This is a genomic window from Streptomyces sp. NPDC096311 (genome assembly GCF_044763085.1).
Lineage (GTDB): Bacteria > Actinomycetota > Actinomycetes > Streptomycetales > Streptomycetaceae > Streptomyces.
This window is the reverse complement of record NZ_JBIWFN010000023.1, coordinates 115,344-171,099: the sequence shown is the minus strand read 5'-3', so window position 1 is coordinate 171,099 and position 55,756 is coordinate 115,344. Positions and strand designations below refer to the sequence as shown.

At 70.1% G+C, this 55,756-nt stretch carries 56 protein-coding genes and 2 pseudogenes (2 of these 58 only partly in view); 32 read left to right on the top strand and 26 right to left on the bottom strand.

Features of this window, described 5'->3' with window-relative positions:
• On the bottom strand, positions 1 to 313 hold the start of the coding sequence (locus ACIRA5_RS43030) for a PhzF family phenazine biosynthesis protein (protein ID WP_403700856.1). It extends 503 nt beyond the left edge of the window; only the first 313 of its 816 coding nucleotides appear in the window; the start codon lies at positions 311 to 313; the stop codon falls past the left edge of the window.
• Positions 314 to 488: 175 nt separating this feature from the next.
• Between ACIRA5_RS43030 and ACIRA5_RS43025 the strand changes: the two genes are divergently transcribed.
• Positions 489 to 1,142 (top strand): helix-turn-helix transcriptional regulator, encoded by a 654-nt coding sequence (locus tag ACIRA5_RS43025; protein WP_403700853.1) that lies wholly within the window; start codon positions 489 to 491, stop codon positions 1,140 to 1,142.
• Positions 1,143 to 1,243: 101 nt separating this feature from the next.
• On the opposite strand, the gene ACIRA5_RS43020 is transcribed toward ACIRA5_RS43025, so the two are convergent.
• On the bottom strand, positions 1,244 to 1,672 hold the full coding sequence (locus tag ACIRA5_RS43020) for an SRPBCC family protein (RefSeq protein WP_403700850.1): 429 nt from the start codon (positions 1,670 to 1,672) through the stop codon (positions 1,244 to 1,246).
• Positions 1,673 to 1,767: 95 nt separating this feature from the next.
• Positions 1,768 to 1,971 (bottom strand): hypothetical protein, encoded by a 204-nt coding sequence (locus tag ACIRA5_RS43015; RefSeq protein ID WP_403700848.1) that lies wholly within the window; start codon positions 1,969 to 1,971, stop codon positions 1,768 to 1,770.
• A gap of 210 nt (positions 1,972 to 2,181) precedes the next feature.
• Between ACIRA5_RS43015 and ACIRA5_RS43010 the strand changes: the two genes are divergently transcribed.
• The 3 genes from ACIRA5_RS43010 (at position 2,182) to ACIRA5_RS43000 (ending at position 5,093) form a co-directional block, all read left to right on the top strand.
• On the top strand, positions 2,182 to 2,808 hold the full coding sequence (locus ACIRA5_RS43010; protein ID WP_403700845.1) for a Clp protease N-terminal domain-containing protein: 627 nt from the start codon (positions 2,182 to 2,184) through the stop codon (positions 2,806 to 2,808).
• A gap of 46 nt (positions 2,809 to 2,854) precedes the next feature.
• Positions 2,855 to 3,865 (top strand): EamA family transporter, encoded by a 1,011-nt coding sequence (locus tag ACIRA5_RS43005; protein WP_352053080.1) that lies wholly within the window; start codon positions 2,855 to 2,857, stop codon positions 3,863 to 3,865.
• 229 nt (positions 3,866 to 4,094) lie between these two features.
• Positions 4,095 to 5,093 carry a DMT family transporter gene (locus tag ACIRA5_RS43000; RefSeq protein ID WP_403700842.1) on the top strand — a complete coding sequence of 333 codons (999 nt, stop codon included), beginning with the start codon at positions 4,095 to 4,097 and terminating at the stop codon, positions 5,091 to 5,093.
• Between the two features lie 58 nt (positions 5,094 to 5,151).
• Here the strand turns inward: ACIRA5_RS43000 and ACIRA5_RS42995 are convergent, their stop codons facing one another.
• Positions 5,152 to 5,841 carry a pyridoxamine 5'-phosphate oxidase family protein gene (locus ACIRA5_RS42995; RefSeq protein ID WP_403700840.1) on the bottom strand — a complete coding sequence of 230 codons (690 nt, stop codon included), beginning with the start codon at positions 5,839 to 5,841 and terminating at the stop codon, positions 5,152 to 5,154.
• A 35-nt stretch (positions 5,842 to 5,876) separates the two neighbouring features.
• Between ACIRA5_RS42995 and ACIRA5_RS42990 the strand changes: the two genes are divergently transcribed.
• Positions 5,877 to 7,208 (top strand): aminotransferase class I/II-fold pyridoxal phosphate-dependent enzyme, encoded by a 1,332-nt coding sequence (locus ACIRA5_RS42990; protein WP_403700837.1) that lies wholly within the window; start codon positions 5,877 to 5,879, stop codon positions 7,206 to 7,208.
• A gap of 53 nt (positions 7,209 to 7,261) precedes the next feature.
• Here the strand turns inward: ACIRA5_RS42990 and ACIRA5_RS42985 are convergent, their stop codons facing one another.
• Positions 7,262 to 8,197: a DMT family transporter gene (locus ACIRA5_RS42985; protein ID WP_403700835.1), complete on the bottom strand. Its 936-nt coding sequence runs from the start codon at positions 8,195 to 8,197 to the stop codon at positions 7,262 to 7,264.
• A gap of 74 nt (positions 8,198 to 8,271) precedes the next feature.
• On the opposite strand from ACIRA5_RS42985, the gene ACIRA5_RS42980 reads away from it, so the two are divergent.
• The gene (locus tag ACIRA5_RS42980) at positions 8,272 to 9,174 is read left to right on the top strand and encodes a LysR family transcriptional regulator (protein WP_075032545.1); all 903 of its coding nucleotides are present in this window, start codon (positions 8,272 to 8,274) and stop codon (positions 9,172 to 9,174) included.
• A 164-nt stretch (positions 9,175 to 9,338) separates the two neighbouring features.
• Here ACIRA5_RS42980 and ACIRA5_RS42975 read toward each other — a convergent pair whose 3' ends face one another.
• Entirely contained in the window at positions 9,339 to 9,806 is a 468-nt protein-coding gene (locus ACIRA5_RS42975; RefSeq protein ID WP_403700831.1) for a pyridoxamine 5'-phosphate oxidase family protein, read from the bottom strand.
• A gap of 153 nt (positions 9,807 to 9,959) precedes the next feature.
• Here ACIRA5_RS42975 and ACIRA5_RS42970 point away from each other — a divergent pair, with 153 nt between their 5' ends.
• A complete protein-coding gene (locus tag ACIRA5_RS42970; RefSeq protein WP_403700828.1) occupies positions 9,960 to 10,598 on the top strand; it encodes a cysteine hydrolase in 639 nt (212 codons plus the stop codon).
• An 18-nt stretch (positions 10,599 to 10,616) separates the two neighbouring features.
• On the opposite strand, the gene ACIRA5_RS42965 is transcribed toward ACIRA5_RS42970, so the two are convergent.
• The gene (locus tag ACIRA5_RS42965) at positions 10,617 to 11,120 is read right to left on the bottom strand and encodes a Rieske (2Fe-2S) protein (protein WP_403700825.1); all 504 of its coding nucleotides are present in this window, start codon (positions 11,118 to 11,120) and stop codon (positions 10,617 to 10,619) included.
• 728 nt (positions 11,121 to 11,848) lie between these two features.
• Here ACIRA5_RS42965 and dhaK point away from each other — a divergent pair.
• The 14 genes and pseudogenes from dhaK (at position 11,849) to egtD (ending at position 24,941) form a co-directional block, all read left to right on the top strand.
• Positions 11,849 to 12,841, top strand: coding sequence for a dihydroxyacetone kinase subunit DhaK (gene dhaK, locus ACIRA5_RS42960; protein WP_403700822.1), 993 nt, complete (start codon positions 11,849 to 11,851; stop codon positions 12,839 to 12,841).
• Positions 12,842 to 12,969: 128 nt separating this feature from the next.
• On the top strand, positions 12,970 to 13,596 hold the full coding sequence (dhaL, locus tag ACIRA5_RS42955; RefSeq protein ID WP_403700820.1) for a dihydroxyacetone kinase subunit DhaL: 627 nt from the start codon (positions 12,970 to 12,972) through the stop codon (positions 13,594 to 13,596).
• A complete protein-coding gene (locus ACIRA5_RS42950; protein WP_403700817.1) occupies positions 13,593 to 14,129 on the top strand; it encodes a putative PEP-binding protein in 537 nt (178 codons plus the stop codon). The genes dhaL and ACIRA5_RS42950 overlap by 4 nt, the downstream gene beginning before the upstream one ends.
• 540 nt (positions 14,130 to 14,669) lie before the next feature.
• On the top strand, positions 14,670 to 16,382 hold the full coding sequence (locus tag ACIRA5_RS42945) for a dihydroxyacetone kinase family protein (protein ID WP_403700814.1): 1,713 nt from the start codon (positions 14,670 to 14,672) through the stop codon (positions 16,380 to 16,382).
• Entirely contained in the window at positions 16,267 to 16,695 is a 429-nt protein-coding gene (locus ACIRA5_RS42940) for a cytosine permease (protein WP_403700811.1), read from the top strand. The genes ACIRA5_RS42945 and ACIRA5_RS42940 overlap by 116 nt, the downstream gene beginning before the upstream one ends.
• Positions 16,659 to 16,925, top strand: a pseudogene (locus tag ACIRA5_RS42935) (transcriptional regulator); the annotation flags it as partial. The gene ACIRA5_RS42940 and the pseudogene ACIRA5_RS42935, both read left to right, overlap by 37 nt.
• 760 nt (positions 16,926 to 17,685) lie before the next feature.
• On the top strand, positions 17,686 to 18,249 hold the full coding sequence (locus tag ACIRA5_RS42930) for a TetR/AcrR family transcriptional regulator (protein ID WP_403700808.1): 564 nt from the start codon (positions 17,686 to 17,688) through the stop codon (positions 18,247 to 18,249).
• A 76-nt stretch (positions 18,250 to 18,325) separates the two neighbouring features.
• Complete coding sequence (locus ACIRA5_RS42925; protein ID WP_403700903.1) at positions 18,326 to 19,102, top strand: SDR family oxidoreductase; 777 nt, start codon at positions 18,326 to 18,328, stop codon at positions 19,100 to 19,102.
• 44 nt (positions 19,103 to 19,146) lie between these two features.
• Positions 19,147 to 19,899, top strand: a complete 753-nt coding sequence (locus ACIRA5_RS42920) for an NADPH-dependent F420 reductase (protein ID WP_403700805.1) — start codon at positions 19,147 to 19,149, stop codon at positions 19,897 to 19,899.
• Positions 19,900 to 19,949: 50 nt separating this feature from the next.
• Positions 19,950 to 20,339, top strand: a complete 390-nt coding sequence (locus tag ACIRA5_RS42915; RefSeq protein ID WP_403700801.1) for a DUF427 domain-containing protein — start codon at positions 19,950 to 19,952, stop codon at positions 20,337 to 20,339.
• 102 nt (positions 20,340 to 20,441) lie between these two features.
• A complete protein-coding gene (gene egtA, locus ACIRA5_RS42910) occupies positions 20,442 to 21,686 on the top strand; it encodes an ergothioneine biosynthesis glutamate--cysteine ligase EgtA (protein ID WP_403700798.1) in 1,245 nt (414 codons plus the stop codon).
• A gap of 202 nt (positions 21,687 to 21,888) precedes the next feature.
• Positions 21,889 to 23,178: an ergothioneine biosynthesis protein EgtB gene (gene egtB / locus ACIRA5_RS42905; RefSeq protein WP_403700900.1), complete on the top strand. Its 1,290-nt coding sequence runs from the start codon at positions 21,889 to 21,891 to the stop codon at positions 23,176 to 23,178.
• Positions 23,178 to 23,867, top strand: a pseudogene (gene egtC / locus ACIRA5_RS42900) (ergothioneine biosynthesis protein EgtC); the annotation flags it as partial. The gene egtB and the pseudogene egtC, both read left to right, overlap by 1 nt.
• Before the next feature lie 96 nt (positions 23,868 to 23,963).
• Positions 23,964 to 24,941, top strand: coding sequence for an L-histidine N(alpha)-methyltransferase (egtD, locus tag ACIRA5_RS42895; protein WP_403700897.1), 978 nt, complete (start codon positions 23,964 to 23,966; stop codon positions 24,939 to 24,941).
• 104 nt (positions 24,942 to 25,045) lie between these two features.
• On the opposite strand, the gene ACIRA5_RS42890 is transcribed toward egtD, so the two are convergent.
• The 6 genes from ACIRA5_RS42890 to ACIRA5_RS42865 form a co-directional block, all read right to left on the bottom strand.
• Entirely contained in the window at positions 25,046 to 26,260 is a 1,215-nt protein-coding gene (locus ACIRA5_RS42890) for an aldo/keto reductase (protein WP_403700795.1), read from the bottom strand.
• Between the two features lie 408 nt (positions 26,261 to 26,668).
• Complete coding sequence (locus ACIRA5_RS42885; protein WP_403700792.1) at positions 26,669 to 28,042, bottom strand: metallophosphoesterase; 1,374 nt, start codon at positions 28,040 to 28,042, stop codon at positions 26,669 to 26,671.
• A 40-nt stretch (positions 28,043 to 28,082) separates the two neighbouring features.
• On the bottom strand, positions 28,083 to 28,775 hold the full coding sequence (locus ACIRA5_RS42880; protein ID WP_403700790.1) for a flavodoxin: 693 nt from the start codon (positions 28,773 to 28,775) through the stop codon (positions 28,083 to 28,085).
• A 14-nt stretch (positions 28,776 to 28,789) separates the two neighbouring features.
• Positions 28,790 to 30,064, bottom strand: coding sequence for an FAD-binding oxidoreductase (locus ACIRA5_RS42875; protein WP_403700787.1), 1,275 nt, complete (start codon positions 30,062 to 30,064; stop codon positions 28,790 to 28,792).
• A 339-nt stretch (positions 30,065 to 30,403) separates the two neighbouring features.
• Positions 30,404 to 30,790 carry a hypothetical protein gene (locus tag ACIRA5_RS42870; protein WP_403700784.1) on the bottom strand — a complete coding sequence of 129 codons (387 nt, stop codon included), beginning with the start codon at positions 30,788 to 30,790 and terminating at the stop codon, positions 30,404 to 30,406.
• A 388-nt stretch (positions 30,791 to 31,178) separates the two neighbouring features.
• The gene (locus ACIRA5_RS42865) at positions 31,179 to 31,364 is read right to left on the bottom strand and encodes a hypothetical protein (RefSeq protein ID WP_403700894.1); all 186 of its coding nucleotides are present in this window, start codon (positions 31,362 to 31,364) and stop codon (positions 31,179 to 31,181) included.
• A 49-nt stretch (positions 31,365 to 31,413) separates the two neighbouring features.
• On the opposite strand from ACIRA5_RS42865, the gene ACIRA5_RS42860 reads away from it, so the two are divergent.
• Positions 31,414 to 31,890: a winged helix-turn-helix transcriptional regulator gene (locus ACIRA5_RS42860; protein ID WP_403700781.1), complete on the top strand. Its 477-nt coding sequence runs from the start codon at positions 31,414 to 31,416 to the stop codon at positions 31,888 to 31,890.
• Positions 31,891 to 32,159: 269 nt separating this feature from the next.
• Here ACIRA5_RS42860 and ACIRA5_RS42855 read toward each other — a convergent pair whose 3' ends face one another.
• The 4 genes from ACIRA5_RS42855 to ACIRA5_RS42840 form a co-directional block, all read right to left on the bottom strand.
• Positions 32,160 to 32,780, bottom strand: coding sequence for a flavodoxin (locus ACIRA5_RS42855; protein ID WP_403700778.1), 621 nt, complete (start codon positions 32,778 to 32,780; stop codon positions 32,160 to 32,162).
• 104 nt (positions 32,781 to 32,884) lie between these two features.
• The gene (locus tag ACIRA5_RS42850) at positions 32,885 to 33,664 is read right to left on the bottom strand and encodes an SDR family oxidoreductase (protein ID WP_403700776.1); all 780 of its coding nucleotides are present in this window, start codon (positions 33,662 to 33,664) and stop codon (positions 32,885 to 32,887) included.
• Between the two features lie 139 nt (positions 33,665 to 33,803).
• On the bottom strand, positions 33,804 to 34,655 hold the full coding sequence (locus tag ACIRA5_RS42845) for an aldo/keto reductase (RefSeq protein WP_403700773.1): 852 nt from the start codon (positions 34,653 to 34,655) through the stop codon (positions 33,804 to 33,806).
• Between the two features lie 44 nt (positions 34,656 to 34,699).
• On the bottom strand, positions 34,700 to 36,148 hold the full coding sequence (locus tag ACIRA5_RS42840) for an MFS transporter (RefSeq protein ID WP_403700770.1): 1,449 nt from the start codon (positions 36,146 to 36,148) through the stop codon (positions 34,700 to 34,702).
• Positions 36,149 to 36,328: 180 nt separating this feature from the next.
• On the opposite strand from ACIRA5_RS42840, the gene ACIRA5_RS42835 reads away from it, so the two are divergent.
• Positions 36,329 to 37,249: a helix-turn-helix transcriptional regulator gene (locus ACIRA5_RS42835; protein WP_403700767.1), complete on the top strand. Its 921-nt coding sequence runs from the start codon at positions 36,329 to 36,331 to the stop codon at positions 37,247 to 37,249.
• A gap of 17 nt (positions 37,250 to 37,266) precedes the next feature.
• Here ACIRA5_RS42835 and ACIRA5_RS42830 read toward each other — a convergent pair whose 3' ends face one another.
• A complete protein-coding gene (locus ACIRA5_RS42830) occupies positions 37,267 to 38,181 on the bottom strand; it encodes a helix-turn-helix transcriptional regulator (protein WP_403700764.1) in 915 nt (304 codons plus the stop codon).
• Positions 38,182 to 38,286: 105 nt separating this feature from the next.
• Between ACIRA5_RS42830 and ACIRA5_RS42825 the strand changes: the two genes are divergently transcribed.
• Complete coding sequence (locus tag ACIRA5_RS42825; RefSeq protein WP_403700761.1) at positions 38,287 to 38,526, top strand: hypothetical protein; 240 nt, start codon at positions 38,287 to 38,289, stop codon at positions 38,524 to 38,526.
• Positions 38,527 to 38,595: 69 nt separating this feature from the next.
• Here ACIRA5_RS42825 and ACIRA5_RS42820 read toward each other — a convergent pair whose 3' ends face one another.
• From ACIRA5_RS42820 to ACIRA5_RS42790, 7 genes are all read right to left on the bottom strand, one after another.
• The gene (locus ACIRA5_RS42820) at positions 38,596 to 39,948 is read right to left on the bottom strand and encodes an MmgE/PrpD family protein (protein WP_403700758.1); all 1,353 of its coding nucleotides are present in this window, start codon (positions 39,946 to 39,948) and stop codon (positions 38,596 to 38,598) included.
• Positions 39,949 to 40,008: 60 nt separating this feature from the next.
• The gene (locus ACIRA5_RS42815; RefSeq protein WP_403700755.1) at positions 40,009 to 41,076 is read right to left on the bottom strand and encodes an SMP-30/gluconolactonase/LRE family protein; all 1,068 of its coding nucleotides are present in this window, start codon (positions 41,074 to 41,076) and stop codon (positions 40,009 to 40,011) included.
• A complete protein-coding gene (locus tag ACIRA5_RS42810; RefSeq protein WP_403700752.1) occupies positions 41,073 to 41,819 on the bottom strand; it encodes an alpha/beta fold hydrolase in 747 nt (248 codons plus the stop codon). The genes ACIRA5_RS42815 and ACIRA5_RS42810 overlap by 4 nt, the downstream gene beginning before the upstream one ends.
• Before the next feature lie 21 nt (positions 41,820 to 41,840).
• The gene (locus ACIRA5_RS42805) at positions 41,841 to 42,557 is read right to left on the bottom strand and encodes a 2,3-diphosphoglycerate-dependent phosphoglycerate mutase (RefSeq protein WP_403700749.1); all 717 of its coding nucleotides are present in this window, start codon (positions 42,555 to 42,557) and stop codon (positions 41,841 to 41,843) included.
• 48 nt (positions 42,558 to 42,605) lie between these two features.
• Positions 42,606 to 43,907 (bottom strand): MFS transporter, encoded by a 1,302-nt coding sequence (locus tag ACIRA5_RS42800; protein ID WP_403700746.1) that lies wholly within the window; start codon positions 43,905 to 43,907, stop codon positions 42,606 to 42,608.
• Positions 43,908 to 44,099: 192 nt separating this feature from the next.
• The gene (locus tag ACIRA5_RS42795; protein ID WP_403700743.1) at positions 44,100 to 44,477 is read right to left on the bottom strand and encodes a carboxymuconolactone decarboxylase family protein; all 378 of its coding nucleotides are present in this window, start codon (positions 44,475 to 44,477) and stop codon (positions 44,100 to 44,102) included.
• A gap of 60 nt (positions 44,478 to 44,537) precedes the next feature.
• The gene (locus ACIRA5_RS42790) at positions 44,538 to 45,464 is read right to left on the bottom strand and encodes an NAD(P)-dependent oxidoreductase (protein ID WP_403700740.1); all 927 of its coding nucleotides are present in this window, start codon (positions 45,462 to 45,464) and stop codon (positions 44,538 to 44,540) included.
• Between the two features lie 285 nt (positions 45,465 to 45,749).
• Here ACIRA5_RS42790 and ACIRA5_RS42785 point away from each other — a divergent pair, with 285 nt between their 5' ends.
• The 8 genes from ACIRA5_RS42785 to ACIRA5_RS42750 all read left to right on the top strand — a co-directional run bounded on the left by ACIRA5_RS42785 (position 45,750) and on the right by ACIRA5_RS42750 (position 55,076).
• A complete protein-coding gene (locus ACIRA5_RS42785) occupies positions 45,750 to 47,171 on the top strand; it encodes an aldehyde dehydrogenase family protein (RefSeq protein ID WP_403700737.1) in 1,422 nt (473 codons plus the stop codon).
• 65 nt (positions 47,172 to 47,236) lie between these two features.
• Positions 47,237 to 48,424, top strand: a complete 1,188-nt coding sequence (locus ACIRA5_RS42780) for a CaiB/BaiF CoA transferase family protein (RefSeq protein WP_403700735.1) — start codon at positions 47,237 to 47,239, stop codon at positions 48,422 to 48,424.
• Positions 48,425 to 48,455: 31 nt separating this feature from the next.
• Complete coding sequence (locus ACIRA5_RS42775) at positions 48,456 to 49,544, top strand: zinc-binding dehydrogenase (protein WP_403700732.1); 1,089 nt, start codon at positions 48,456 to 48,458, stop codon at positions 49,542 to 49,544.
• Positions 49,541 to 50,713, top strand: coding sequence for an iron-containing alcohol dehydrogenase family protein (locus ACIRA5_RS42770; RefSeq protein ID WP_403700729.1), 1,173 nt, complete (start codon positions 49,541 to 49,543; stop codon positions 50,711 to 50,713). Before ACIRA5_RS42775 ends, ACIRA5_RS42770 begins: the two co-directional genes overlap by 4 nt.
• Before the next feature lie 52 nt (positions 50,714 to 50,765).
• On the top strand, positions 50,766 to 51,935 hold the full coding sequence (locus ACIRA5_RS42765) for a MaoC family dehydratase N-terminal domain-containing protein (RefSeq protein WP_403700727.1): 1,170 nt from the start codon (positions 50,766 to 50,768) through the stop codon (positions 51,933 to 51,935).
• Positions 51,932 to 53,524: a class I adenylate-forming enzyme family protein gene (locus tag ACIRA5_RS42760; protein WP_403700724.1), complete on the top strand. Its 1,593-nt coding sequence runs from the start codon at positions 51,932 to 51,934 to the stop codon at positions 53,522 to 53,524. Before ACIRA5_RS42765 ends, ACIRA5_RS42760 begins: the two co-directional genes overlap by 4 nt.
• Positions 53,521 to 54,267 (top strand): enoyl-CoA hydratase/isomerase family protein, encoded by a 747-nt coding sequence (locus ACIRA5_RS42755; RefSeq protein WP_403700721.1) that lies wholly within the window; start codon positions 53,521 to 53,523, stop codon positions 54,265 to 54,267. The genes ACIRA5_RS42760 and ACIRA5_RS42755 overlap by 4 nt, the downstream gene beginning before the upstream one ends.
• 38 nt (positions 54,268 to 54,305) lie before the next feature.
• On the top strand, positions 54,306 to 55,076 hold the full coding sequence (locus tag ACIRA5_RS42750; protein ID WP_403700718.1) for an IclR family transcriptional regulator: 771 nt from the start codon (positions 54,306 to 54,308) through the stop codon (positions 55,074 to 55,076).
• Here the strand turns inward: ACIRA5_RS42750 and ACIRA5_RS42745 are convergent.
• Positions 55,056 to 55,756: the 3' portion of an alpha/beta fold hydrolase gene (locus ACIRA5_RS42745; protein ID WP_403700715.1), read on the bottom strand. 187 nt of this gene lie beyond the right edge of the window; 701 of the gene's 888 nt are visible here — the last part of the coding sequence; its start codon lies beyond the right edge, outside the window; the stop codon is at positions 55,056 to 55,058. The genes ACIRA5_RS42750 and ACIRA5_RS42745 overlap by 21 nt on opposite strands.

The following is a 55,756-nucleotide window of genomic DNA, read 5'->3' as shown; positions in this document are numbered from 1 at the left end:
GTACGCCGCTGAGCGTGGCGAACCGCACCGGTCCCGTGTGGGCGCCCGTGGTGCGCAGGACGTGTGCGGTGGCGAGGGTCGCGTGCCCGCACATCGCGACCTCGGCGACGGGGGTGAACCAGCGCAGCGCCCAGTCGGCGTCGCCGCCCTCGGGAAGGCGGTGCGCGAAGGCCGTCTCCGCGTGGTTGACCTCCAGGGCGACGCTCTGGAGCCGGCTGTCCTCGGGGAAGGTGTCGTGGTCGAGAAGGAGGACCCCGGCCGGGTTGCCCGTGAAGGGACGGTCGGTGAAGGCGTCGACGATTCGAATCCGCATGCCCCGACGCTAGCGGCCCGAGCAGGCCGCGGGACAAGGCCAATTCCGTGGATCTGGACCGGTTGTGGCCGTCCGGCCCCCTGACCTGCCCGGATCCTGGGGTCTTGGCAGGCGAGCTATTCCGATATATCGTTGACGCATCGCGACCGATCAACGAACGAATGGAGTGATGGCGATGTGTCCCCAAGGACAGGAATTTGGATTCGAACGTGGACATGGCCGACACGGTGGGCCGGGTCCGCGTGACCGGGGCCGCTTCGAAGGGCGGCGCGGGGCTTTCGGGCCCTTCGGTCCGGGTGGTCCGGGTGGTGGCCCCGGCGGCCCCGGGTTCGGCTTCGGGCCGGGCCCCTGGGGTGGCCGGCGTGGCGGCCGGGGCGGTCCGGGCGGCAGGGCGCGACGCGGTGACGTACGCGCGTCGATCCTGGCCCTTCTCAAGGACCGGCCCATGCACGGCTACGAGATGATCCAGGAGATCGCCGAGCGCAGCGGCGGGGCATGGAAGCCCAGCCCGGGTTCGGTCTACCCGACCCTCCAGCTGCTGGAGGACGAGGGCCTCATCACCAGTGCGGCCGAGGGCGGCAAGAAGCTGTTCTCGCTCACCGACGAAGGCCGCGAAGCGGCCGAGGCGGGCCCCGAGGCGCCGTGGGAAGAGGCCGGGCGCGGGGTCGACTGGGAGACGCTGCACGAGATCCGGCAGGCCGGCTTCGGCCTCATGGAGGCCTTCGGCCAGGTCTGGAAGACCGGCAGCAAGGACCAGCGCGACAAGGCGCTGGCGGTCATCAACGAAGCCCGCAAGAAGCTGTACCTGATCCTCGCCGACGAGGGCTGACGGGCATGCTGTGGTATCTGACGGCGCCCCGTGGAAGTGTTTCCGCGGGGCGCCTGTCGATGTACGGGGGCTGGGTGCGCGTCCCGGGGCAGGCGCGGGACTCAGGTCACCAGTCCGGCCAGCTTGCGCAGCGATTCGTTGAGGGCGGCCGTCGCCGAGTCCTTGAGCTTGCCCGCCATCAGCGAGACGGCCGCGCCGGTGAACTCCCCGTCGATCCGCACCGAGGTGGCGTCGCCGTCGGGGGTCAGGGTGTAGCGGGTGGCGACGGTCACCGCCATCGGACCCTTGCCGCGGATGGCCAGGATGCGGGCGGGCTCCAGTTCCTCGATGGTCCACTCGACCTCGGCCGGGAACCCCATGAGCTTCATGTTCTCCTGGAAGGTGCCGCCGACCTCGAGTGAGGAGGGGCCACCCTTGGGGAAGTTGGTGTGGGTCGAGTTCCACTCGCCGTACGAGGAGAAGTCCGTGAGCTGCGCCCAGACCTTCTCGGCAGGCGCCTCGATGCGTGCTTCCGCGCTGACTTCGGCCATGCGACCACCCCTTCGTGTCAGGCGCTGCGCCCGGCGCAGCTACGGTGTCGCGGAACGTAGCCGCAGCCCTCGGAACATTCAATACTGATGAACCGTCAGGAATTGTGAACTCGGCCCACCTGGCGTATCGCCGCCGCGTCGAACAGGTCCCAGGCGCGCGGGAAGGGTCCCTCGTCGTGACAGTGCCACGCTTCCCAGAACAGGTCGGCGAGCGGCGCGTCCTCGGGGGCGTACACCCGGTACACGTACTGCCTGCCGTCGACCGCGGGGAGGGCGACCAGCCAGCACCTGCGCTCCATGCCACCGAGGGACGAGAGCAGAAGCGGCGCGGTTGCGTACGGGGCGCGAAGCAAGGCGGCGCGCGCCCTGAGGGGGAACCCTGGGGGAGAAACGGTGCGAAGTCATCCGTAAGGAGGAGAGCGTACTCGCGGAAGCCCACCCTGTGTGGGACGTGAAGATGCTGCCCACCGAGGATGACCCGGGTCGCCGGGACTGATGGGGTAGGGGTTGTGCCACCGCGTATCCCCCATCAGCCCGCCGCCGAGAGCGGCTCCCACCGCACGGAACCCGACACCAGGCTCAGTGCCGAGCTGGCGTCGGTGGTCTCCGGCGCACGCAGGCGGGCGCTGCGGGACGGCGACCGGCAGATCGACACCGCCCATCTGCTGCACTCACTGCTGGAGGCCGACCCCCAGGTGCGCGCCGTCTTCGACGGCGTCCCGCAGGTCGCGCGGCTGCTCGGCTATCTCGTGCAGCGCAGTATCGGCTACGGACTGCGCTGGCAGAGCGGCGTCGAGGACTCGGGGGCGGTTCCGGTCGTGGCCGCGGCGGGCTGGTCGCGGGTCGTGGCCGAGGCGGGATGGTCGCCGGTGGCGGCCGGAGCCATGGAGAGCGCGTGCGAGCGCGCCGAACGGCGGGGCGACGAACGGGCCCGCTGTCTCGATCTGCTCGCCTCGATCGTCACCGATCCGCAGTCGCGGGCCGTCGAGGTACTGCGACGGGCCGGCGTGGACGCCCGGACGCTGCTCGTGCGCATCGAGAACGCCTTCGACGTCGAGGACGAGTTCGCGTGCGAGTTCCGCCTCGACTTCGAGACGTACGCCGGCGGCGACCCGGGCTGCCAGTCCAATCGTTGAGACAGGTGTCATCGGGGGTGACGCTCATGTCGTCGCCTGTCATCATGTGCCGGTGCATACCTCTCAGGGCAGTCAGGACAACCGTGGGAAGGGCGTCGGGCTGGGCCTCGCGCTCGCGTCGGCGGTCGCCTTCGGCGGATCGGGTGTAGCGGCGAAGCCGCTGATCGAATCGGGGCTCGACCCGCTCCACGTGGTGTGGCTGCGGGTGGCGGGCGCCGCCCTGTTGATGCTGCCGCTGGCCGTGCGCCATCGCGCTCTCGTACGGCGGCGCCCCGCCTTGCTCGTCGGGTTCGGACTGCTCGCCGTGGCGGGCGTCCAGGCCTGCTACTTCGCCGCGATCTCCCGTATCCCCGTCGGTGTCGCCCTGCTCGTCGAGTACCTGGCGCCGGCGCTCGTGCTCGGCTGGGTGCGGTTCGTGCAGCGCCGGCCCGTGACACGCGCCGCGGCGCTCGGAGTCGTCCTCGCGGTCGGCGGGCTCGCCTGTGTCGTCCAGGTGTGGTCCGGACTGAGCTTCGACGCCGTCGGGCTGCTGCTCGCGCTGTGCGCCGCCTGCTGCCAGGTCGGTTACTTCGTCCTGTCCGACCAGGGCAGCGACGCGGGCGAGGAGGCACCGGACCCCCTCGGCGTCATCGCGTACGGCCTGCTCGTCGGCACCCTCGTGCTGACGGTCGTCGCACGTCCCTGGACCATGGACTGGTCGCTGCTCGGGGGCAGCGCGGACATGAACGGCACCTCCGTCGCCGCCTCCCTGCTGCTCGGCTGGATCGTGCTGATCGCGACCGTCGTCGCCTACGTCACCGGAGTGCTCTCCGTGCGCAGGCTCTCCCCGCAGGTCGCGGGCGTCGTGGCCTGCCTGGAGGCGGTCATCGCGACCGTGCTCGCCTGGGTCCTGCTCGGCGAACACCTCTCGGCGCCGCAGATCCTCGGCGGCGCGGTGGTGCTGATCGGCGCGTTCATCGCACAGTCGTCGGCGCCCGCGAAGCCCTCGGACGGGCCGGTCGCGAGCGGCGGGAGCGACGCCGAGAGGGATTTGTCGATCCACGGAACCGCCGTCTAAGGTGCTGACCATGCCTTCGACGCTCGTTCTGCCGCCTCCTGCCGCCTGAGGCGGGCCCTCCGGAGTTCCCACCCGGCCTGGTGCCAGGTGGCACGGCGCTGCCCGCAGAAGAAGTCCGAGGACCTTCCCGTACGCCCCTGCCCGCTGGGCACGGGCTGCGATGTGGTCCTTCCCGAACTTCTGCGCGGCTGCCTTGTGCGCGGCCGCGCGTATCCGCGGAGAGAAACACGTGTCGCAAGCTGCTTCCGGCCTGCCCCTCGGGCGAGGCCTCCTCTATCTGATCGTCGCCGGTGCCGCCTGGGGCACCGCGGGCGCGGCCGCGTCACTGGTCTACCGGGCCAGTGACATGGGGCCGATCGCCCTCTCCTTCTGGCGCTGCGCGGGCGGACTCGTGCTGCTGCTCGCCGTGCGCCTGCCGCGGCACCGGCGGTGGCGCCGACGGGTCGCGCCGGCCACCAGGGAGCCGCTGGGCCGCAAGGCCCTGCGGATCGGTGTCACCGGCCTTGGGCTCGCCGTCTTCCAGACCGCCTACTTCGCCGCCGTCGAGGCCACCGGACTCGCGGTGGCGACGGTCGTCACCCTGGGCGCCGGGCCCGTGCTCATCGCCCTGGGTGCGCGACTGACCCTGGGGGAGCGGCTCGAGCGCGGCGGGAGCGCCGCAGTCGCCGGAGCGCTCGGCGGGCTCGCGGTGCTCGCACTGGGCGCCGGGGGCGCCACGGTGCGGCCCTGGGGCGTCGTGCTCGCGGTCGTGTCCGCGGCCGGATACTCCACGATGACGCTGCTCACCCGGTGGTGGGGACGCGACGGCCGCGCCGACGGCTCCGGTACGACGGTGTGGACGTTCGCCGTCACCACCGTCTGCCTGCTGCCGCTCGGCCTGGCCGAGGGGCTGGTCCCGCACACCGCCCAACCGGCCCACGTGCTGGCCCTGGTGGTCTATATCGCCGCCGTCCCCACGGCGCTGGCCTACGCCCTGTTCTTCGCGGGCGCCGCTGTGGTCCGGTCCGCGACCGTCTCCGTGATCATGCTCCTGGAGCCGGTGAGCGCGGCCGTGCTGGCCGTCGGTCTGCTCGGCGAACGACTGACCGTGACGACGCTCGTGGGCACCCTGTTGATGCTGGGTTCGGTCGCGGGGCTCGCGGTGGCCGAGACGCGCGGTATCCGCGGCGACACCCGGAGGGTGCCCGAGGAGGAACGGGCGCTCGTCCGAGGGATGCGGCAGGTATGAGGCATGAGGCCGAGGCGCCGGGGGGGGGACCCCGCCCGGTGCCTCGGCCGCCTCGGCCTCACAGGGTCGTGAGGTAGTCGGGGAGCTCGATGCCGGGGGCCAGGTCGTCGGCGGGGATCGGGGTGCCGTGACCCTTGGTGAGGGGGACGACTCCGGTCCAGTGGGGGAGGGAGAGGTCCTCCGCGTCGTCGTTCGGGCCGCCGGTGCGCAGCTTCGCGGAGACCTCGTTCAGGTCGAGGCGGATCACGGCGGTGGCGGCGAGCTCCTTGGCGTTGGCAGGGCGCGAGTCGTACGAACGGCCCGGGACGACCTGGTCGACCAGCGCGTCCAGGGCCTCCCGCTTCTCGTCCGGGTCCGTCACCTGGTGGGCGATGCCGTGCACCACCACGGAGCGGTAGTTCATCGAGTGGTGGAAGGCGGAGCGGGCCAGGACCAGACCGTCGACATGGGTCACGGTCAGGCAGACGGGCAGCCCGGGGTCGGCCTGACCGGTCATCCGCAGCGGGCGTGAACCCGTCGAGCCGTGTACGTAGAGGCGCTCGCCGACCCGTCCGTAGAGGGTGGGGAGCACGACCGGCGCGCCGTCCCGGACGAAGCCGAGGTGGCAGACGTACCCCTCGTCGAGTATCGCGTGGACCAGTTCGTGGTCGTACGCGGCGCGCTCCTTGGAACGGGTGGGGACGGTGCGATCGGTCGGGGTGTAGGCGGCGGGCCGCGTCGTCCCGGGCTGAGTGCTCGTCTCCGACATTGCGCTCTCCATTGCACTAGTGCATAATCTTCTTTGTGCTAGAAGAGTATCGGATCGAAGGGCGTCGCGCAGCGGACATTTCCGCGAGCGTCGAGCGTGCGGTGGGCAGCGGGGACCTCGAACCTGGGCAACTGCTGCCACCCATGCGGGAGTTGGCGGAGCGGCTCGGGGTGAATCCCAACACCGTCGCTGCCGCCTATCGCACCCTGCGCGAACGCGGGGTGATCGAGACCGCGGGGCGGCGAGGCAGCCGGATCCGCTCGAAGCCCGCCACGACGGGACGCGACTACATCCGGGTCGAGGTGCCGGAGGGCGTGCGGAACGTGGCCGACGGCAACCCCGACCCGGCACTGCTGCCCGCCCTCGCCGAGGCGTTCGCGGCGGCGGCGGGACGGTCGGACCGGGATCCCGTGATGTACGGGGAGGCCGCCGTCGAGGCGGAGCTGGAGCGGCTCGCGCGCGCCGATCTCGACGCGGACGGCGTGCCCGACGGGCCCGTCGTCGTCACCTCCGGATCGCTCGACGCCATCGAGCGCGTGCTGGCGGCCCATCTCAAGCCCGGGGACGCCGTCGCCGTCGAGGATCCCGGCTGGGGCAGCGTGTTCGACCTCGCCCCGGCCCTCGGGCTGCGCACGGTCCCGGTGCGCGTCGACGACGAGGGGCCGGTCCCCGACGACGTACGCCATGCCCTGGAGGCCGGTGCCCGCGCGCTGATCGTCACGGACCGGGCGCAGAACCCGACCGGCGCCGCGGTGGGTGCCGCACGCGCGCGTGCCCTGCGCTCCGTGCTGAAGGAAAACCCGGACGTCCTGCTCGTCGAGGACGACCACGGGCATCGGATCGTCGACCTGCCGCTGCACCCCCTGGCCGGGGTGACCCGCGACTGGGCCTTCGTACGCTCCGTCGCCAAGGCCTACGGCCCCGACCTGCGGCTCGCCGTCCTCACCGGGGACCCCGTCACCATGGACCGGGTGCACGGGCGGCAGCGGCTGGGGCCCGGCTGGGTGAGCCATCTGCTGCAACGGGCGGTCGTGCACCTGTGGGCGAACGGCGCGGTGGACGTCACGGCCGTGACGGCGGCGTACGGGCGGCGCCGGGACGCGCTGATCGACGCCCTGAAGCGGCGTGGCATCGAGGCGTACGGGCGCAGCGGGATGAACGTGTGGATCCCCGTCCCGGACGAGACGGGAGCGGTCGCGCGGTTGCTGCACGCGGGCTGGGCGGTCGCGCCCGGGGCGCGCTTCCGGATGAGCGCGCCGCCCGGGATACGGATCACCGTCTCGACTCTGACGCCGGACGACATCGAGCCGCTGGCGGACGCCGTCGCCTCCGCCGTCGGACCGGCGCCCGCACGCGGTTACGTGTGAGTCGGTCCGTACGCGGCTGGGTGTGAGTCGGTCCGTACGCCCTGAGGGCTCGGTCAGCGGCGCGGCCGGGCCTGGGTGAGCGCGGCGCCGGCGAGGACGATCACCGCGCCGACCGGCGTGGACCAGCTCAGCGACTCGCCGAGGATCGCGACGCCCGCGGCGGTGGCGATCACCGGGATGAAGTACGTGACCATCTGGGCCGTCGTCGGGCCGACCTCGGCGACGATGCCGTACTGGACGAGCATGGCCAGGCCCGTGCCGAGGGCCCCCAGGGCGGCGATCGCGAGCAGCGGGACGACCGGGAAGCGGCTCGGCAGCGTGGTGAACAGCGGGGTGACGAGGGCCAGTTGGGCAGTGGCGAGCAGTAGTTGGGCGCCGGTCATCGACAGATGCGAGTGGCCGGTGCCGGCCAGGGTGCGGCGGACGTAGATCCAGCCGATCGGATAGCTCAGCGAGGCCAGCAGGGCCATCAGCGTGCCCGTGGCGTCCAGGCCGTGGAAGCCCTGCCAGATGCCGAGGACCGTCAGGACGCCGAGGAAGCCGATGCCGAGACCGGCGACCCTGCGCCGGGTCGGACGGTCCTCGGAGAGGGCGACCAGGGACAGGGCCATGCCCCACAGGGGCGAGGTCGCGTTGCAGATGCCCGCGAGCGTGGACGGGATCGTCAGCTCGGAGTAGGCGAAGAGCGAGAACGGCAGTGCGTTGAGCAGGAAGGCCGCGACCGTGAGATGGCCCCAGGTGCGGGCCCCGCGCGGCAGTCGCTCCCGCTTCACCGCCATCGCCGCCGCGAGCACCGCCGTCCCGAACAGCAGCCGTCCGAAGGTGACTTGGAACGGCGCGTAGCCCTCCGTGCCGACCTTGATGAGCAGGAAGCTGAAACCCCAGATCAGTGAGAGGGCGCCGAAGCGGATCCGCCAGTCGAGGGCGGTGCGGCGGCGGGGGGTCGTGGAGGTGGGGGTGTCGCTTCGGGGAGTGGTCACGGCGCTCATGGACGTAACGATGGACCAGACCATCTCGTAGCACAAGCGAGATTTACCGAGCAATATCTCGTAGTATTGCTTACATGTTGAATCTGGAGCGTCTGCGCACCCTCGACGCCCTCGCCCGGCACGGCTCGGTGAGCGGTGCGGCCGAGGGACTGCACGTCACGACGTCGGCCGTGTCCCAGCAGATGTCCAAGCTGGAGCGCGAGGTGGGGCAGCAGCTGCTCGCGAAGAACGGGCGCGGGGTGCGTCTCACGGATGCCGGGCGGCTGCTCGCCGAGCATGCCGCGCGCATCCTGTCGCAGGTCGAGCTCGCCCAGTCCGACCTGGAGGCCCAGCGCGGTCAGGTCGTCGGTGAGCTGCGGCTCTCCGCGTTTCCGACCGCCGCGCGCGGGCTGTTCCCCACCGCGCTCGCCGCGCTGCGCGCCGATCACCCCGGGCTGCGGGTGCGCTCCAGCGAGCTGGAGCCCGAGGCCGGGGTTGCCGGAGTGATCCGGGGCGACCTCGATCTGGCGGTGGTGCTCGACTGGTACAACAAGCCGATGCCGCTGCCCGACGGCCTGGTCAAGGCCCCGATCCTCGACGACCCGGCCGACGTGGCGATGCCGGTCGGCCACCGGCTCGCGGACCGCGCGGAGGTCGACCTCGGCGACTTCGCCGACGACGAGTGGATCACCTGGGGTGAGGGCGAGTTCTGCCACGAGTGGCTGATGTTCACGTTGCGCTCCCGGGGCGTCGAGCCGCACATCGGCCATCGCGCCGCCGAGACGCACACCCAGCTCGGCCTGGTCGCCGCAGGGCTCGGCGTCTGCATCGCGCCGCTGCTCGGGCGCCATCCGATGCCGGACGGAGTCGTCACGGTGCCACTGCGGCAGGCCGTCCGGCGGCATGTCTACGTGATCTGGCGCGCGGACGCCGACCGCCGCCCGTCGATCAGAGCGGCGGTCGCGGCGCTGCGGGCGGCGGGGGAGAGCATCGGCTGAGCGGTGACCTGGGCGGTGACCTGCGTGGTGGCGGGGCGGCCTGGACACGTGGCGCTGCGGGGCCGGTCGCTGTGGCCCCGCGGCGATGGGCGCTGTCGACGCCTCGCGCGGTGCGGGGCGGCTGAGGGGAGCTCCGCGGTGGCATGGCCGCGCCCGCCCATGTCCTAGAGCGGCGGCAGCTTGCGGAAGTCCCAGGAGGCTATGGCTGTCGGCGTCAGCCGGGCCCACGCGTGGCGGCCGTCGTGCGGCATTTCCTCCAGGCCGAAGTTCTTGCGGGCGAACAAGGTCTCGGGGACGTCGAGTTCGGCGCACAGCTCCCCGGTGCGGGGGACCTCGCCCACGAACTCCACCGCGCCGGACAGCTCGACGCCGCGCAGTTCCCCGTAGTCCTCACCGGTGTCGATCACCACCGCGACCCGTGGGTCGCGGCTCAGCTCCGTCCAGCGCTTGCTGCGTACCACGGAGTACAGCCACAGCGAGGTGCCGTCCCAGACGAACCAGAGCGCGCTCACGTGGGGGGCGCCGTCCCTCGACACCGTGGCGACACGGCAGGTGCGCTGGGTGGTGAGGAACTCGTCCAGCTCGCCGGGGGTCATCATGATCTTCCGGCCTCTGCGCTGAGTGACGGTCATGCGATCACCTCTTCTTTCATGTCGACCTGATGCGTCGATCTTCCGCGTCGACAGAGATCCTCTGACAGTGCGTCAGAAAAGCATGGGCCGTCTTCCGTCCTTGCGCAATGCTCGTTACGCTCGCCCGCCCGACCCTCGACGACAAGGGGAGTCATGCCGCCGCGTGAACAGCTCAGCACACTCCTCGATCCGGACGGGACCGTTCTGCTCACCGTGGAATGCCAGCAGGGTGTCGTCGGCCCGGACAGCGCACTGCCCGAACTCGCCAAGGAGGCCCGGTCGTCGGGGGCGCTCGCGAACATCGCCCGGCTGGTGGCCGGTGCCCACCGCGGCGGCGTCCAGGTGATCCACGCGATCGCCGAGCGACGGCCTGACGGGCGGGGGGCCAACCGCAACGCCCGCCTGTTCCGCGCGGCCGAACGGCTGCCCGTGCAACAACTGTCGGGCACCACCGCGGTCCGCGTCGCGCCGCCGATCGAGGTCGCCGAGGAGGACTTCGTCGTACGTCGCCTGCACGGCCTGTCCCCGCTCGCGGGCACCGACGTCGACGCGCTGCTGCGCAACCTGGGCTGTCGCACCCTCGTCGTGACCGGAGTCTCCGCCAACGTGGCCGTCCCCAACACCGTGTTCGACGCCGTGAACCGCGGCTACAACGCCGTGGTGCCCGCGGACGCGATCGCGGGGGTGCCCTCCGACTACACCCCCGCGCTGATCCGCAACACGCTCGCCCTGGTCGCCACGATCACGGCGACCGATGACGTGCTGGCCTGCTTCGAGAGGCCGCGCCGCTGAGGCGCGGCCCCGGCCGTGTCACGCGAGCTTGATCGAGTCCCCGTCCACGGTGATGTTGGCGGCGGCCAGCGGCTGCGTCGCGGGCCCCTTCTTCACGCTGCCGTCGGTCGCGGAGAACTGGCTGTTGTGGCACGGGCAGGTGATCACGTTGTCCGCGATGCCCTTCACCGCACAGCCCTGGTGGGTGCACTTGGAGGAGAAGGCCTTGTAGGTGCCCGCGGTCGGCTGGGTGACGACGACGCCCTGGGACTCGAAGACCTTGCCGCCGCCCTCCGGGATGTCGGTGGTCTTGGCGAGGACCGTGCCGCCCGCGTTGCCCGCCGCGGCGTTGTCGCCCCCGCCGGTACCCCCGCTGCTCGCGCTCGCGCTCGCGCCGGAGCCGGAGTTGGAGCTGGTGGAGTCGGAGGACTTGTTGTCCGACCCGCACGCGGTCAGCGCGACGGCGAGTCCCGCCGTGCCGACCGCCGCCACGACGGTGCGGCGGGCCGGGGCCGGAACGGGGTGAAGCGATTCGCTGGTCATGCTGACATTCCCTTCAACGGACGTGATGGTGATCCGTACAGAGGTACGGTCCGCCCGTCTGCCCTGTTCAGGAGCTGAGGAGTTCTTGACCGAATCGACAGCGGTTCGACAGCCGCGCCGGTCTGCTCGGGACACCGCCGCCGCGGGCGCCCACGGGTCGCGTCCAGTGGCCGTGACCACCCCAGTGGCCTGGGGCGATGCTCAAGGAAGTCATCGTGACCCGCTCCATCACGCCGCTGCGTGAGGGCGGCTCGCTGCTGGGGCTCGTCGAGGGCGACGATCTCGGGACGTACGTCATGAAGTTGTCCACTAGGTGGCACTGACCTGTGCCTATGCGGCCATCGATGTCTCTGACCTGCACCGGTGTTTGTTTCAGCATCTTTCAGGTTCGTGTCGCGTTATGCAGTCGATTCTCCCCACGCGCTCCCCAGCACCGTCCGTACTCCCCAGATTCACCCCAGAGTTGGCCGTGCTGCGGGGCAGTGGCGACGGGGAAGCCAGTCGATCTCAGGCGTTGCCGTAGGCGCGGTGAGTGACTGGCACAGGTAGAACAGAGCTCTGCCAGCGGGTTCTTGGTCTGCTGGTGGTACACAGGCGATGAGTCGCTGACCAACGTAGATGGCGAGCTTCGGGACTTTGGCAGGCTCGCTGGCCCGGGAATGGTCCGGATCTTGGGTGTTGCGGTCTCCTCTCGGGCTGGGGTTTTGCTTGGATGATGGTGGACGCGGGTGCACACACCGGGTACTTCACCGTGCCGGCCTCCGGCATGGTCGGGCCCGCCGGACGCATCGTCGCCATCGAGCCGATCGCCGACTTACCGGGTGATCACCCGGGCGGGCGGTACGCGGCCGGGCAAGGTGGCTCTCGTTTCCGGCGGCGGCTCCGGACATGAGCCGCTGCACGGCGGGTTCGTCGGGCCCGGGATGCTGGACGCCGCGTGTCCCGGCGAGGTGTTCACCTCGCCTGTGCCGGGCCAGATGCTGACCGCGGCCCAGGCGGTCGACGCCGGTGCGGGCGTGCTGCTCATCGTGAAGAACTACACCGGGGATCGCCTCAACTTCCAGATGGCAGTGGAACTCGCCGACGACGAGGGCATCACGGTGGAGACCGTGACGGTCGACGACGATGTCGCGGTGCAGGACTCCACGTGGACTGCGGGGCGGCGCGGTACGGGCGCCACACTCTTCGTCGAGAAGATCGCCGGTGCTCTGGCGGAGCAGGGCGGTGACCTCGCGTCCGTCGCGGAGATGGCCAAGCGGGTGAACGCGGCGAGCAGGTCGTTCGCGGTGGCGCTGAGCGCGTGCACCACTCCCGCCGCGGGCAGGCCCGGCTTCGAGCTGGGCGAGGACGAGATCGAGATCGGCGTCGGCATCCACGGCGAACCCGGCCGCCGACGCGAGAAGATGCGCCCCGCCCGGGACATCGTGGCCGACTGCATGGACGCCATCCTCGACGACCAGCCGCCGGCCGCCGGCGAGGAGACCATCGTCATGGTCAACGGCTTGGGGGCGACCCCGCTCATCGAGCTGTACGTGGTCTTCAACGAGGTGGCCGCCGTGCTCGCGGGAAAGAAGGTCACCATCGCCCGCAGCCTGGTCGGCAACTATGTCACCAGCCTGGACATGGCCGGCGTCTCCATCACTCTGTGCAGGGCGGACGCCGAGATGCTCGCCCTGTGGGACGCGCCAGTGAACACCCCGGCGCTGCGCTGGGGGGTCTAGGGCCGGGCCGGAGGCGGGATGTGGGCACAGCACACGGCCCGGGAAGAGATGGCTGTGCCTCCCCGCCCCGCCTCCGGCTCGTCCCCTCACCGCCGCCGCACGAACCCGATCACCGAACGGAGAACCCCATGGATATCGATCGCGCCCGCGCATGGGTGCAGGCCATCGCTGTCGCTGTGGGCCAGAACAAGGACCACCTCACCCAACTCGACTCGGCGATCGGCGACGCCGACCACGGGACCAACCTGGACCGCGGCTTCACCGCTGCTGCCGCGGCCGTGAGCGACCTCGCCGCGGGCACGGCCGGAGCCGTGTTCGTCAAGACCGGCACCACCCTGATCTCCAGCATCGGGGGCGCCTCGGGCCCGCTGTACGGCGGTGCGTTCCGCGCCCTGGGCAAGCACCTGGACGTCGCCGTCGCCGACCCGGCCGCGTTCGCGGCGGCGCTGGCGGCCGCGTTGGAGAGCGTCCAGAAACTGGGCACGGCCAGCCCTGGCGACAAGACGATGATCGACGCCTTCGCGCCCGCCGTCGCCGCCTTCGAGGAACGCTCCCGGCAGGGCGACGACTTCGCCGCTGCCGCTGCGGCAGCCGCGGCAGCCGCGGAGGAGGGCATGCGAGCCACGACTCCGCTGCAGGCACGTAAAGGCCGAGCCTCCTACCTCGGAGCCCGTAGCGTCGGCCACCAGGACCCGGGTGCCACCTCGACGGCCCTGATCTTCCGTGCTCTGGCCGACGTGGCGGCCACGACGTGACCGATCGCCGCTGCTTTCCCGGCCAAGCGGCAGCCCCCGGCATCGCCTTGGGGCTCCTGCACCGCACCGACCGGCCCGTGGCCAGGGCTCTGCCCATAAGGACGGATACCGACCCGGTCCGCCAGATCATCGACTCCTTCGACGCGGTAGCAGGCCATCTCATGTCGCTGTCAGCCTCGTTGCGCGAACAGGGCGAGCCCGATGAGGCCGACATCGCCGCCACCCCGGCGATGGCCGCGCATCCCGCCGTCCTGAACGCGATCGCCGCGGCCGTGACCGCCGCGCACCGGCACGGCGGACGGGTGTCGGTCTGCGGAGACGCCGCCGCCGATCCCCTCGTCGTTCCGCTCCTGGTCGGCCTCGGCTGCGACACCCTGTCCGTCGCGCCCGCCGCCCTCGACGACGTACGTGCCCGCGTCCGCCGTCTGACCCTGCCCACTTGCGCCGATGTGGCCGACACCGCCCTCGGTCTCGACACGGCCGCGGATGTCTGGCAGCTCGTCATCACCCAGTGCATGCCATCCCCGCCGTGACCTTGCGCCCCGCTCCTGTCGGCACCCACCGGGCGTGCGGCGGCATGAAGCGCCCGAGCCCCTACGCACTGCCACGAAGGTTTCTCCTATGAATGTGACACTCCGGATCGCATCCCCGCGTGCCGTCCGCTGACGACTTCGAGGAGCGGGTCTTCGAGCCGGTGGACGCGGCCCCCGCCAAGCGGACACCATCCGCGCAGCGCTGACGCTCACCCTGGGCGCCGCTGTTCGGCCGCGTCCAGGCCAGGTACCACCTGCTGCAACGCTCGGCGGCCAGCGCCAGCGCCAGCGCCAGCGCCGAGACGCACGCCGCCGGCTGCGCGGTCATCGTCAAAGAAGCCCTGGCCAACGGCCGTCAGAGGCACTACCTGCGACGCTGTCGCCCTCGCCGCTGTCACCGCGCGGCGCTGGGTGGACGTCGTGTTCTCCTGAGCCGCCAAAGCCGGACGAGCCCACCGAGTTGGCCGATCCCGCCCATGCCTGCTCGGTGCGTGATCCTCAACGATCCATCCAACCGCACAACCTCACGGAGCACCCCTGATGACGTACTTCCTCCCGCCCACCGACACTGTTGCCAGCGCCGCGCACGGGCTGGCCCTGGCCCACCCCGGTCTGATCGAGGTGCACCGCGACCCCCTCTACCTGCGAGCACGCTCCAGCAATCCGGGCCGCACCGTCGCCCTGGTCTCGGGCGGCGGCTCCGGACACGAGCCGCTGCACACCGGGCTGCTCGGGCCCGGAGGTCTGGACGCCGTCTGCCCCGGCGAGATCTTCGCCTCCCCGCACAACCGGCAGATCTACGAGGCCGGCGCGGCCGCCGCCAAGAGCAACGGCGTCCTGCTCATCGTCAAGAACTACACGGGCGACGTGATCAACTTCCAGATCGCCGCGGAACGCCTGCGCCACGACGGGATTCCCGTCGACACCGTCCTGGTCGACGACGACCTGGCCACCGACAACAAAGACACCGCGACCGGTCGCCGCGGCACCGCCGCCACGGTCGTCGTGGAGAAGCTGCTCGGCGCCTTCGCCGACCAGGGCGCCAAGCTCGACGACCTCACCACCCTGGGGGCACAGATCGCGGCGCACTCGCGCAGCCTGGCGGTCGCCGCCCGAGTCCAGACCTCCCCTGCCACCGGTGAACCGGCCTTCGCCCTGGGCTCGGGCACGCTCGAGTACGGCGTCGGGATCCACGGCGAGCGTGGCACCGGCACCATCGAGCACCGCCCCGTCGACGAGCTCGTACGGCAGATGACCGACGACCTGCTCGCCGCCCTGCCCGCCGGGCAGGACCAGGTGCTGGCCGTCGTCAACGGGCTGGGTGCCACAACCAGCTTGGAACTTCACGCCATCGGCTCACTCCTGCACGACGTGCTCACCACTCGCGGTGTCCAGCCCCTGGCCATCGTGCCCGGCACCTTCACCGCGGCCCTGGACATGGCCGGCTTCTCGATCACCCTCACTCGCATGAAGCCGGAGTGGGTCGAGCTGTGGACGGCACCCACCGACACCCCGCTCGTGCTTTCCTCCCGCACCCTGACGGCGGACACCGAGGCATCCGCCGGCGTCCAGCCGACCGCCGGTCAGGCGCCGACTGGCATCCCCACTCCATCCGGCCGGGCTGTCCTCGGCCGCTTCTGGCAGATCGTCTCCCAGGCCCGTGACAACCTCACCACGCTCGACCAGCTCGTCGGTGACGGCGACTTCGGCGACAACCTCGTCGGCGGCGTGCGGCAGGCCCTGACACTGAACGAGTCGGGAACTGACAGCATGGCTGCTCTGGCCAGGGCGTTCCTGAACGATGTGGGCGGCACCAGCGGCCCCCTCTTCGGGCTCCTCTTCCAACAGCTCGCGGTCGTGTCCTGGACGGACCACCACGCGCCGCACGCACGGGCCGTCGCCGACGCGGCCGCCTCCAGTCTCGCGGCCATCCACCGCGTCGGCGGGGCCGAAGTCGGCGACTGCACCCTCATGGACGCGCTCTCGCCTGCCGCGGACACGCTGGACACGGCCGCCCGCGACTCGGCCGACAGCCCTTTCACCACTGCCGCCGAAGCCGCCATCCAGGGCGCCTTGAACACGGCGTCTCTCGCACCGCGGCGCGGTCGCGCCAGCTGTGTGGGCGAGCGCGCCATCGGTGTTCCCGACCCCGGCGCTCTGGGCGTGGCCCTCCTGTTCATCGCGCTCGCGCACGTCTACGAGCCGGACACGGCCACCCGCCTGCCCAACCCACAGCACATCACAGCCTGTTGACGCGCAGCGGCGCGGAACACGCCCACAACCGCCAGGGTCCTACTACACCTGCCTGCGGACAAGGACCCGGGTCACGTCCGGCTCCCAGGCCGTCTACGGGGCGCCGATCTGGGATCCGATCGCGCTGAGTGCGAAGATGAGCAACACGGTCGGTGCCTTGTTCGCGCTGCTGATCGTGATGGTGGCGACCTTGTCGGTGAACATCGCCGCCAATGTCGTCTCCCCGCCTGTTGCTAGCCGCGGGAGGGACCTGATAGGCGGAAAACCGCCCCCGCGCTGGGGCGCTCCCTGTGGCCGGTCATCGTGGCGCTGACGGCGTGGGGCAACTCCCGCCTCGCACGGGAGGGACGGAGCATGGTCCTCATCGACACGGCCACGGGCGAGGAGGTCGACCCCGTCGTCGTCGACGCGTCGACCGGCCGCCGCCTCGACGGCAGCGACACCTACGCCTTCACCGTCGGGCCCGCGGCCGACGACGCCATGCTGGATCGCTACCACCGCCGGGGGAGGGGCCCTGGCGGAACGCTCGTAGGCCCGAGTTGAGCGGTGGGTCGCGTCACCGCCAGTTCACGCCGTCCCTGCCGCGCGACGGAGCTCGACGAGGTCCCAGCAGAGGGACGGATGTCGGTGACAGGCGTCGTCCAGGTCGACCCGCCCTGGGCCACGCCCTCGACGTCGACCAGCCCCGCGACGCGGCACCGGCCTCTGCCCCGCTCCACTGCCCCGGCACCGGGGAGCCTGCGCCGAGGCCCGCCGCACGACCCCCGAACTCCTCGACCTCCTGGCTGCGGAGTCCGGCCACTCCTCCTGCTCCTGCCTGCCCGCCTGAGCGGTCTCGGAGGTTGATCTCAGGCGCCGGTGATCCACCGTCGAGCCGCGGTGCTGCCTGGCTCAGCCGCGGAGAACGCCGATGCGCCGCAGCCACGACTCGACATCGCCGTCGCGGACTTCCGTCATCAGCCACGGCATGGACCTCCTCGTCTGGAAGCCAGGGGGCCTGGCACCCAGCGCAACCTGTCGCGGTACGCGGAGCCCGGTCACGCGTAGGCCCGAAGGGCGGCTGACGGCAGTCGCGGAACCGTGTGGTTCAGCCGCTGCTCGAAGTACCGGGAGGGCGCGGCCGGCTTGCCGGATGACCGGGAGACGCTGATCGCCCTGCTGGGGAAGCTGACCGCGCACTCCGCGCACTCCGCGCGCTCCGCGCACTCCGCGCACTCCGACGCGCGGCAGCGGACCTGAGAACGAGAGCCTTGCCACCGTCATCTTTTACCCATAGGTCAAAGATGGTGCTACCGTTTCCCTCATGGCAGGGACCAAGCAGTTCGATCCGGACGTCGCCGTCGAGCGGGCCATGGAGGTGTTCTGGCTGAAGGGATACGCGGCGACCACCCCGCAGAACCTGGTGGACGCGCTCGGTATCGGCAAGGGCAGCCTCTACAACGCCTTCGGGAGCAAGCACGGGCTGTTCGAGCAGGCTCTGAGTCACTACTGCGACCGCCGGCTTGATCGCTTCCTCGAGCTGCTGGACGAGTCCGCCCCGGTCCGGGAGCGTCTCCGCGGCGTGCTGGAGTTCATCGTCGACGAGGGCGCCCGGGGCTGCATGGTCGTCAACACCGTCGGGGAACTCGCGGGAGTCGACGAGGCGGCGGTCACGCTGGTCCGGCGCGACTTCGACCGCGTCGAAGCTGTCTTCCGGGCGCTGATCGAGGAGGGGCAGCGGTCAGGAGAGATCGTTCCCGACCGTGACCCCGCGGTCATCGGGAGCATGCTTCTGAACGCCATGATGGGGCTGTGGGTCCTGGTCCGTGTCCCCGGTGAGCGAGACCGGCTCGACCGGGTGATCGCGGCGACGATCGACGCTCTCTGATCCGACCCCCGGCAGCCGTGGCTGCCGGGGTATTTCTTGATCGCATCTTGTACCTACAATTCCAGGATTGAGCATCGTGCATCTGAACCTCACCTCCAAGACGGCGGTCGTCACGGGCGCCAGCCGCGGTATCGGACTGGCGACCGTCCGTACGCTGACCGCCGAAGGCGTCCGCGTCATGGGTGCCGCCCGCACCATCACGCCCGAGCTGAAGGAGACCGGCGCACTCACGGTCTCGGCGGACCTGAGCACGGCCGAGGGTGTCACCGCCCTGTTCGGCAGTGCCCTCGCGGAGCTGGGCGGCATCGACCTGCTGGTGAACAACGTCGGGGGCGGAGACGACGTCGCCGGGTTCCTCGACACCGATGACACCCAGTGGGCCCGCGTCCTCGACCTCAACCTGCTCAGCACCGTCCGTGCCTGCAGGGCCGCACTGCCCAGCCTGATCGAACGGCGGGGCGCGATCGTCAACATCTCGTCCGCCGCCTCCCGGCAGCCCGCGGCCGGCCTGGTCGCCTACAGCGCGACCAAGGCGGCCCTCGGCTCGCTCGGTAAGTCACTGGCCGAGGAGTTCGGGCCCCAGGGCGTGCGCGTCAACACCGTTACTCCCGGAATGGTCCGCACCGCGGTCTGGGAGGACGCCGGAGAAGTCGGCAGCCAGTACGCGGCCGGATCCGGCATCGATCTGGCGGAGTTCGTCCGGCAGGCGCCGAAGGCCTTCGGCATCACCAGCGGACGGATGACCGAGCCCGAGGAGGTCGCGGCCTTGATCACGTTCCTCCTCTCCGACGTCGCCGGGAACATCGTCGGCGCCGACCACGTCATCGACGGCGGCCAGATCAAGACCGTCTGATCCGGCCCCGTGCCGAGCAGTGACAGACCGCCCCTTCTCGCCCCTTGACGCGGAGACACGACACCATGACGAAGACCCTCGGAATCATCGGCAGCGGCATGATCGGCGGCGCGGTGGCCCGCCTCGCCGTCGCCGCGGGACTGGATGTCGTGCTGAGCAACTCCCGCGGTCCCGAAACCCTCGCCGGCCTCGTCGGCGAACTCGGCGCCCGTGCGCGGGCGGCGACTCCCGAGGAGGCCGCGCGGGCCGGCGATCTGGTGGTGGCGGCCATCCCGATGCACGCCTACGACCGGCTCCCCGCCGCGGCCCTGGCGGGCAGGACCGTCATCGACACGGCGAACTACTACACCTTCCGTGACGGCCGGATCGCCGAACTGGCCACCGGCCAGGTGAGATCCAGCGCCCTCGTGCAGCGGCACCTGGCGGACTCCTCCGTGGTCAAGGCGTTCAACAACACCTCCTGCGGCCACCTCTCCACCCGTGTCGCCAGGCCCTCGGGTGCCCCTGACCGCAGCGCCCTGCCCCTGGCCGGCGACGACACCGCCGCCAAGGACCGGGTCGTGCGCCTGATGGACGTCCTCGGCTACGACGGGGTGGACATCGGCACCCTCGCCGACAGCTGGCGCATGGAGCACGGCTCCCCGGTGTACGTCCAGCCGTACGCCGCGCCGCAGCCCTGGGGGCTGAGCCAGGAGGAGGCGGAGCGCTGGTTCTTCGAGGACCCCGGCGTTCCGGTGTCCGCCGCCCGTGTGAAGGAACTGGCGGCCGCGGCCGTCCGACGTTTCCAGAACCGCTGACCACCAGAACCGCTGACTACCAGTCAGCTCCACCATGAAGGAGAAACCCGATGCCCCGTGAGATCCGGATCCCCGGCCCCGACCACCCCATCGAGATCAGCCGGAACCCCGGCCGCGTCCGTGTGACCACCGGGAACGGAGACAAGGTCGTCGCCGAGACGACCTCCGCCGTCACGCTGAGCGAAGCCGGCTATCCGCCCGTCCACTACATTCCGCTGGCCGACGTCGACCAGGAGCTGCTGGTGCGCACGGCTTCTCACACCTACTGCCCCTACAAGGGCGAGGCCTCCTACTACGGCCTCGTCGCCGCCGAGAAGGAGATCCCGGACGCGGTGTGGGTCTACGAGGAGCCGTTCGAGGCCGTGGCGGAGATCGCGGGCCACGTCGCCTTCTACACCGAGCACGTGCGGATCACCGTCTCCGAAGCTGTCACCGACTGACGCCCTGTCACGGGGTCGGAGTGGAGCGCCTCGGCACTCCGCTCCGGCCTCGCGTATCCCCAAAGCCCCCCGACCGCAGCGCTCGTGAGAGGAACAGAGACCGTGACCAGTCACCTGACAGAGGAGGCGGCGGAAGCACATGTGCACGGCGTGTGCTTCAAGACCGGCCCGCCCCAGCGCACCGGTGTGGAGACGGAGTGGCTGGTCCAGGACCGCCACGACCCCGCACTGCCGATATCCCTCGACCGGTTGAACGACGCACTCGCGCCCGTCGAGGTCCCGGGCGCCCTACCCGGGGGCAGCAGGATCACCCGCGAGCCGGGTGGGCAGGTGGAGCTGAGCTCACCTGCGGCCCTGTCCCTCACCGCGTGCGTCGAGGCGATGGCCGCGGACCTGAACGTCCTGCGCGAGTCCGCCGGGAGGGCCGGCCTGACACTGGTCGGTCAGGGTCTCGACCCGTACCGCGAACCACCTCGGATACTCGATCATCCCCGCTACCGGGCCATGGAGACGTTCTTCGACCGCGAGGGCCCCGAGGGCCGCGCCATGATGCGCCGTACCGCCTCCGTCCAGATCAACCTGGACGCCGGGGACGAGTCCGACGGCTTCTCCGGCTACCGCCACCGCTGGGAACTCGCCCACCGTATCGGCCCCGTCCTCGTGGCCGCCTTCGCCAACTCCCCGATCCGGAACGGCCGGCCCAGCGGATGGCTGTCAACGCGCCAGGCCGTCTGGTCCCGGATGGACGCCGGCCGCACCCACCAGCCCCGCCACCACGCCGACCCCCGCGTCTCCTGGACCCGCTACGCGCTCGACGCGAAGGTGATGTGCGTACCGGGCGACGACGACGGCGACTGGACAGCGCCCCCGGATCTGACCTTCCGCGACTGGCTGCGCGGCGCACCAGGACTGCGCCGGCCGACCCGGGCCGACCTGGACTACCACCTCAGCACCCTGTTCCCGCCGGTCAGACCACGCGGTTGGCTCGAACTGCGGATGACCGACGCACAGGACGGCGACGAATGGATCGTGCCGACCGTGCTGGCCGCGACCCTGCTCGGCGACCCCACTGCCGCCGACGCCGCCTACGCGGCGACCGAGCCGCTCTGCCAGGACGTACGGCCCGTCCCCTCCGACGACATCTGGCAGCGGGCGGCCCGCACCGGCCTGGCCGACCCCGACCTCGCCAAGGCGGCCCGCGCCGTCTTCGCCGCGGCCGGCAGCGCCCTCGCCCGCCCCGGGACCCCGGTCGTCCTGCGGCAGGCCCTGGCCGACTTCGCCGAGCGCTACCCGGAACGTGGCCGATGCCCCGCCGATGACCGACTGGACGCGCTCCGCCGCGTCTGATCTCCCGAGAAGGCATGCCGTGACGAACTCCCACACCGACCCCGGTACGGCCCGAGGCGGGGACACACCCGACCCCGCGGCCGCACCGTCCCCGGACACAGCCGCTTCCCCGGCCGAGGAGACAGCCGTACGCTCCGCTTCCTCCGCCGAGGAGACAGCCGTACGACCGGCCGGGCCCCCGTCAGCCACCGCTCGCACCGCGCTGGAGAACGCCCGGCGCCGCACTCTGAGCCTCACCGACCAGCTCACCGACAAGGACCTCACCGCCCAGCACTCACGGCTGATGTCCCCCCTGGTGTGGGATCTCGCCCACATCGCCAACCAGGAAGACCTGTGGCTGGTGCGCACGGCCGGCCGCCGCCCCGGACTGCGCCCCGACCTCGACCCGCTCTACGACGCCTTCCGCCACCCCCGTGCCGACCGCCCGGCCCTGCCCCTGCTCGACCCGGCCGCAGCCCGTGACTACGCGGCCGCGGTCCGCACCGAGACCTGGGACGTGCTGGACGGCGTGGACACCTCACCCGACAACCCCGATCCACTGCTCGCCGACGGCTTCGTCTTCGGCATGCTCGCCCAGCACGAACAGCAGCACGACGAGACGATGCTGGCCACGCTCCAACTCCGCGAGGGCGCACCCGTCCTGCACGCGCCCGCGCCACCCCCCGCACCCGCCGACGCCGACCGGCTGCCCCGCGAAGCGCTGGTCCCCGGCGGCCCGTTCACCATGGGCACCAGCACCGAGCCATGGGCACTGGACAACGAGCGCCCTCACCACACGGTGGACGTCCCCGCGTTCTCGCTGGACACGGTGCCCGTCACCAACGCCGCCTACCAGGAGTTCATCGCGGCCGACGGCTACCGCGACCGCCGGTGGTGGACGCCCGAGGGATGGCGACACGTCCAGGAGACCGGGATCGAGGCGCCGTTGTTCTGGTTCCGGGAACGCGGGCGGTGGCTGCGCCGCCGGTTCGGCGTCATCGAGGAGGTGCCCACCGACGAGCCGGTCGTGCACGTGTGCTGGTACGAGGCCGACGCGTACGCCCGATGGGCCGGCCGACGGCTGCCGACCGAGGCCGAGTGGGAGAAGGCGGCCCGGCACGACCCGGCGACGGGCCGCTCCCGCCGCTACCCCTGGGGCGACGCCGCGCCCGGTACCGAGCACGCCAACCTCGGGCAGCGCCACCTCCAGCCGGCCCCGGCCGGCAGCTATCCGGCCGGGGCCGCACCCAGCGGCGCCCGGCAGCTGATCGGCGACGTCTGGGAGTGGACGTCCTCGGACTTCACCCCCTACCCCCGCTTCACGGCCTTCCCCTACAAGGAGTACTCGGAGGTCTTCTTCGGCCCCGACCACAAGGTGCTGCGCGGCGGCGCCTTCTCCGTCGACCCGGTGGCCTGCCGGGGCACCTTCCGCAACTGGGACTACCCGGTCCGACGGCAGATCTTCGCCGGCTTCCGCACCGCCCGCGACGCCTCCGAGGACGGGAACAGCTGATGTGCCGCCACCTTGCCTATGTAGGACCGCCCGTGACACTGGCGCGGGTGCTCACCGAGCCCCCGCACAGCCTGTACGAGCAGTCCTGGCAGCCGGCCGGGCAACGCCACGGGACGGTCAACGCCGACGGGTTCGGTGTCGGCTGGTACCCGGCCGAGCAGGACACCTCCGGGGGTGACGCCGGTTTCCCCCGGCCAGCCCGTTACCGGCGGGCGGTACCGATCTGGGCCGACGCGAACCTCCCCGAGCTGGCCGGGACGATCCGCAGCCACGCCGTGTTGGCCGCCGTCCGCTCCGCCACCGAGGGCACCACCCACGACGAGTCGGCGGCAGCCCCCTTCCGCGACGGCGGCTGGCTGTTCAGCCACAACGGGACTGTCCCCGACTGGACCCGGCTGCCCACCGACCTCACCCCCGCCGAGCTGCTGGCACTGGACGCCCGCAGCGACTCGGCCCTGCTGTGGGCCATGATCGCGCGGCGTCTGCGCCAGGGTGAACCGCCCGCGGGCGCCCTGGCCGCGGTGGTCCGTCAGATCGCCGACGCCCGGCCCACCGCCCGGCTGAACCTCCTGCTCACGGACGGCCACACCATCGCCGCCACTGCCTGGGGCGACACCCTGTGGTACCGCACCGGACCCGGCACGGCACTGGTCGCCTCCGAACCTGACGGCACACCCGGTGCATGGCGGGAGGTCCCCGACCGCTCCCTGCTCCTGGCCACTACGACAGGCGTACGGATCCTCCCGCTGCACACCCCCCGCCCACACCCCGAGGATCAACACTCCATGACCGACGGCCGTTTCACCCTCGACGACCGGCTGCCCGCCGACTACTTCACCACCACGCTCCAGTCCGACGTGCGCGAGGGCCTGGGCAGCGCGCCACGCACCCTGCCGCCCAAGTGGTTCTACGACAAGCGCGGCAGCGAACTCTTCGAGCAGATCACCGAGTTGCCGGAGTACTACCCCACCCGGGCCGAACAGGAGATCCTCACCCGCCGTGCCCCGGAGATCGCCGCACTGACCCGGGCCGCCACCCTGATCGAGCTCGGCTCCGGCTCCTCCCACAAGACACGGCTGCTCCTCGACGCCCTCTCCGCCGCCGGCACACTGCGCCGTTACGCGCCCCTGGACGTCAGCGCCTCCGCCCTTGAGGAAGCCGGACGTGCGATCAGCCGCGACTACCCGGGGCTCACCGTCCACGCCACCGCGGCCGACTTCGAGGCCGGCCTCGCGCTGTCCGACGAGCCCGGACCGCGCCTGCTGGCCTTCCTCGGCAGCACCATAGGCAACTTCGACGCGGAGCAGCGCGGCGCCTTCTACCGCACCCTGTCGCTCGCCCTGAGCAGCGACGACGTCCTCCTGCTCGGCGCCGACCTGGTCAAGGACCCCGGCATCCTGGTCCGCGCCTACGACGACGCGGCCGGTGTGACCGCGGAGTTCAACAAGAACGTGCTGCACGTCCTCAACCGCGAACTCGGCGCCGACTTCGCCCCCGACCTCTTCGACCACGTCGCCCTGTGGAACCCCGAGTTCGAGCGCATCGAGATGAGGCTGCGCTCCCGCACCGCCCAGACCGTCAAGATCCCCGACCTCGACCTCACCCTCGACCTCGCCGCGGGCGAGGACCTGCGCACCGAACTGTCGTGCAAGTTCCGGCGCGACACCCTCACCGCGGAACTCAAGGAGGGCGGCTTCACCGTCCGCCGCTGGTGGACCGACCCGGCCGCCCGCTTCGCCCTGGTCATGGCGGTGCCCAACTAGGACCGTCTACGACTCCGCCGCCGCCCCGGGTCACAACATCCTGTCGGTGTACGGGAGTTGCGACCCGGGGCGGGACGGTGCGGTGAAGGCCTGGGACGGTTCGCCTACGCGGCCGGTCGGCGGGGCGGTGCTTCGACGCCCGTCATCGCGAGGGCCGGCGGCGGGAGCCGGTCACCGCTGATGGTGATCCGCGCGACGGCGGCGTTCAGCTCCTGGAGTTCGTCGCGGCTGAACCTCACCTCTTCCGCGCCGATGTTCTCCAGGAGGTGGGACAGCCTGGTGGTGCTGGGGATCGGTACGATCCACGGCTTCTGGGCCAGCAGCCAGGCGAGGTCGATCTGGGCGGGCGTGGCGCCCTTGCGTACGGCCCACTCCTCCAGCAGCTGCACCAGCGGCATGTTGGCGGCCAGGTTGTCCCGGCTGTTGCGGGGCATCGCCGTCCGGCGGTCCTCCGCCACGAACCGGGTGTACGGGCTCATCGTGCCGGTGGTGAAGCCCATGCCCAGCGGCGCCCAGCACACGAAGCCGATCCCGAGTTCCTCACAGAGCGGCAGGACGTTCTCCTCCGGGCCGCGCCACAGCGTGGAGTACTCGTTCTGGATCGCGGTGAGCGGCAGGACCGAGTGGGCCCGGCGGACGGTCTGCAGACCCGGCTCGGAGAGACCCCAGTGCAGCACCTTGCCCTGGGCGACGAGGTCCTTCACCATGTCCGCGACGTCCTCGATCGGGACGGTGGGATCGACCCGGTGCTGGTAGAGCAGGTCGATGTGGTCCGTTCGCAGGCGCTTGAGCATGCCGTCGACGGCTCGGCGGATGTGGTCCGGGCGGCTGTTGAGACCGGTGAGTGCTCCGGTGTCCGGGTCGATCTCCCAGCCGAACTTCGACGCGATGACCACGTTGTCGCGGACGGGCCGTAGGGCGTCGCCGACGATCCGCTCCGACTCCCACGGCCCGTACGCCTCAGCCGTGTCGAAGAGCGTCACCCCCTGGTCGACAGCCGTCCGGACGAGGGCGACCATGTCCTTGCGGCTGGTGACGGGGCCGTACAGGTTGCCCGGCATCGTCTGGGTGCCGAGGCCGATGCTGGAGACCTTCAGCGACCCGAGCCTGCGGCGGCCGGTCTGCGTGACGGCGGCGGTCACTTGGTTCCGACGGCGGGCGGCGCCGCTGGTACCTGCGGCGGACGGTCCGCCATGTGCCTGTGCCTGCGCCGCTGTGGCGACCACCGAGGTGGCGGCCAGGCCGGCGGCGCCCATCAGGAAACCGCGACGGCCGCGGCCGGGCGAGTTGCCGTTCGCAGTGCTGTCCTGTTCATGCATGGGGTTACATCCCTCTGGTTGTCCGTTGAGAGCACCATCGGTGCGTCTTGGTGGTGGCGAGGAAGCAGGGGAGCCTGTTGCCCTGGGCAGGTCTGTGGCGGCAGAGCTGGACCATCGCGGGGACGAGCCCCCGGGCAGGTCGTCCGGCGGCTTCGATCTCTGTCGTGGCCTCGGAGGATGTCTGCTCGACCGGCGATACGCGGTCTGAGGCTCCGACGGTGCCGGGCGGTGAAGAAGATCCAATCATCAGGTTCCGTCGGGGTGGGAGGGCGCTCTGTTCCGGGTAATGCCACGGCCCCCCACGGTCGGCCAAAGCGGCCTTCATCTGGCTTGGAACAGGGGGTACGCCCTGGGATTCGCAGGCGTTCTCGGTCCCGCAGGACGCGAGGCGGTGCGGTCGGCCGGAGACTACGCACGAGTCGACGCGAGTTCGACGACGGTGATGTCGGACGGTGCGCCCACCCGCACCGGCGGGCCCCAGGCGCCGGCGCCCCGACTCACGTACAGCTGGGTGTCGCCGTAGCGCTCCAGACCCGCGACGGTGGGGTTGGCCAGCTCGGCGAGGAAGTTGCCCGGCCATAGCTGGCCGCCGTGGGTGTGACCGGAGAGCTGGAGGTCGACACCGTGGCGGACGGCGTCTTCTATGACGACGGGCTGGTGGGCGAGGAGTACGGCGGCCCGGGAACGGTCGCGGTCGCCGAGTGCCTTGTCGAAGTCGGGGCCCTGGCCCTCTTCCTCACCCCGGACGTCGTTGACGCCGGCCAGGTCGAAGCCGGGCAGTTCCGTGCGGGCGTTCTCCAGCGGGCGCAGCCCCAGCTCCCGTACCTTCTCGATCCATGGCTCGGCGCCGGAGATGTACTCGTGGTTGCCGGTGACGAAGTACGCGCCGTGCCGTGCCCGGAGCCGGGCGAGTGGTTCGACGGCCGGGGCGAGGTTCTCGACGCTGCCGTCCACCAGGTCGCCGACGACCGCGATCAGATCGGGTTGGGTCGCGTTGATGGTGTCGACGATCCGCTGGGAGAAGCCGCGGCCCAGAATCGGACCGACGTGGATGTCGCTGACGACGGCGATGCGGAACCCGTGCGCACTACGGGGGAGTCTGGCCAGCGGAACGGTGATGCACTTGACCTCCGGCCCCCGGAGGAGACCGTACGTGCCGTGGCCCACGGTTCCCACGGCGACGGCCGCCGCGGCGCCGCCCACGATGCGGGAGACGAAGAGACGACGGGACGGGTCGGTGGGGGCGTTGCCGGTCGATGGCGTGGTCTCCGGTGCCTGCGGGCGGTCCAGTACGACGACGGGCCCGGCGGTGGCTCCTGCGGCATCGGAGTCGCCGCGACACACCGGTTCGGACCGTGGCCGGCCGTCCGAAACGGCTTCCTCCGCGCCGCCGTCACCCGGCTGTGCTTCCGCTGATCGCGGCACCGGCGGAACCCGCTTCTGCGGATCGGCCGCGGCATCCCGACGCGCGAACCACCGGCGCAGCACGGGCCGGACGGCCTCACCGGCCAGCAACGCGAGCAGCAGGTAGACGAAGAGCGCCATCCACAGGTACCCGGGCCAGGCCAGGATCTGCTGCACGCGGAAGGGCACGGTGTCGCCCTCCGCGGTCATGGCCCCCATCGACAGCAGGGGGCCGGCCACGAAGACGACGCTTCCTCCTCGCCGGAGGAGCGAGCCCCGTGGCGTGGTGCCCCGGACGAGACGGCGCCAGACGTACCAGTGGAGTGCGCCGAGCAGTACGAGCACGGCGATCAAGACAAGGGTGAGGACAACGACCACGACCCTGCGCAGCCCTTTCTTTGAGATGTCCGCGGGCTGCTCAACCGAGGCTGCCGAGCCAGTCGCCCACCTCTGCCTCGGCACGGTCCATGTCGTCTCGCGAGATCGTGAACGCGTTGCTGATCACGGTGGAACCAGAAAGGGTTTCGGTGATGTTTTCAACGGTTCCCGAAAGTCGGCTTCCGCCATGGACGCTGAACGGGACGATGGTTTTTCCGGTGAACTCGTGCTGCTCAAGGAAGCTGTACACCGGCATGGGCAGGTCGTACCACCAGATCGGATAACCGATGAACACGGTGTCGTACTCTTCGAGATTCGGGACCAGGGCTTTGAGCTTCGGCCTGCCGTTTGCCTCTTGTTGCTCGAGAGCGAGGTCTTCCAGCGTTCCGTGATCGAGCGGTAGCTTTTCCGCCGTCTCGATACGGAACACGTCGGCCCCGAGGCGCCCTTCGATGAGCTGTGCGACGTGCTGGGTGTTTCCGAGGACTTCGCCGCCCACGATGTGCGTGCTGTTCTGCTCGTCCTCGGTCATGTTGTTCGGGTCGGTGGTTTCCGGCATCGAAAAATAGGCCACCAGAGTGCGTGACTCCTTCAGGGGACGGTCAACCTTCGACGGTCCTGAACCGCTGGATGTCTCGGCCGCCCCCTCTATTATCGAGCAGCCCGAGACAGCGGCACCTGCCAATGTCGCACCGGCCAGTGCAAGGAAATTTCGACGTGTCGTGCTTGCCATGTCGTGAACTCCTTCTACATGGTGAGTCGTTCTTGGTGTATTCGCCGCGTGGAGACTCCCGTTCGCCACAGCAGGCGCTGGTTCGCCAATACGGCGGGGTTCGGGCCCACGATGAAGAACGCGCCCTTCTTGACCGCCTCTGACGGCAGTGCGCCGGCGAGATCCTCGCGGCGGAAACGGCCGACTCTGACGGTGACCTGCAATCGGCTGTCAGGTGCTGCCTGGTACTTCTTGAGCACATCGCGGTAATAGGTGTCTTCAGGGCTGCGAACTGCCCACAGCAGATGAATGTCCCGCGTCGTGTGGTGGGCTGCCACCAGGCTGAGCAGCGGAGCCACGCCCGCGCCCATCCCTACGAAGACGAGCGGAGTTTCCTGGTCCTGGTTCTGGACGATCGACTCGAAGCGGCCGAACGGCCCCTCCAGACGCACGCGGGTTCCCGTCTCGACGCTGTCGAGGCGGCGGGTGAAGTCTCCGTGCTGACGGATCGTGAAAGTCAGTGTTTCCCGGTTGTCGTCGGTCACGGAGAAGGGATGCCATTCCCTACTGACAGCGGAGGATCCCTCGAAACTGAGGAAGAGGAAATCGCCCGCTCGCAGGGTGGCGGCCTTGCTGTCGAGGTGCACCGACACCCTGCGGGTCATCCTGCCGAGTGTTTCATTGCCGATGACCGTACCCGTCAGATAGGTGTCGGGCGCGATCCACTTCTTCCAGGCGTAGATGCCCAACGTCGTCACGGTGTAAAAATCGAAGAGCGTCATGAACGCAAAGTACTGATTCACTCTCACCAGGAGGTGGGCGTGCAGCCAGATCATTCCCACGGTCACTAGGTTGAGCCGATGAATCCACACAGAGAGCCGACGTCGGAAAACGGTCTCCAGAATTCCCTTGGCCCTCAGCAGCAGTCTCGACCTGTCGACCAGCCACCCGCTCATGAAGAACACGGAGAAGCACAGCACTCCGAGCGCTCCGTAGAACGACCAATCCCCCAGGTCGCGGGCCAGAAGGCTCGGCGAGTAGGTGTAGTCGCGGTGCACATAGGCGGTGGCGATGGCCAGCACGCCGAGCATCCCGTGCAGGCCGTAAACGGACGGCAGGCCCACGAAACGGTCCAGCCAGGACGGCCTCACACTGAGCAGGATGGACAGCAGCCACCAGGTGTAGGAGACCAGTCCGAGGAATATGTAGAAATTCAGGGGTCCAGGTGCGGTGGCTACAGAATCGTAGGTGAGAACCAGCGGGAGCGGAAACAGGACGGTAATGCTCCAGAACAGCAGCTTACGAAGCATTGTTCATACCCCAGCCGGATATCCGGTCAGATCCTCGCGGGTTCGTGTCCCGTACGTTGTGCAGGTTGACATGGACGAGCGCCGCCATGGCCAGCACGGCAACTGTCATCAGGGCGATCACTTTGTATTTCGGCTTCACACACAGGCTCTGTTCAAGGGGGGAGCGGCGTACGTGAGTTCAGTCGTGCACCGTGGGTACGCGGATCAGGTCGTCATCGCGCGCTCGACTGCCACGGGCAGGGCCGGCTCATGGCCGCAGATGAGGGGGTTCTCGCTGAGCGCCGCCGATGAGGCGTCGGCGCGGGTGGGGCACGGTGCCGGAATGGCCTGCCGGCCCACTCAGCAGCGGAACACCTGAAGTGACGCGAGTGAGGGGTTGCCCGAGGAACCCGACGCGGCGTGCGACGCGGCAAGCACGCCTGGACACGGTGCGTTGAACTCGTACGCTCTGAGACCACCGACGGAGGGTGTCGCGGTGGCGCGGCGCCGGTCACGGCCCGCCGCCCAGGAAGCGCGGTTCGCGATCTGCCCGTCCTTGCCGCACGTGGTGAACTCGTCGGCGTCGTCGGTGAGGGCCACGTGCGTTGACGGTTCCTGGGATGCCGAGGCAGAACTGGAGGTGGCGAGTGCGGACGACACGGTGGGTACCGTCATGCCGATGAACTGCAGGGTCACCAGGAGGGCGGCCAGAGCGAGCACGAACCGGGGTGCTCCGTCTCGTGGCACACGCCTCCTTTCGACCGTCTGCATTCACTCGACCTTCGTCCGGGGGTGGGAACGTGAGAACTTCGCTCTGTGCGGCGCTCCGGAAAACTCCGGTGGACGAGGCTCACGTCGTGAGCGACCGTATGGGCCTCACGCTCTCCGTGCACCGGTGGTGGGCCCGCCACCGACGGCGCGCCAACCAGGAGCGCGCGGGACCTCCGCGCTCATGACCACCCTGCGGGAAGGGCCCACCGTGCGACAGGCCGTGTTGTGCCAGGGAGCGCTGATCAGGGTAATGACAGGGCCCCCCAACCTTCCTCCCACGCGGATCGGGTTTCTGATAGGGGTGTGCCCGCGACCACGTCTGTGCCCGGTCTCCGACACGCTCAGGTAAGCGGCGGGGCGTGGGTCAAGTGAAGATCTTCCGCTCCACGACACGTGAGTCGTGGCTCGGGATCACCTCGCAGTCGAGCGACTCGATCCTGCGAAGGCTCTCCTCGTGGGCGACGAGATTGGTGTAGTAGCCCGGAGGAATGTGGTCGGCGTCGTCGTCGCCGTGCCAGTTGTCGTAGAGGTAGACGCAGTCACCGGCGATGAGGTAGCGACGTTCCGCAGCCTCGACGAGGATCCCCTGTGACCCCGGTGTGTGGCCGGCGCGGCACGTCTGCGAGTGGTGGACTCTGCTGATCCTTCAGGACGCCTTCGACGGCTACACCCGCTTCGATCAGTTCCAGGAGAACCTGGGCGTCTCCTCAAATGCGCACCACCGGCTCAAGGCCCTGGTGTCCGACGGCCTGCTGGAGCGCCGCCCCTACCAGACCAACCCCGTGCGTCACGAGTACGTGCTCACCGCGCTGGGGCGCTCCCTGTGGCCGGTCATCGTGGCGCTGACGGCGTGGGGCAACTCCCGCCTCGCACGGGAGGGACGGAGCATGGTCCTCAATGACACGGCCACGGGCGAGGAGGTCGACCCCGTCGTCGTCGACGCGTCGACCGGCCGCCGCCTCGACGGCAGTGACGCCTGTGCCTTCACCGCCGGCCCGGCGGCGAGCGACGCCATGCGCGCCCGTCACGGCCATCGGAGGCGAGGTCCCGGAGGAGTCTCTGCCGACCAGGTCTGATGAGGTCACCCTTCGGGTCAACGGGGCCGAAGGCGGAGGCCCCGCACATCGGGGGCCACCGAAACCGTGGGCGCCAACCTTCTTCGGGAACAACTGTTGGTTCCTGCTGGAGGCGGCATTGGTGGCCACAGCCGTGGCGGCGGTGACGGCTAAGGGGACCGAGCAGCCGACGAAGGCCGGCGGCTGCCCGTCCCTGCGTCGATCACGTCAAGCACGGCAGGTGACGTCGTCCTTCGGCAGGCGCCCCCTGGGGCGTTCGAGGCGCGGGGTCAGTCCCGGAGAACCCCGATACGCCGCAGCCACGACCGCACTTCGGTGTCGGCGTCCCGGACTTCCTCGCCGCGTACCGCGAGCCCTTCCGCGATGGTCGCGCCCCGGCACGACGCGGCGTAGTCGCGCTCGGTGGTGCCCAGTCCACTCATCGCGTACGTCGTGACCGGATGAACCGTCTTGCCGGTGAAGTCGTACCTCTCGGCGAAGGTCGACATGAGCATCGGGGCTCTGACGTTCCAGATGGGACTGGCCAGCAGCACCACGTCGTAGGAGTCGATCGAGGACGGGGGGCCGATGATGGCCGGCCGCGCATCGGCGTTCTGTTCGCGGACATTGCGGGCGACCGTCTCGTCGTAGTCGTCCGAGTACGGGTCGACGGGTTCGATGCGGTGTACGTCGCACTCGACGCGCTCGCCGATCATTTTGGCGAGGACCTCGGTATTACCGGTCCTGAGATTCCTGCGCCCGCCGTTGTAGTAGTTCTCGCCCGCTCGGGAGAAGTAGGCCAGCAGGACCCGCGTCCCGGGCGAGGTCGTCGCGGCCGGTCGCTCGGTGGATTCCGGTGCGGGTCCGCCCGACCGCGACGGGGAACAGCTCGTGATCTGGACACCGGTCATGACGGTGGCTCCTCCCAGAAGTACGCCGCGAAGGAGCGCCCGCCGCCCCGGCGCGGCGGGCCGGTCCTTCCCGGCGCCCAGTTCTGCTCCTGGTCCGCGCCCCGTCATCCGCTGGCCCCGCGAAGGAGACGGACGGCGTCGAGATCGTCGCGCAGTGCCCGCGGCTCGCCTTCGACAGGGAGGTCCGCGGGGTCCAGCACACCATCCACGGAGCCGGATTCGTCGGGCTTGAGAGCTCCGAGGAGCTCCACCCAGTCCGACGGCTCCACTCCCTCGGCGGCGATGAGCTCGAACGTCTTGCCCAGCGCGGTGACCGTGAGCAGGCTGCGTACCAGCGTCTCGGCGATCTGGTCGCGGGCGATCCCGCCGTCGGCCGTACCGCCCTGTTCCAGGACGAGGCGTCGCTGGGTGGGTCCCGCGTGGTCGAACCATCCGGGCCGGACGATGGTGTAGGGCAGGCCGCTGGCCCTCAAGAGGCGCTCGGAGCGCCGCTTCCAGGGGCTGTTGCCCGGGATGTCGCTGCGCGTGGAGTAGACGGAGGTCATCAGCGCCACCCGGGGCCGGGCTCCGTCGAGGGCTCCCAGGATGTTGCGTACGCCGCCGTAGTCGACGTGCGCACGGGCGTCCGGGCGGGAGTCGGCGCCGGATCCGTGGGTGAGGACGATCGCGTCGGCTCCGCCGACCGCACGCCGCAGGGAGGCCGGATCCTCCAGGTCTCCCTGGACCAGCTCGACGTCGGGGAGCCGCTGTTCGGCTCGCCGCACGTCGCGTACGAGCGCCCGCGGGCGCAGGCCGTGCTGCTGTGCGGCGCGCACCGCGAACTGCCCGATGCTGCCGGTCGCGCCGACCATGAGTACGTCGGTGATCTTCTGGTTCTGGGACATGATGAGGCCCTGGTCGTGAGGGGGTGCCGCCGCGAGGGCGGCGGCGCGGTGGAGACCCCCGCGCGCGGGCGCTTCGGCCCCAGGAGGGTGTGGGCACCCGCGCGCGGGAGTTCTGCGGCGGTGGTCACCGCCTGCCGGTTCAGCCGTCCAGACGCCGCGAGCTGAGCCACTGGACCATGGCCGGGTCGTGGTGGTCGAAGAACAGTGAGGCACCGGTCTCCAGGGTGGCGATGGCCGACATCTGGCCGTCGGTGAGCTCGAAGTCGAAGATGTCGAAGTTCTCCGCCATGCGGTCGGGGCGGACCGACTTCGGGATCGCGACGACGTCACGCTGGGTCAGCCAGCGGAGCACGACCTGGGCCACGGACTTGCCGTGCTTCGTGCCGATCTCGCTCAGCAGCGGGTGGGTGAAGATGTCGTTCTTGCCCTCGGCGAACCCGCCCCACGACTGGAGCTGCACCCCGTGCTCACGCATGAGCTCCTGGTCGGCGACGCGCTGGAAGAACGGGTGGGTCTCGATCTGGTTGACCGCGGGCGTGATCTCGTTGTTGATGATCAGGTCGAGGAGCCGGTCGGGGTAGAAGTTGGCGACGCCGATCGCCTTGGTCCGGCCCTCGCGGTTGAGCTCCTCCATGGCGCGCCACTGGCCGTACACATCGCCGTAGGGCTGGTGCATCAGGTACAGGTCGAGATAGTCCAGGCCGAGCTTGTTCAGCGAGGTCTCGAAGGCGCGCTTGGTGTTCTCCTGCGCGGGCGCGTCCTCGACCCACAGCTTGGTGGTGACGAACAGCTCCTCGCGCGGGACGCCGCTGTTCTTGATCGCGCGGCCGACGGCCTCCTCGTTCTGGTACGCGGCGGCCGTGTCGAGCAACCGGTAGCCGGCCGCGAGGGCCTCGGTGACGGCCTGTTCGGTCTCGTCGGCCGGGATCTGGAAGACGCCGAAACCGAGGATCGGCATCTCTACGCCGTTGTTGAGGGTGACGGTCTGCATGGGTTTTCCTTCTGCGTTGGACAGGGTTGGGGCAAGGTGAGCGGTCAGCCTTCGAGCGGGCGCGGGCCCGCGTCGGTGGAGGCGGCCGGAGTCTGGTGAGGGGCGCGAGTGCGCAGCAGCACGGTGGCTACGACGCTCACGGCCACGACCGCCGCGGCGATCAGCAGGCTGGTGTGCAGACCGGAGACGAACCCGGTCCGGTCGGCGACGAGCGCGCCGAAGACCGCGACGGCCAGGGCGCCGCCGAGCTGGCGGGCCGCGTTCAGCACACCGCTCGCGACGCCGGCCCGCTCGGCCGGCACCTTCTCCAGCACGAGCGCCGTCAGCGCGGTCACGGCCATCGCACCGCCCGCGCCGACGGGCACCATCAGGAGCACGGTCAGCCACACCGGTGCGGTGGCGGGGAGGGCCACCATCGCCAGCAGGCCCGCGGTGATCAGGGACTGGCCGCTGATCACCGGCATCCGCGCACCGAACCGGGTGGCCAGGCGGGCGGCGACGGGGCCCATGAAAGCGGTGAGTACGGTCATCGGAAGGAAGGCCACGCCGGTGGCGAGCGCGCTCAGCCCGTGCACCTGCTGGAGATACAGCCCCAGCAGGAAGATCATTCCGTAGAAGCCGACGTTCAGGGCGAACCCGATGGCGACCGAGAGCGACATGATGCGGGAGCGCAGCAGGGGCAGCGGTGTCATCGGATGCCGTCCACGGACCTGTGCGACCAGGTAGACGGCGGCTGCCACGATCGCCAGGGCGAAGGCGACCAGTACCCGCCCGGTGCCGAACCCGTCGGCACCGGCTTCGATGACCGCGTACGTCAGCGCGCCCATGGTGGCCACGGCCGCCACCTGGCCGATCCAGTCGAAGGGCACCTCCTGGCGCGGGGAGGGCTGGGCGCGCCTGAGGAGCAGCAGGGCCACCGCGCCGACGGGCAGGTTGACGAAGAAGATCATCCGCCAGTCGACGAGGGTGAGCAGCCCTCCGGCCACGGGTCCGGCGGCGGCGCCGACGGAGCCGCCGACGCCCCACAGGGCGATGGCCCTCGCCCGGGCCGCCGGATCGGGGAACGTCTCCCGCAGCAGGGAGAGGGAGGACGGAACGACGACCGCGGCCCCGGCTCCCTGCACCAGCCGCGCCGCCACCAGAACGCCCAGATTCGGCGCTATGGCGCAGACTGCGGACGCCACCACGAACAGGCCCAGGCCGGCGGCGAACGCCTGCCGGGCCCCGATACGGTCACTGACCGCGCCCGCGGACAACAGGAACGCGGCGAAGGCGAGGGTGTAGCCGTCGACCACCCACTGCAGGCCCGTCATCCCGCTGTCGAAGCCGCGTCCGATCGAGGGCAGGGCCACGTTCACGATCATCGCGTCGACCATGATCGTGAAGAAGCCGAGCAGCACGGCGGCCAGCGCCGGACGTGCGCCGGACGTGGTCCGCGGCGGCGGAGAGACCGCACCGACCTGGGGCGATATGGGCGAGGCGGGCGTGGACAAGGGACGATCTCCTGAACTGGGAAGGCCGAGTGCTTGAAGGCTGGGGGCTTACGGAGATCGAGCTTCGCGCCTGATCGGCTCCGGTGGCAGGCCGGGTTGTGCCGGGGAGCGCCGTTCAGGGGTGCGACAGGGCCCCCCACACGCCTGCCGCGCAGGTCAGTGTGGTGTGAGACTGAGGTCATGGCAGCTGAGCAGAGCAGGAGCAGGAGCGCCGACGTGGAACTGGGCCGGTTCCTGCGCGCGCGTCGCACCCAGACCAGCCCCGACCAGGTCGGTCTCACCATGAGCACCGGCCTGCGCCGCACCCCGGGCCTGCGCCGCGAGGAGTTGGCCACGCTCTCCGGCATCAGCATCGACTACTACGTCCGCCTGGAGCGCGGCAAGGAGACCCGGCCCAGTCCCGCGGTCCTCGACGCCCTCGCCCGCGCCCTGCGCCTCGACGACGCCGAACACCAGCACCTGCGCGAGCTCGCGGCCCTGGCCGCGCGGTACGCCCCCGAGCCCCCGCCGCCGCCCAGCCGAACCGTGCGCCCGCACGTGAAGCTGGTCCTGGAGACGATGCGTCCGAGCCCGGCCTACGTCATCAGCCGCAGCATGGACCTCCTCGCCTGGAACCCCGGCGGCCTCGCCCTGTACGCGGGGCTGGACGACTGGCCCGCCACTCAGCGCAACATCGCCCGCTACCTCTTCATCCACCCCACCGCGCGCACCCTCTTCCCGGACTGGGACCACCAGGCCCGTGGCTGCGTCGCCCGGCTCCGTGCCCTGGCCGGCACCGACCCGGACGCTCCCGACCTCACCAGCCTCGTGGGTGAACTCCTGCTCAAGAGCCCCGAGTTCGTCAAGCTGTGGGAGCGCTACGACGTCGTGGGGCGCAAGAACGTCAGGAAGACCTTCCATCACCCCCAGGTCGGGACCCTCACCCTCAGCGGTCAGAGTATGTATCTGGAGGGCACCCCTGGCCAACGTCTCGGCGTCTACACCGCCGACCCCGGCACCCCCGACCACGACGCCATGCTCCTGCTCGACATGACCGTGTCCCGGCCCGCGGGTCAGCCGCCTGCGAAGGCAGCCGACCAGCAGCAGCGCGCACAGTCCTGACGAACCCCAGCGCGGGCTCAGGTGGAGGACGACGTGGTCTCGTCCCGGGACGAGGCCGGTTCGCGCGGTGCCGGCTGGGAGCCGAGCAGGTCGAGGAGGACCAGGGCGTCGTAGTCCGGGGTGCCTGGCTCGGCGTGGTGGGTGATGAGCCGGTGGCCCGGTGTGCCCTCCAGCTCCATGGTCTGGTGGCCGAGAGTGAGGTCGCCGACCTCCGGGTGGTGGAAGGTCTTGCGGCCGTAGGCGTGGACCTTGACGTCGTAGCGCTCCCAGAGGCGGGCGAACTCCGGGCTCTTGAGCAGGAGTTCACCCGCGAGCCGGGTGAGGTCGGGTGCGTCGGGGTCGGTGCCGGCCAGCGCGTGGAGCCGGGCGACGGAGCCGCGGACCTGGGCGGCCCAGCCGTGGAAGAGGGTACGCGCGGTGGGGTGGAGGAAGAGGTAGCGGGCGAGGTTGCGCTGCCTGGCCGGCCATTCCTCGATGCCGGTCAGCAGGCGCAGCCCGCTCGGATTGGCGGCGAGCAGGTCGCCGGTGCGGCTGACGACGTGCGCCGGGTTCGGCCGCAGGCTCTCCAGCAACAACTTCACGCCCGGCCGGACGGTCCTGCTGGGTGCCGTGGGAGGTTCCGGCGCGATACGGGCGGCGAGGGCGGCCAGACCGCGCAGGTACTCGTGCTCGTCCTCCTCCAGGCGCAGCGCCCGGGCCAGGGAGTCGACGACGGACGCGCTGGGCCTGGTTTCCTTGCCGCGTTCCAGGCGGATGTAGTAGCCGACGCTGATGCCGGAGAGCGTGGCCAACTCCTCGCGGCGCAATCCGGGCGTGCGGCGCGGCCCGGAGCCCACAGTGAAACCGGCCTCGGCGGGGCTGATCCGAGCTCGGCGGTCGCGCAGGAAGCGCCCCAGCTCGGTGCCCTCGCTCGTGGGCTGCTCACGTGTCATGCCTTCGAGTGTGCGGACGCGGGCGACCGTTCGGTAGGCGCGTGGGGGGCCCTGTCACACCCTGGAACACGGTTCCCCGGCACAGCGCGGTCTGGCACATGACGCGTGCGCGAGAGGACCCTCGACCACGTCAGGCTCTTTGCCCTGGCGGCCCTGTACGCCGTGTGGCCGAGCGCCACGAGCGCGACCGCGCGGCTCAAGGACATCGTGATCGCCGAGAACTTCGACGTCTTCGACGTCACGCTGACGCCCGACGAGGTGTCCGACATCGACGCCCTCGACACCGGGCTGTGCAGCGGACCCGCCCCGGAGAACATCCGGCGGGACACGTTCGGCACCCGCTGACGCCGACGCCTGTGTGCCTCGGAGGAGCGACTCCGAGGCACACAGGCGTCGGGCGACTGCGTACGAGGACTACGGCCGCTCGCCGAACAGACCCGAAAGCTGTCCCACGTGTTCGAGGTCGTCGAGCTTGCGGGCACTGACGGTCCAGGAGTCCACGTCCTGAGCCGAGGCCGCTTCCTGCCATTTGGCCGTGAGCTCGTCCCAGGTGACACCGCCCCGCGCGCTGTGGCCGCGTGGGTGGTCGACTCTTTCGGTGACGGCCCTGCCGTCCCGGGTCGTGATGGTGACGACGGCTCCGCGGCCGTTGGGGGCCTCGGCTTCCAGGAGAGGGTTCACGACCAGGGTGATCCTGCTCCGCAGAGGGGCGAAGGCGAGGTCGTCGAGCACAGCGGGGAAGGGCGTCTCGTTCAGCTTCAGTCCACCGCGCAACAGCGCGACAGTGAGCATGTCCTGAAGGCAGATGTTGCGCATCCGCCGGTCGTCCACGACCCGCAGGGCACGGGCCGGCATCCCCACCTCCACCGCGGAGATCGTCTCGGTGCCGATGGCATGGCGGGCGACGAGCGACAGGGCCGCCTCGACGGGGGCGTGGATCGGGTAGCCGGCCCGTACGAACTTGAAGTTCGCTCCCATCACCGCGAAGTCCTGGCCCAGGCCACGCGTCACGGTCTCCACGGCGCCGTCCGCTCCCCAGGCGTCGAACAGACCGTGCGGGTCGCCCAGGATGTCCTCGCACCCCTCGAACCCGGTGGCCGCCATCAGCGCGGCACTGACGCCCGCCATGGCGTACTGGCCGTTGCAGAACGCCTTGCTGATGTGCCGCTTCTCCTGGAACAGAGCGACCAACCCGTTCGCCTGGAACGTGGCCAGCGCCATCGCGTGGCAGTACCGCTCGGGTGTGAGCCCCATGAGTCGACTGCTCGCCACCGCGGCGCCGACCGCGTGCAGGAAGTCCGCGTTGAGATGGCGCCGTTCCTTGACGCCGAACAGACCGCCGCATGCCTCGATGAGCCGGACTCCGATGTCATAGCCGAGAACCACGGCGTTCAGGAGTTCCGCGCCGGCCGAGCACTGCCGCTCGGCCACGGCGAGGGCCGCGTGGACCAGGGTCGCGCCGGGATGGCCGCCGACGACATGCGCGCCGTCGATCTCGTCCGCGTGGCCCGCGGTTCCGTTCGCGAGAGCGGCGAGGGGAGCGGAAACCCGCAGGGAAGTACCCAGCACGCGGGCCTCAGGAGGGCCGGCCTGAGCTGTGACGTAGCGCGCTGCGAGGGTGCCGGCCGGCTGTTCCCTGCCGAAATGGGCACTGGCCATCTCGTCCAGGATCACCTGCTTCGCACGATCGCGTACCTCCTCGGGAATCCGCTCCACCGAGGTGGAGGCCGCGTACTGGGCGAGAGTGAGAGTCGTCGATCGAGACATGATGTGTGTACGTCCCCTTGCTCCGAGTCCGATACCGGCCAGGCGCCGGCGTCTGGGGCCCTAGCCGTTGGGCTGGGCCTGTCCGATGCCGAGCGCCCGGAACGTGTAGACGAATCCGCCGTTGTCGCCGCCGACCACCAGGTAGCCGTCATGGGTTCCGGGCTTGATCGCCAGGTTGGTGGTGAGCAGTTCCGGAGCCGGCATCGTCTGCGGCACGACGATGGTCGCCAGCAGGGCGCCATGGGGGCTGTAGACGTAGATCTTCCCGTCGCCGAAGGCGCACTGGTAGATGTTGCCGTCGGCGTCGACGGCGTTCGAGTCGAAGCCGCCCACGCCCTCGTCGCCGTACATGCCGACGCTCGGGTCGACCACGCTCTTGTGGTCGGCGGACAGCGGCAGATAGTCGGTGCGTCCGGCGCGGAACTCGCTGACCCACAGGGCCGAGTACGCCGGATCGAAGGAGATGCCGTTCGCCCCGGCCAGGCCGTCCATCAGCAGGGTGGGGTGTGTGCCGTCCGGATCGAACCTGATGACCCGGCCGGTCGGTTTCCAGGGCGTGCCCTGGAAGTCGGTGACGAACAGGGCGCCGTCCCGGTCGAAGGCGATGTCGTCGGCCGCCAGCGGTCGCCCGAGTACGTCGCCCGAGACCACGGTGGTGAATCCGGTGCCGTCGGGGTTCATCCGGTCGATCTTGCCGTTGAGGTCGGTGAGGTAGACCTTGCCGTCGGCCGGGCTGAACTGCAGCGAGGTGTACATGCTCGTCGAGGCCTGGTGAATGCCCTTTGTCCCGCGGGTGCGGAGGTCGAGTGCGATCACATCGGGTTGGCCGGTCGGCGCGGTCGAGTGGACCATGTACAGCTTGCCGTCCGGACCGAAGGCCGGCCCTTCCAGAGCGGTGATGTGGCCGAGAGGGCCGGGCGGGTCGAGCGGCGCGACCTGGGCGAACAGGCGGGCGGTGATGGTCTTCGCCTCGGTTGCGGGCACGCCGTTGGAGCCCGGTTGCGAGCCTTCGGCGACGGCACCGGTGACGCAGGCGGCCACCAGCACCGCCCCGGCCAGGCCGGCGGCGATGATAGAGCGGCGCCGCCCGGGGCGGACACCCCGGCCGAGGACATGTGTGAACCTCATCCGACGTCCACCGCCTCAAGAAGGAGTGCCGTGACTTCCTTGGGTGCCGTGACCATGGCGTCGTGAGTCGCATCCAGGACGCGGTACTGGAACCGGTCGTCGTCGGCATGCCGCTTTCGCACCCTGTCCAGGGCGTGCGGTTCCAGGGTCGACGGCACGCATTCGATGAACATGCCGGGATGGCTCCAGGCGCGGTCGGTGTTGCCCACCGGGTCCTGGTACGTCTTCAACGGCTGTGCGGTGGTACGGCTGTTGACCCATGCGGCGTCCGACGGATCGGTGACGCCGTACCAGGAGGCGTCGGACGGCGGGATGTACCAGCCTTCGCCGCCGTCCTGCGCCATCGCGATGTGGCCGGCGGCCCGGACGGGGCCGACCATGTCCCCGTGCGACTCTCCGGTCCGGGGAAGGTGCGCGTCGAGGAAGACGATTCCGCGCACCCGGTCGGCGATCCGCTCCATCGCACCGGACGCGACCATGCCCCCGTAACTGTGGGCCACGAGGACGGCGTCCTTGATGTCCTCGAACTCGAACGTCGAGACGAGGTCCTGGACATGGGTGTCAAGGCCTATTCCGGGATGGAGAAGGTGGGCTCGCTCGCCGAGGCCGGTCAGTGTAGGCGTATACACCACGTGACCTTCCTGCCGTAGCGCGGAAGCCACGCGTTTCCAGCACCAGCCCCCGTGGCGGCCGCCGTGCAGGAGCACGAAGGGTGGACGTTCCTTGATCGGTGCTGCCGACATGGCAGGTCACCTCCTGATCTGTCAGTGGGCCGAAAGGTAGGAACCGCCGAGAACGACGGGCCGGAGCGCGACGGTGAGGTCGTAGCGCAGAGGGACGCCGGTCGGGATGTCCATGCCGGCGATGGCGTCGCCGGAGAGGTCGTCGATGAGTCCGACCAGGGCCCGCAGGGTGTTTCCGTGGGCCACTACGAGGACGGTTCTGTTCGCGTGCAGGTCGGGGACGATGGCCGATTCCCAGTACGGCAGCAGGCGGGCGAGGACGTCATTGAGGGACTCGGCCGGCGGAACCCGAACGCCGAGCCTGCGATAGCGGGCGTCGGTGCTCTGGCTGAGGGGGTCGCCCTGTTCGGCGGAGGGTGGTGGGACTTCGTACGACCTCCGCCACCGACGGAGTTGTTCCTCGCCGAACTCGTCGCGGACCTGTTTCCTGTTCCTGCCCTGTAGGGCCCCGTAGTGGCGCTCGTTGAGGCGCCAACTGCGGTGGACGTCGATCCAGTGCCGGTCGGCGGCGTCGAGTGCGAGGTCGGCGGTGGTGACGGCGCGGCTCAGGAGCGACGTGTGCACGACGTCCGGCAGGAGCCCGGCCCGTGTCATCAGCTCTCCGCTCCTGCGCGCCTCGTCCCGCCCCCGTTCGGACAGCGGGACGTCGACCCAGCCGGCGAAGAGGTCCTGCGCGTTCCAGACGCTCTCCCCGTGCCGCAGGAGCACCAGTCGCCGTGCGGGCCGTGGGTGATTCATGGTGTCTCGTAGCCGCACTGTCCTGCTGCCGTCCGCTTGGTGGTGTGATCAGGCCGTGGCTTCAGCCGCGGGTTCGTGCGTGGTTTCAGCAGTGGTGCGTTCGAGGTCGAGCTGTCGTGTCTCGCCGACGATGAGGACGCAGATCAGACTGACGAGGCAGTAGCCGGCCAGGATGCAGCCGAAGGCGAACCCGCCGTAGGAGTCGATGACGGACGCCGCGATCAAGGGCGGAACACCACCGGCGAGCATGCCGGCCAGGCTGTAGCTGAGACCGGCGGCGGTGTAGCGGTAGCGGGTGTGGAAGAGCTCGGAGAGGAACGCACCCTGCGGCCCGGTGGCGACCCCGGAGATGAACATCGTCACGGGAACCCCGATCGCGAAGACCGCGCGGGAGCCGATGTCGAGGATGGGGAACAGGGCCAGTGCCCAGACGACGGCGACGGAGGCCGCGCCGACGATGACCCAGCGCCGTCCGAAGCGGTCGGAGAGGACCGCGCCGAGCACCACCCCGGCCGAGATCGTCAGGCCACCCACCATGGCCATGCCGAGCACGAAGGTGCGTGGCAGCTCCAGTACCACCGTGCCATAGCTGACCAGATAGGTTCCGCCGATGTAGGTCAGCGCGAAGCCGACCATCACCGTGCCCGCGGCGAGCAGCACCTGGAGGGGCTGGTGCCTGAACGCCTCGACGAACGGTATCCGCGAGGTGCCGGCTTGCTCGGCGTTGTTCTTGAACACCGGGGTTTCGTCGATCCGCAGCCGGATCCAGAGGCCGACGATGACGAGCAGGAAGCTGGCGAGGAACGGAATCCGCCAGCCCCAACTGGTGAACGTGTCACCGCTCATGAACAACGTGGTGAGGAAGAACGTGAGGTTGGCGAGCGTGATGGCGCCGCCTCCGCCGAAGTTGGGCATCATCGACCAGAAGCCGCGTTTGTCCTTGGGGGCGTGTTCGGAGGAGAAGAGGACAGCGCCGGCGAACTCGCCGCCCGCGGCGAGCCCTTGCAGGATGCGGAGCACGATGATCAGGACGGGTGCGGCCACGCCGATCTGGTTGGCGGTGGGCATGCAGCCGACGAGGATCGTGGCGGTGCCCATGAGCAGCATGGTGGCGATCAGGGACTTCTTGCGTCCCAGGCGGTCTCCGAAGTGTCCGAACAGGAGGCTACCGAAGGGGCGGGCCACGAAGGCGACGCCGTAGGTCGCGAACGAGGCGACGGTGCCCGCGGCCTCGCCGAGGGCGGGGAAGAACACGTGGGGGAAGACGAGAGCGGCGGCTGTGCCGTAGATGCCGAAGTCGTAGAACTCGATCACGGTGCCGATGAAGCTGGCGCTGGCGACACGTTTCATTCCCGGATGATTCGCCGCTTCGGCGGTCGAGCCGGGTGCTCCGGGGGGTGGGATCGTCTGTTCCTGTGAGTGCGTCATTGCATCTCCCTGTTGGCGACGCGGCTTCGTCGCGGCGTCGTTGGCGCCGACAGCCGGGGGAATCCGGTCCGTCGACAGGGTGCGGCGTTGCGCCGCGCATGCTCTGAGCGAGCGTCAGTCCAGGAGTCCGCGGGTGCGCAGGACTTCCTCTGCGATGCGGAAGGCCTCGCCGGCGGCGGGCAGTCCGCAGTAGATGGCGGTCTGGAGGAGGATTTCCTTCAGTTCCTCGACCGTGCAGCCGTTGGTGAGGGCGCCCTCGATGTGGTGGCTGAGCTGTGCCGGGCGGTTCAGCGCGGTGAGTATGGCGATGTTGATGATGCTGCGCTGCTTGCGGTCGATGCCGTCGCGGGCCCAGATGCGGCCGAAGCAGACTTCTTCCGAGTATTGCTGGATGGCTTCGTTGAAGGCGTTGCGGTTCTTGTCCTTGTTCTCGACGTAGTCGGGCCCCATGAGCTCGCTCAGGATGCGTCGACCACTCTCACTGGCGTCCAAGGCTGATCTCCTTGCGTAGGGACGGGGATTGGACGGAATGCCTCTGGTTGCCTTGTTCCGTCAGTCGCGGTCGAGGGTTTCCCGGACCTGCTCGGCGGTGAGCTCGACGGTGACGCCGGCACGCTCGTTCTGCAGGTGCATGGGCGACTGCGAGTCGCGTTGACCCCAGCCGCGGGCCAGCGCTTCCTGGACGTCCTTGTAGGCCGCTTCGGCGCACTTCATCGGCACTTCGAGCTGGTCCGCCAGTTCCAGGGCGAGCCTGAAGTCCTTGTCCGCGAGGACCAGGGCGAAGGACGGCGGGTCGTAGGCGGACTGCAGGTACCGGTCACCGACGCGGTCGAAGGTGCGGGAGCGGCCGATCGCTCCCTGGCGCATGGCGTGCCAGAGCGCCGTGGGCTCGACGCCGGCCTTCACTCCCAGAGTGAAGACTTCGGCGATCGCCGTTCGGATGGTCAGGCTGGCGCAGTTGTGGACCAGCTTGGCGGTGTTGCCGGCGCCGATCTCCCCGACGTACATGACCTGGTCCCCGATGGCCTGGAGGACCTTGCCGTGCCGGTCGAAGGCGTCGCGATCACCGCCGACGTAGATCGCGAGCCTGCCCGAGCGTGCCCCCTTGGGCCCGCCACTGACGGGGGCGTCGAACAGGTCGACGCCCTTCTCACGGCAGACGGGGTGCGCTTCCCGTACGACGCCGGGGGAGTTGGTGGTCAGGTCGAACCAGGCGGTGCCGGGGCGCATGGCGCTCAGCAGCCCGTGTTCGCCCAGGCCGACTTCCTGCATTTCCTTCGGGCCGGGCAGGGAGGTGAAGACCACGTCCGCGACCCGTCCCAGCTCGGCGACCGTCTCCACCCACGTGGCGCCTGCCTTCTCCAGCGGCTCCGCTCCCTCCCGGCGGAGGTCGTGGACCACGAGGTCGTAGCCCGCCTTACGCAGATTGAGCGCCATCCCGGTGCCCATGGCACCGAGCCCGACAAAGCCAACCTTCATGTACCTGTCCCTTGTCGTCGATGAACGAATCTCGGCGGGCCGGTTCGGAACACGGCCGCGCTACGAGCAGAGAGTGGTTCGTATATAGGAACCAGAGACCGTATGTGCGATCGACGGTAAGGTTCCGCACCAGGCGTGTCAACGCCCGTGCGCAGGGCTCTTTTCGTGGCCGTAACGTCGGCGACCCATTGACATCACTGGAGGGTCTTCCTAGTCTCGCGACTGTAAATACGTACTGTGATTCGTAAATACGAACAGCACGTGTCGTGCGACCTGGAGGTTGACGTGATCGAACGCCGTGAGGTGCTGATCAATGGCCAGTGGGTGCCGTCGGCCGGGGGCGGGGTCATCGAGGTCGAGAACCCGGTGACCGAGGAGGTCATCGCCACCGTCCCCCGTGGGGATGTCCGGGACGTCGACAGGGCGGCCGAGACCGCCGCGTCGGCCTTCGACGAGTGGTCGCGGTCCTCGCTCGGCCGGCGTGCGGAAGTGCTGCGGAACCTGGCCGACATCGTCGAGAACCGCGCTGACGAGATCACCCGGACCATCGTCACGGAGATCGGCGAGCCGCTGTCCATCGCGACCGGGCATCAGACCCTCTCCACGGTGCGGCATCTGCGCAACACCGCGGACGCGCTCAAGGACGTCGACTGGGACGTGGAGGTCGGCGACACGCTGGTTCACCGGGCTCCGGTGGGAGTGGTCGGAGCCATCACCCCGTGGAACGTACCGCTGCTGATGATCGCCATGAAGGTCGGCGCCGCAGTGGCCGCGGGGTGCACCGTGGTCCTGAAGGGCACCGAGATCGCACCCATGAGTGCGTACTTCTTCGCCGAGGCGACGCTGGAAGCGGGCCTGCCGAAGGGCGTGTTCAACCTCGTGTCCGGCAACGGCCCGGAGATCGGGGAGGCCATCGCGTCGCACCCGAAGGTCGACATGGTCTCGCTGACCGGATCCCCCCGGGCCGGCAGCAGGGTCATGGAACTGGCCTCGGCGTCGGTCAAGCGCGTCGCCCTGGAACTCGGCGGCAAGTCCGCCAACCTGATCCTCGAGGACCTCCCGGAGGCGGACCTGGAGCGCGCGGTCACCGCGGGCATCGAGGACGCCTTCCGCAACAGCGGGCAGGTGTGCGGCGGCCTGACGCGCATGCTGGTGCCCCGCTCGCGCCTGGCGCAGTCGGAGGAGATCGCCGCCGCGAGGGTGGCACGCTACGTCCTGGGTGACCCGTTCGCCGCGGACACCACGCTGGGACCGGTGGTCTCGCGGGCGCAGCGGGACCGGGTGCGCGCGCTGATCCAGGCCGGTACCGAGGAAGGCGCTCGCCTCGTCGCGGGCGGTGGCGAACAGCCGGAAGGCCTGGACAAGGGCTACTTCGTCAAGCCGACCGTCCTCACGGGCACGCCCAGGCTCCGTGTCGCCCGGGAGGAGATCTTCGGACCGGTCGTGACGATCATCCCCTTCGACTCCGAGGAGGAGGCGATCGCCATCGCCAACGACTCGCAGTACGGCCTGGCCGGCGGTGTCTGGGCCGCCACGACCGAGCGAGCCCGGGAGGTGGCCCTGCGGCTGCGCACCGGCCGGGTCCGCCTCAACGGCTCGCCGGTCAACGCCCGTGCCCCGCACGGCGGTTTCAAGCTGTCCGGCATCGGCCGGGAGAACGGCCGCTTCGGCATCGAGGAGTTCCTTGAGTACCAGTCCATCGGATGACCGCCTCGGCACACAGGGCGCACGACACGCAGGGTGCGTGACCGGATCGATGACGGAGGCCGTGGATGACTGCCCTTGAGGGCGTGAAAGTGATCTGTGTCGGACAGTTCTACTTCGCCCCCTACTGCTCGATGCTGATGGCCCGCCTGGGCGCGGACGTCATCAAGGTCGAATCCCCCGAAGGGGACCCCTACCGGCGGCTTCCCGCCGTCGACAAGGACGGTACGTCGGTCCAGTTCCGCTTCCTCAACTCGGGCAAGCGGACCATCCGGCTGGACCTGAAGAACGCCGCCGGGCAGGAGGTGCTGCGCAACCTGGCCAGGAGTGCCGACGTGGTCGTGCAGAACCTCTCGCCCGGCGCGATGGACCGCTTCGGCCTGGGCTACGAACAGCTCAGCGCCGTCAACCCACGCCTGATCATGGCCTCCGGCACCGGCTTCGGCTCGTTCGGCCCGTACGCGGGTGAGCCGGCCATGGACCTGACGATCCAGGCCCGCACGGCGATCATGAGCACGACCGGCTTCGAGGAGGGGCCGCCGATCCGTACCGGCCCGTCAGTGGTCGACTTCATGGCGGGCACCCATCTGGTCGCCGGAGTCCTGGCCGCGCTCTACCAGCGCACCCGCACCGGGCGAGGTCAGCATGTCGAGGTCTCCCTCCAGGACGCCATCATCCCGTCGCTGACGTCGAACATCGCCGGTCTCATCAACAGCGAGGGCGCGAGTCCCGAGCGGACCGGCAACCGGCACGGCGGCATGGCGGTGGCGCCGTACAACGCCTATGAGGCGAGCGACGGATGGATCACCGTGCTGTGCCCGACCGACGCACACTGGCGCAGGCTCGGCGAGCTGATGGGGGATCCGGCGGCCGAAGGCGCGCACCTGGCGGACATGAAGGGCCGCTGTGCGCACATGGACGAGGTCGACGCCCTCGTGACCGGCTGGACGCGCACCCGGTCCAAGGAGGACCTGGCCCGGACCCTGAAGACGGCGAACATCCCGTCCGCACCGGTCGTCACCCTGCCCGAACTCCTCGACGACCCGCATGTACGCGCGCGAGGTGTCCTGCGCCAAGTCGCTGACGAACAGGGCATGTTCACCACCCTGGGCAGCCCGCTGTTCCTCTCGGACTCACCGATGGTCGAGCCGGCCCGCTCCGGAGCCCTGGGGGAGCACACGGACGAGGTCCTCGCCGGTGACCTGGGCATGTCGCCCGACGAGATCGCCAAGCTGCGCGATGCCGACGTCATCTGAACGTCCGTAGAAGGAAAGGAGCTGAACAGTCATGACAGTCGACGCACGCATCGCGGTCCTCCCGGCCGGAGCGCAGAAGCTGGAGATCCGGGAAGTGAGGCTGGACGCCCCCGGGCCGTACGAGGTCGTCGTACGGCAGAAGGCGTTCGGCGTGTGCCACAGCCAGCTCGACCGGATCTACGACCCCGCACGGACCGAGTCCATGGTGCTCGGGCACGAGTCCATCGGCACGGTCGTCGCGGTCGGCGATCACGTCCGCTACGTCACGCCCGGAGACGAGGTGTTCATCACCTGGATTCCGCGCACCCCGCTCGACGGCCGCCCCCCGGTCCCCTCACAAGTCGCCCTCCCCGACGGTGACTTGGCCAAGACCCACAACACCTTCACCTGGGGTACCCACGCGGTCGTGGACGAGCAGTACGTGGTCAAGGCGCCGCCGGGCACCCCCCTGGACCTGGGCGCGATCATCGGATGCGCACTCATGACGGGAGCCGGCGCGGTCATGAACAGCGCCGAGGTCCGTCCCGGGCAGAGCGTCGCGGTCTGGGGCGCCGGCGGCGTCGGACTGTGCGCCATCGCCGGTGCCGCCATCCTCGGGGCCTCTCCGGTCGTCGCCGTGGACGTGGACGACGACAAACTGAAGCTCGCCCGGCAGTTCGGGGCGACCGAAGTGGTCAACGCCAAGAAGACCGACCCGGTGGCGGCCGTCCGGGAACTGACCGGACACGACGACGGCACGCGGGGTGTGGACTACGCCTTCGACTGCACCGGCATAGGCGCGAACATCCCGGTCAGTCTCGCCGCCGTGCGCCCCGGTATCCGCGGTTCGGGCATCCGAGGCGGCGCCGACGTGCTGGTCGGCATCCCGCGCGTTCCCTTCCAGCTGGACAGCATGGATCTCCTCAACGGTGAGAAGAGCCTCGTCGGCTGCGTGGGCGGGAGCTGCGATCCGGCCCGCGACTTCGAGACCTTCGTCGAATGGACGCGCGACGGCCGGTTCGACCCGAGCGCCCTGGTCACTGACCGGTTCACGTTGGACGAGCTGAACACGGCGGTCGAGACGCTCCACGGGGGGCGGGTCCGCGGCCGGGCCGTCGTCGAACTGGAGGGGGCGCCGTGAGCAGCACACCTGACCTGGGGTTCCGGCATGTGAGCCCGGCCTTTCGTACCTTCTGCGGTGAGGACGCACTCGCCGCCCTGCCGCGCGAGCTCGCCAGAGTCGGCGCTCGGCGAGCGGTTGTCGTGTGCGGGCCCTCCATCGTCAAGCACACGCACGCGCTGAGCCGTGTGCACGACGCGCTGGGGGAACACCTGGTGGGGCAGTTCGACGGCGTGGCCGAGCACAGCCCGCTCCCCGTGGTGGAGCGGGCACGGCAGTTCCTGGCGGATCACGACGCGGACGCCGTGATCGCCGTCGGCGGCGGATCATCGGTGGTCACGGCACGGGCCGCCTCGATCCTGCTCGCCGAGGGACGCGACGTGAGGCGGCTGTGCACGCGGAGGGACGCGGACGGCAAGCTCGTCAGTCCGAGACTCACGGCTCCGAAACTGCCGCAGTGGGTCGTACCGTCCACGCCGACGACCGCCTACGCGAAGGCCGGCAGCGCGGTACGCGACCCGGAGACGGGCGAGCGACTGGCCCTCTACGACCCGAAGACCCGGGCACAAGGCATCCTGCTCGATCCGGAGATGGCGCTCACCGCACCCTCGCGACTGACCTGGTCGGCCGCACTCAACGTCTTCGCGATGGCTGTCGAAGGCCTGCAGTCCCGCCCCATCGATCCCCTGGCCGACGCACAACTGGCCCACGCCCTGCGCACGGTGATCGCGTGGCTTCCGCACCTGCACACGGACCCGGAGTCCGCCCGACCCCGACTGCACCTGATGCTGGCGGCGCTGATGAGCGGCCAGGGCAGCGACCACAGCGGGGGCGGTCTCGCGCAAGCCCTCTCGCACGCGGTGGGACCCCGTTCCGCCGCCGCCAACGGCGTGGTGGAAGCGCTGCTGCTGCCGCACGCCATGCGTTTCAACGCCGGCGTAATCGGTCACCGCCTCGCGATGCTGGCCGACATCCTCGGCCTCCCCGATCGCGGTGCCCAAGCCGTGATCGCAAAGATCGAGCGGCTGCTGGAGGTGTTCGAGGTCCCCGCCCGCCTGCGGGATCTCGGAGTCCGTGAGAAGGACCTGACCGAGGCGGCCGACCACGCCCTGGAGGACTGGGCCATCACCAGCGGCCCCCGGGTGCCCGACCGGATCGATGTCCTCGCCCTGCTCACCAACGCCTGGTAGGCGACCGACCACGCCAGAGCACGACTCAGAGAAACTGTTCAGAGGAACTGTGATGACGACGACGGATACCGAGAAGAACGCCGGAATCGGCAAGGAACTGGCGACCGGCAAGTTCACCGACGAGATGCTCGACGGCATGCGCGCCCTCATCGGCACCGAGCTGCGCACCGATGCGTGCGTCAACAACGAGTACGCGACCCGACTGGCCATCCTCCGCTTCACCGAGGGCATCGGGGACGACAATCCGCTGTGGACGGACGGGGATTACGCGGCCAAGGGCCCGTTCGGCGAGATCGTCGCCCCGCCGAGCTTCATCTTCGCGTGCCTGGGATCGGTCCAGGTGGGCTGGCGCGGTCTCGGCGGCTTCCACGCCGAAACGGATGTGACCTTTCATCGTCCGATCCGCGTCGGCGACAAGATCACTGCGCGCGTCTACTTCGACGGCTTCGACGGCCCTGACGCCAGCACCTTCGCGGGGCGCCGCGTCAAGGACTACCTGCGCCAGGAGTACTGGAACCAGGACGACGAGCTGGTGGCGCGTTTCATCTGCTCGCGGGTCAGGTTCGAACGCACCGAGGCCCAGTCGCGACGCACGTCGCGCGAGATCGAGCTGCCCCATCCCTGGACCGGTGAGCAGCTGGAACAGATCGAGGAGGACATCCTCGCCGAGACGCCGCGCGGCGCCGAGCCGCGCTACTGGGAGGACGTCTCGGTCGGCGACGAGATGGACGTCCTCACCAAGGGACCGATCGGCCTGACCGACGAGATCGCCTACATCGCCGCCGGCGCGGCCCCCATCCCGCGCCTCGCCGCTCACGGTGTGGCCCTGCGCCGGTACCGCAAGCACCCGCGCTGGGCGTTCCGTGATCCGAACACCAACGCCCTCGAACCGGTCTACTCGGTGCACTACAACGACTACGCGGCCAAGCTGCAGGGTGCCCAACTGGCCTACGACGTCGGCATTCAGCGCACCTGCTGGCAGATCCACTCCCTCACCCACTGGGCCGGGGACGGCGGCACGCTGAAGGCGGTTCACGGCCAGTACCGCGCGCACGTCTACCTCTCGGACGTCGTCCGCCTCGGCGGGCGGGTCGTGGCCAAGGAGGTCGACCAGGACGGCGACTGGGTCGTACGTCTGGAGACCTGGGCCTGGAACCAGCGTGAGCAGAACGTCATGCCCGGCACGGCTGTTGTCGCCCTGCCGCGCCGGAGGAACGCATGAACACGACGACAGCCGTCTGGGGCGACGAGATCGGCATCGAAGAGGTGCGCGGCATCCCCTTCCGTACCTACAGCGACCGCCCGCGCAACGTCGCGAGCCTGTTGGCCTTTGCGGACCGATGGGCCGACCGGCCGCACCTCGCACAGGGCGACAAGGTGGTGACCTTCGAGGGGTTGCGGAACGCGGTCACCTCGAAGGCGACGGAACTCGCCGCCACCGGTCTCGGGCGCGGAGACCGGGTGCTGCTCCTCGGCTGGAACAGCCCGGAGTGGATCATCAACTTCTGGGCCTGCGTCGCGATCGGCGCGGTGCCCGTGCTCGCCAACGCCTGGTGGGGCAAGGCCGAACTCGCCGACAGCATCGCACTCCTGGACCTCAAGCTGGTCCTGGCCGATACCCGGGGCGCGGCGAACCTTCCCGCCGACACGACGGCCGGCCGCTGGGAGTGCGACACCGCGGCCGGCCTTCCGCCGTACCCGGTCCTCGCCGACGGCGAGCAGGACGAGGACTCCCCGGCGGTCATCGTCTTCACCTCCGGAACCTCGGGCCGGCCGAAGGGGGTCGTCCTCTCGCACCGCTCCCTCCTGGCCGGGCTGCACATGCTGCTGCACATCACCCGGCGACTGCCGCGACAAATCGATGCGTCGACGGGAGACGCCGGTCTGCACACCGGGCCGATGTTCCACATCGGCGGGGTCCAGACCCTCATCCGCGCCATCACCGTCGGCGACACCCTCGTCATGCCCTCCGGCAGGTTCGACCCGGAAGAGGCGCTGCGGCTCGTCGAGGAGTGGGGGATCACCCGCTGGAGCGCCGTTCCGACCATGGTCTCCCGGGTTCTGGAGCATCCCGACGTCCACCGCCGCGATCTGACCTCCCTGCGCTCCCTCACGGTCGGCGGCGCACCGGTGCACGCCGAGTTCCTCGACCGGTTGCGCGTCGGACTGCCCGGCGTCGAGCCGCGCGTGCCCACCGGCTACGGCCTGACAGAGAACGGCGGCCAGGCCACCGCGGCCTCCGGCCGGGACACCGTCGAGCACCCCGGCACCAGCGGCCGTCCACTGCCGTGCGTCGAACTGAGGATCCTGGAGGGCAGCGGTCCCGATGACGGCGAGATCCTGGTCCGCTGCCCCACCCAGATGATCGGGTACTTCGGAGCGGACGAGACGCCGATCGATGCTGAGGGATGGCTGCACACCGGTGACCTCGGGCATGTCGACGAGGCCGGCTACCTGTGGATCACCGGCCGGGCCAAGGACATGATCATCAGAGGCGGGGAGAACATCGCCCCGGCCGCGGTCGAGCAGGCCCTCGCGGGCATCGCAGGTGTGGTCGAATCCGCGGTGTTCGCCGTCCCGCACCCGGACCTGGGGGAGGAGGTGATGGCGGCTGTGGTCGTCGAGCACGGGGTGACCACCGAGCGGTTGCGTGCGGAACTGCGCCCCAAGCTGGCGTCCTTCGCCGTCCCGAGCCGATGGCATCTGCAGCACGAACCGCTGCCGACCAACCACTCCGGCAAGATCGACAAAAAGGCGCTGACGGCACAGGCGCGAGCCGAACTCGTCGGCAGGGCGGGGGAGCAGGCATGAGCGACGTCTTCCACAAGCAGGTCGCCGACCGTGTTGCGCTGCTGGAACTGCGCAGGCCACCGCACAACTTCGTCGACGAGCAGGCGCTGACCGAGCTGGCCGACGCGCTGCTGGCATACGACGATGACGACGAGATCTCCTGCGTCGTGCTCGCCGCGCAGGGCAAGCATTTCTGCGCGGGCGTCGACCTCCGTGGCATCGGAGCGGCGGGCATCCGCCGTTTCTACCGTCAGGCCATCCGGCTCTTCTCCGGGCGCAAGCCCGTAGTGGCCGCGGTGCACGGCGCCGCCGTCGGTGGCGGGCTCGGTCTTGCCCTGGCCGCGGACTTCCGGGTGGTGGCTCCCGACGCCCGGCTCACCGCCAACTTCGCCCGTCTCGGCTTCCACCACGGCTTCGGGCTGAGCGTGACCCTGCCGAGGGCCGTCGGACAGCAACGCGCCCTGGAACTGCTGTACACAGGACGGTCCGTCAGTGGAACCGAAGCGCTTGAGCTGGGCCTGTGCGACCGCGTGGCCGACGATCCGCGCGGCGCGGCGATCGCCTTCGCCTCGGACATCGCGGCCTCCGCGCCGTTGTCCCTGCCCGCCATCCGGTCCACTATGCGGCGTTCGACGGTGGCCGAGGTCTCGGCGGCCCTCGATATCGAGGCGAACGCCCAGGCGGCCCTGCTGGGCACGGCGGACTTCGCCGAAGGGATCGCCGCCTCCGTCGAGAAGCGGCGACCGCGCTTCACGAGTTCGTAATTATGAATGCCTGGTCGCCATGGGCTACGTTGGGCGGCATGACGGACACGTCCTCAGCTTCCGACGACAGCGGCCCGAAGAACCACCGCACCGTCGACCGGGTGACCCAGATCCTCGAAGAGGTCGTCTACCACCCGGGCATCGGCTTCGCGGAGATCGCCCGGGCCCTCGGCGCGCCGAAGAGCTCCGTACACGGCTTCATTCGAGGCTTGCAGGCCAAGGGGTGGCTGTACGAGGTCGATCGCCGTTTCTACCTCGGCCCCGCCGTGTACGGCCTCACCCTGGCCAGCGGCCACATCCGCGCCGGGCAGGTGACGCAGACGGACCTCGACGCGCTGCACAAGGCGACCGGTCTGACCGTCTTCCTGGGAGTCGAGGCCGGCGATCACCTGATCTACATCGGGGAGTCGGGCACGGACTCCCTCACCGGCTTCGCGGCACGCAGCAACATCCGGCGCACGCTGCTCACGACGGCGGGCGGCAAGGCCCTGCTGGTGGCCCGCCCGGACGCCGACCGGGAGGCCTACCTGCGTCGGCAGCAGTCGGAGAGCCCCGAGCTCGTCTCCGACTTCCTCGCCGAGTTCGCCGAGATCAAGAAGAGCCGCGTCTCGACGAACCTCCGGCACCACGGGGCTCAGCTCGCGCTCGCCGCCGTCGTGCGCAATCAGGCCGGGGACAGTGTCGCCGCGGCCATCCTGGTCGGCCAGGCAGCCGCGATGAGGTCCCACGAGGCCAAGCTTCGCAGGGCACTGCTCAAGCACGTCGACTCCTGGTCACGGCAGACCGTCTCAGCGCGGGAACCGATCTGACCGCCGGTCCACCTCGGCCGTCAGGAAGGAGTGGACCTCGCGGGTGAAGACGTCATTGTCGTCGCCCGCGATCATGTGTCCCGCGGGAACCTCGGTAAGGCGCGCCGTCGGGATGAGCGTGAGCAGTTCTGCGGCCGCTTCGGCGGTGACCATGTCCGAATGGCGACCGCGAACGAGCAGCGTGGGTGCGGTGACATGGCGAGCGGCACTGATCATCCTCTCCGCGGAGGTGTTCGCGGGGTCCGCCGTGAAGCGCAGGAACGCCGGGTCCCAGTGCCAGTACCAACGCCCGTCCTCGCGCAGCCGAACGTTCTTCTTCAGCCCCTCCAGTCCCGAGGCCGTGCGACGGCGCGGGTTGTAGGCGCCGACCGCCGCTGCCGCTTCCTCCAGTGAGGAGAAACCGCTCGGCGCCCCGCGCATGAAGGCGCGAACCCTGGCCTGCCCCGCCGGGTCCAGCCGGGGCGCGATGTCCACGAGCACCAGGCCCAGAACAGTCCCCGGACGTTCGCCCTCGGCGACCAGAGCGGTTCGGCCCCCCATCGAGGCGCCGATCACGACGGGCGGTTCGCCGTCGAGCGCCTCCATCACCCTCAGCAGATCTCCGACCATGTGGTCCAACGTGTACTCGCCCGTCGGGGACCATGCGCTGTCGCCGTGCCCGCGGGCGTCCAGCGTGATGG

Bases quoted from the DNA above. Each gene is read 5' to 3' on its own strand.
- ACIRA5_RS42975 (WP_403700831.1), bottom strand. From the start codon at position 9,806: ATGACCGTCACTCAGCGCAGAGGCCGGAAGATCATGATGACCCCCGGC.
- ACIRA5_RS42880 (WP_403700790.1), bottom strand. From the start codon at position 28,775: ATGGCAAGCACGACACGTCGAAATTTCCTTGCACTGGCCGGTGCGACA.
- ACIRA5_RS42775 (WP_403700732.1), top strand. From the start codon at position 48,456: ATGACAGTCGACGCACGCATCGCGGTCCTCCCGGCCGGAGCGCAGAAG.
- ACIRA5_RS42820 (WP_403700758.1), bottom strand. From the start codon at position 39,948: ATGTCTCGATCGACGACTCTCACTCTCGCCCAGTACGCGGCCTCCACC.
- ACIRA5_RS42750 (WP_403700718.1), top strand. From the start codon at position 54,306: ATGACGGACACGTCCTCAGCTTCCGACGACAGCGGCCCGAAGAACCAC.
- ACIRA5_RS42985 (WP_403700835.1), bottom strand. From the start codon at position 8,197: ATGAGCGCCGTGACCACTCCCCGAAGCGACACCCCCACCTCCACGACC.
- ACIRA5_RS42830 (WP_403700764.1), bottom strand. From the start codon at position 38,181: ATGACACGTGAGCAGCCCACGAGCGAGGGCACCGAGCTGGGGCGCTTC.
- ACIRA5_RS42835 (WP_403700767.1), top strand. From the start codon at position 36,329: ATGGCAGCTGAGCAGAGCAGGAGCAGGAGCGCCGACGTGGAACTGGGC.
- ACIRA5_RS42930 (WP_403700808.1), top strand. From the start codon at position 17,686: ATGGCAGGGACCAAGCAGTTCGATCCGGACGTCGCCGTCGAGCGGGCC.
- ACIRA5_RS42995 (WP_403700840.1), bottom strand. From the start codon at position 5,841: ATGTCGGAGACGAGCACTCAGCCCGGGACGACGCGGCCCGCCGCCTAC.
- ACIRA5_RS42805 (WP_403700749.1), bottom strand. From the start codon at position 42,557: ATGAATCACCCACGGCCCGCACGGCGACTGGTGCTCCTGCGGCACGGG.
- ACIRA5_RS42980 (WP_075032545.1), top strand. From the start codon at position 8,272: ATGTTGAATCTGGAGCGTCTGCGCACCCTCGACGCCCTCGCCCGGCAC.
- ACIRA5_RS42890 (WP_403700795.1), bottom strand. From the start codon at position 26,260: ATGCATGAACAGGACAGCACTGCGAACGGCAACTCGCCCGGCCGCGGC.
- ACIRA5_RS42780 (WP_403700735.1), top strand. From the start codon at position 47,237: ATGACTGCCCTTGAGGGCGTGAAAGTGATCTGTGTCGGACAGTTCTAC.
- egtD (WP_403700897.1), top strand. From the start codon at position 23,964: ATGACCGACGGCCGTTTCACCCTCGACGACCGGCTGCCCGCCGACTAC.
- ACIRA5_RS42915 (WP_403700801.1), top strand. From the start codon at position 19,950: ATGCCCCGTGAGATCCGGATCCCCGGCCCCGACCACCCCATCGAGATC.
- ACIRA5_RS42945 (WP_403700814.1), top strand. From the start codon at position 14,670: ATGACGTACTTCCTCCCGCCCACCGACACTGTTGCCAGCGCCGCGCAC.
- ACIRA5_RS42965 (WP_403700825.1), bottom strand. From the start codon at position 11,120: ATGACCAGCGAATCGCTTCACCCCGTTCCGGCCCCGGCCCGCCGCACC.
- ACIRA5_RS43015 (WP_403700848.1), bottom strand. From the start codon at position 1,971: ATGGAGCGCAGGTGCTGGCTGGTCGCCCTCCCCGCGGTCGACGGCAGG.
- ACIRA5_RS42790 (WP_403700740.1), bottom strand. From the start codon at position 45,464: ATGAAGGTTGGCTTTGTCGGGCTCGGTGCCATGGGCACCGGGATGGCG.
- ACIRA5_RS43025 (WP_403700853.1), top strand. From the start codon at position 489: ATGTGTCCCCAAGGACAGGAATTTGGATTCGAACGTGGACATGGCCGA.
- ACIRA5_RS42765 (WP_403700727.1), top strand. From the start codon at position 50,766: ATGACGACGACGGATACCGAGAAGAACGCCGGAATCGGCAAGGAACTG.
- ACIRA5_RS42875 (WP_403700787.1), bottom strand. From the start codon at position 30,064: ATGCTTCGTAAGCTGCTGTTCTGGAGCATTACCGTCCTGTTTCCGCTC.
- ACIRA5_RS42850 (WP_403700776.1), bottom strand. From the start codon at position 33,664: ATGTCCCAGAACCAGAAGATCACCGACGTACTCATGGTCGGCGCGACC.
- dhaL (WP_403700820.1), top strand. From the start codon at position 12,970: ATGGATATCGATCGCGCCCGCGCATGGGTGCAGGCCATCGCTGTCGCT.
- ACIRA5_RS42970 (WP_403700828.1), top strand. From the start codon at position 9,960: ATGCCGCCGCGTGAACAGCTCAGCACACTCCTCGATCCGGACGGGACC.
- ACIRA5_RS42810 (WP_403700752.1), bottom strand. From the start codon at position 41,819: ATGTCGGCAGCACCGATCAAGGAACGTCCACCCTTCGTGCTCCTGCAC.
- ACIRA5_RS42815 (WP_403700755.1), bottom strand. From the start codon at position 41,076: ATGAGGTTCACACATGTCCTCGGCCGGGGTGTCCGCCCCGGGCGGCGC.
- ACIRA5_RS42845 (WP_403700773.1), bottom strand. From the start codon at position 34,655: ATGCAGACCGTCACCCTCAACAACGGCGTAGAGATGCCGATCCTCGGT.
- ACIRA5_RS42755 (WP_403700721.1), top strand. From the start codon at position 53,521: ATGAGCGACGTCTTCCACAAGCAGGTCGCCGACCGTGTTGCGCTGCTG.
- ACIRA5_RS42800 (WP_403700746.1), bottom strand. From the start codon at position 43,907: ATGAAACGTGTCGCCAGCGCCAGCTTCATCGGCACCGTGATCGAGTTC.
- ACIRA5_RS42760 (WP_403700724.1), top strand. From the start codon at position 51,932: ATGAACACGACGACAGCCGTCTGGGGCGACGAGATCGGCATCGAAGAG.
- ACIRA5_RS43020 (WP_403700850.1), bottom strand. From the start codon at position 1,672: ATGGCCGAAGTCAGCGCGGAAGCACGCATCGAGGCGCCTGCCGAGAAG.
- ACIRA5_RS42855 (WP_403700778.1), bottom strand. From the start codon at position 32,780: ATGACCGGTGTCCAGATCACGAGCTGTTCCCCGTCGCGGTCGGGCGGA.